Source organism: Luteibacter sp. 621, from assembly GCF_050435445.1.
In the GTDB taxonomy this organism is placed as follows: Bacteria; Pseudomonadota; Gammaproteobacteria; order Xanthomonadales; family Rhodanobacteraceae; genus Luteibacter.
The window spans coordinates 1-57671 of the sequence record NZ_JBNDKI010000013.1 but is presented as its reverse complement, the minus strand read 5'-3'; the positions used below and the strand labels follow the sequence as shown (position 1 = coordinate 57671).

The following is a 57671-nucleotide window of genomic DNA, read 5'->3' as shown; positions in this document are numbered from 1 at the left end:
GCTCCGTATCCGGGGCCATCGATGGCGTGCTGCGCGGTATGACCCTGGCACAGATGCTGGCCGGGCGCCCCACGGCGCCGGCGAAGGGCGTGGCTGATGCCGCGCAGGCAAACGCATGAACGAGAGCGAGAACATGACACGCGACGTGGCAGACCCGGTGCGCGACAACGCTGAAGTCGTAGAGGCGCTCAACCGCCGTTACGAAGCCGGCTTTGTCACCGATATCGAATCCACCAGCCTACCGCCCGGCCTCAGCGAGGACATCGTCCGCCAGCTGTCGGCGATCAAGGGCGAGCCGGAGTGGATGACCGAGTGGCGCCTGGCCGCCTACCGCCACTGGCTGACCATGCCGGAACCGGACTGGGCCAAGCTCGATATCGGGCCCATCGATTACCAGTCGGTGAGCTACTACTCGGCGCCCAAGTCGGGCCCGAAATCGCTGGATGAAGTGGACCCCAAGCTGCTCGAAACCTACGAGAAGCTGGGCGTGCCGCTGCATGAGCGCGCCAAGCTGGCCGGTGTAGCGGTGGATGCGGTGTTCGATTCGGTCTCCGTCGGCACTACGTTCCGCAAGGAACTGGCCGAGGCCGGGGTCATCTTCTGCTCCATGTCCGAGGCCATCCGCGAGCACGGCGATCTGGTACGCCAGTACCTGGGCAGCGTGGTGCCAGTGGGCGATAACTACTTCGCCGCGCTGAACTCCGCCGTGTTCTCCGATGGCAGCTTCGTCTTCATCCCCAAGGGCGTGCGTTGCCCCATGGAGCTGTCGACCTACTTCCGCATCAACGCGATCAACACCGGGCAGTTCGAGCGCACGCTGATCGTCGCCGAGGACGATAGCTACGTGTCGTACCTGGAAGGCTGCACCGCGCCCATGCGCGATGAAAACCAGCTGCACGCCGCGGTGGTTGAGCTGGTGACGCTGGATCGCGCGCAGATCAAGTACTCCACGGTGCAGAACTGGTACCCCGGTGATGAGAACGGCGTGGGCGGCATCTATAACTTCGTGACCAAGCGCGGCGATTGCCGCGGCGTGGAATCGAAGATCAGCTGGACCCAGGTCGAAACCGGCTCGGCCATCACCTGGAAATACCCCAGCTGCGTGCTGCGTGGCGACCGCTCGGTGGGCGAGTTCTATTCGGTGGCGCTCACCCACCACCGCCAGCAGGCCGATACCGGCACCAAGATGATCCACATCGGCAAGGGCACCAAGTCGAAGATCGTGGCCAAGGGCATCAGCGCGGGGCGCAGCTCGAACAGCTACCGCGGCCTGGTCAAGATCGAGAAGGGTGCCGATGGCGCGCGCAACTACACGCAGTGTGATTCGCTGCTGATCGGCAAGAAATGCGGTGCGCACACCTTCCCGTACATGGAAGTGAAGAACCCGGGCGCGATCGTGGAACACGAAGCCACCACCTCGAAGATCTCCGACGATCAGTTGTTCTACTGCCTCTCTCGCGGTATTGGCGAAGAAGATGCCGTATCGATGATCGTGGATGGCTTCTGCAAGCAGGTGTTCCGCGAGCTGCCCATGGAGTTCGCCGTGGAAGCCAAGAAGCTGCTCGAAGTGTCGCTCGAAGGCGCGGTGGGCTAAGCGATGGGTATCGCTGGCTCCGCACCGGGGCTTACCGACCTGCGCGCGCTGTTGGCCGCGCTGGATCCGGAAGTGGATCCGGTGCCCAAGCGCTTCATCCACGTCTCGCACGATCGTGCCCGCGAGCGCGTGGCCGAAGCCTTGATGATGTTCCGCGAAGACGAAGGCACCACGCTCATCGTCGACGTGACCGAGGATGACCGTAGCGGCGATCGCATGCTCTGGGCATGCATCACCCTACGCGTGCAGTCCAGCCTTACCGCGGTGGGCATGATGGCCGCCGTCTCCGCCGCGCTCGCCAGGCGCGGCATTCCCTGCAACCCCGTTTCAGCGTTCCTGCACGATCACATCTTCGTGCCCTGGGACCGCCGCGACGAAGCGCTCGATGCGCTCTCGCACCTGACGCCCTGATGGACAGCACCGCCATGCACATGCTCAAGATCGAAAACCTCCACGCCCGCGTTGAAGGCAAGGAGATCCTTAAAGGCCTTTCGCTCACCGTGAACCCGGGCGAAGTGCACGCCATCATGGGCCCCAACGGCGCGGGCAAGTCCACGCTGGGCAACGTGCTCTCCGGCCGCGATGGCTACGAAGTGACCGAAGGGTCGGTGACGTTCGGTGGGCAGGATCTGTTCGCGCTCGAGCCGGAAGAGCGTGCGGCGGTCGGCCTGTTCCTCGCCTTCCAGTACCCGGTCGAAATCCCCGGTGTGAACAACACCTACTTCCTGCGTGCCGCACTCAATGCGCAACGCAAGTTCCGTGGCGAGGATGAGCTGGATTCCATGCGCTTCCTCAAGCTGGTGCGCGAGAAGCTGAAGATCATGCAGATCTCCGACGAGCTGCTGCACCGCGCCGTGAACGAGGGTTTCTCGGGCGGCGAGAAGAAGCGTAACGAGATCTTCCAGATGGCTGTGCTCGAGCCGAAGCTCGCCATCCTGGATGAAACCGATTCGGGCCTGGATATCGATGCGCTGAAGCAGGTGGCTGAAGGCGTGAACGCGCTGCGTTCGGCCGAGCGATCGTTCATCGTCGTTACCCACTACCAGCGCCTGCTCGATTACATCGAACCGGATTTCGTCCACGTGCTGGCCGGTGGCCGCATCGTGGAAAGCGGCGACAAGTCGCTGGCGCTCAAGCTCGAAGCCGAAGGTTACGCGTGGCTTGCCGACAAGCACCCGCACCTGCGCAAGGCCGACCTGGCTGGAGCGCCGGCATGACCAGCGCGCCGTCCCCGTTCGTGCGGGCGGCGCTGGATGCCGCCGCCGCCGTGCCCACCACGGGCATTGCGTGGCTCGATGCCGCGCGCCGCGAAAACCTGGATGCCTTTGCCGAAACCGGCCTGCCGGAAGGGCGCAACGAGGCGTGGAAGTACACGCCGCTGCGTGCGCTTTCCCAGCGCGCGTTTGCGCTTGCCGATAGCGGTGTAGCGGCAGGCGCCTCCATCGCGCCTTCGCTGTTTGCGCTCCCGGGTGTCGATGGCGCGCGCGTTGTCCTGGTCGATGGCACCTTCCGCGCCGATCTTTCCTCGCTCAATGCCGGCGACGGCGTGGAGCTGGCGCCGCTCAGCGACGCGCTGGCCGATCAGCCGGAACCGCTGCGCTTTGCCCTGGCCAATCGCTACCGTCGCGGCGCCGCCGATGCGTTCGCCCACCTCAACGCCGCCCTCGCCAGCGAAGGCGTGGTGCTGCGCGTGGCCGATGGCGTCCAGGTGGCGAATCCCGTGCATATCGTCCACGTCACCAGCGGCACCCAGCCGGACACGGCCTGGCACGCGCGCGTTCTGGTCGAGGCGGGGAAGGGTGCCCACGTGGATGTCGTTGAGCACTTCGTGGCGGCAGGCGACGCGACCCAGCTGGGTACGGTCGTTGCCGATTACACCGCACGCGAAGGCGCGACGCTGGGCCTGGTCATCGTCCAGGATGCCTCGTCTGCGACGACGCTGGTGCGCCGCGGCGATGTGCGCCTGGATGCCGACGCCACGGTGACCGTGCACGCCCTCGAACTGGGCGGCGCGCTGGTCCGGCATGAACTCACCGCCGATGTCCTTGGCGATCGCGCCCGCTTCAATACGCGAGGTGTGTTCGCGCTCGCTGGCCGCCAGCATGTCGATACGCAGCTGGAAGTGCACCACAAGGCGCGTGATACCGCCTCGGAAGCCCTGTGGCGTGGCATTGCCGATGGCCGTTCGCGTGGTGTGTTCCGCGGCGCGATCGTGGTGGCCGAGGGTGCCGATGGCACCGATGCCTCGCTTAGCAACAAGAACCTGCTGCTGTCGGGCTCGGCGGAAATCGATACCAAGCCGGAGCTTGAGATCTACGCCGATGAAGTGAAGGCCGCGCACGGCGCGACCATCGGCCAGCTCGACGAACGCTCGCTGTTCTACCTGCGTTCGCGCGGTATCCCCTTGGTGGAGGCGCGCAGCCTGCTTACCCTGGCGTTCTGCCGGGCGGCACTGGAATCGCTGCCCAACGAGGCCCTGCGCGAACACCTGGGCGATCTGCTGGTGACACACCTGCCGACCACCCTCGCCGCCGAATAAGTCCGGAGCCAAGCCATGAATGCCAGGGCCGAGACCGCCCCCCTCCCGCTTGATGTCGAGCGCATCCGCGCCGACTTCCCGTTGCTGTCGCGTACCGTGCACGGCAAGCCGCTGATCTACTTCGATAGCGCCAACACCAGCCAGAAGCCGGTGTCGGTGATCGAGGCGGTAGATCGCCACTATCGTGAGCACAATGCGAACGTGGCCCGCGCGGTACACACGCTCGGCGAAGAGGCGACGGCGGCGTATGAGGGTGCACGCGATGCCCTGGCCCGCTTCATCAACGCACCCTCGCGCGACGAGGTGATCCTTACCTCGGGCACGACCCAGGCGATCAACCTGGTTGCTTACAGCTACGCCCTGCCGCGGCTGAAGCCCGGTGATGCCATCGTCACCACGGTGATGGAGCACCACGCGAACATCGTGCCGTGGCAGCTGGTCGCCGAGCGCACCGGTGCCGTGGTGAAGGCTGCCCCGATCGACGAGAAGGGCGAGCTGATCCTCGAGGAATACTTCAAGCTGCTTACCCCCGAGGTGAAGCTGGCTTGTGTCGGCCACGTTTCCAACGTGACCGGCACGGTGAACCCGGTGCGCGAGATCGCCCGGGAATGCCGCAAGCGTGGCATTCCGCTGCTGGTGGATGGTTCGCAGGCTGCTCCGCACCGCAAGGTGGATGTGCAGGCGCTGGGCTGCGACTTCTACGCGATTACCGGCCACAAAATGCTGGCGCCCACTGGCACCGGCGCGCTGTGGGCAAAGCGCGAACACCTCATGGCCATGCCGCCGTTCTTTGGCGGCGGCGAGATGATTCGCGAAGTGCGTTTCGAAGGCACCGTGTTCGCCGATCCGCCGCACCGTTTCGAGGCAGGCACCCCGAATATCGCCGGTTTTGCCGGCATGAAAGCGGCGATCGATTACCTCGAGGGCATCGGCTTCGATCGCCTGAAAGCGCACGAGCAGGATTTGCTGGCCTACGCCACCGCGGCTATCGCCGAGCTGCCAGGTGTCCGCATCTTCGGCCAGGCCAAGGAAAAGGAACCGGTCATCTCGTTCCTGCTCGAAGGCGCCCACGCCAACGATATGGCCACGCTGCTCGACCTGCAGGGCGTGGCCGTGCGCTCCGGCCACCACTGTGCCCATCCGCTCATGCAGTGTTTCGGCGTGCCGGCCACGCTGCGTGCCTCGCTGGCCTTCTACAACACCAAGGCCGAAGTGGACGAGTTCATCGCGGCCGTCGGCCGGGTCCGCAAGCTCCTCCTCTGATAGCCAGGGCGGCCGCCCCCTGTAGGAGCGCGCTTGCGCGCGATAGCGTTTACGGCACCGCGCGCACAGGCACACCCTTGCGCGCAATGCTTTCCCCGGGCTTAAAATCGCCCTATGACCCCCAAGCACACCTTCCGCACCGCCACCCAGGCCGATGCCGCCGTCATCGCCAGCCTGGTCGAGTCCGCCTACCGCGGTGATGCCAGCCGTGCCGGCTGGACCACCGAGGCTGATTTCCTCCACGGCCGCCGCACCGACATCACCGAGATCGAAGAACTGCTTACCGGCCCCAATGGCCGCTTCGTGCTGTTCGAGCGTGATGGCCTGGTCGCCGCCTCCTGCTACATCGAGCGGCAGGGACCGGTGTGCTACTTCGGCATGTTCTCGGTGCACCCGCCGTTCCAGGGCACGGGCATCGGCCGCCTCGTGATTGAAGAAGTAGAGCGCATCGCCCGCGAGGAGTGGCACAGCGAGCGCGTGGAGATGACGGTCATTGATATCCGCGCCGAGCTGATCGCCTGGTACGAGCGCCGTGGCTACGCCCGTACGGGCCGCACCAAGCCGTTCCCTTATGGCGATGAGCGCTTCGGCCTGCCCCAGCGCGACGACCTGCGCTTCGAATACCTCGTGAAGGACCTGGGCGCGTGAACGGCTGGGTGAAAGTGGGCACGCGCAGCGAGCTTCTGCCTGGCGAATTCCGCGTCGTGTGGGATGGCGATACCGCCATCGCCGTCTACAACATCGATGGCGATCTCTACGCCATCGAGGATGTTTGCACCCATGACGGCGGCGAGCTCGCCGGCGGCCCGGTGATTGGCTTCGAAGTGGAGTGCGTGCGCCACGGCGCGCGTTTCGACCTGCGCTCGGGCGAAGTCACATGCCCGCCTGCGTATGAGCCGGTGACGGTGTTTCCCGTGCAGGAAGCGGACGGCTTTATCTGGACGCGCGACGACCGCTGACGCGGTCGTGTTGAGGCATCTCTGAGGTAGGAATCGCCTGACGCCCAGCGTCGGGCAAAGTCGGCACGTCTGTAAGTCGAAGACCTACATAGGGTTGCGAAAACTTCCATTGAATGACACTTAATTCGTGGCAAAGAATGATCCTTCGTTCTTGCCGGTGGGAGTGTCATGCGTACAGGGAAGTGGGTGGTCGCCGTTGCCATCGTGTTGGGCGCGGTGGGCTGGGCGCCGTGGATCGCGGCGCAGCTGGTCGCGTGGTTACTTGGCGTCGACGTGGGTGAGCGCTGGTGGCTGGTGTGGTGGGCGTATTACGAACACGTGCATGAAGCCGCGTTCCAACCGTACGTCTGGCGGATCTGGCTCGCCGGTGGTATCGGCGTTGCCGTGCCGCTTCTCAGCGCACTCGCCGTGCTCGTCCTCATGTTTCGCTCGCCGCGGAAGGCGCTGCATGGTGCGGCGCGCTTCGCTTCGACTCGCGACCTGGCAAAGAAGGGCATGTTCACGCACTCGCCTACCGCCCTCGTTGTGGGTCGCCGTGGCCGCCGCCTCGTCTACATGTCCGGCCAGCAGTTCGCGATCCTCGCCGCGCCGACGCGCAGCGGCAAGGGCGTGGGCATTGTTATCCCCAACCTGCTCAGTTACGAGGGCTCCATCGTTGTTCTCGATATCAAGCAAGAGAACTTCGACCTCACCAGCGGCTGGCGCAAGGCGCAGGGGCAGGATGTCTACCTGTTCAATCCCTTCGCTGAGGATCTGCGGACGGCACGCTGGAATCCGTTGCATTACGTCTCGGATGGGGTGTTCCGTATCTCCGACATTATGGCGCTCGCGGAGACGCTGTATCCGGATGGCATAGGCGACCAAGGTTTCTGGGTGAGCCAGGCACGGAATACGTTCGTCGCTTTCACCATGTACCTGTTCGAGCGGCGCGATGCGCAGTCGGGTGGCAGTCGCCTCCAGCCATCGCGCGAACCCACGCTGGGCGAGGTATTCCGCATCTCGACGGGGGAGGGTGACGACCTGAAGGCGTACCTCAAGGAGCTTGCCGCGCAGCCCTATCTTTCCGACGCCACGCAGAATGCGTTCAACAATCTGCTCTCCCAGTCCGAAGATACATTCGCGTCAATCATGGGTTCGTTCCGCGAGCCATTGAACATGTTCCTCAATCCGGTACTCGACGCGGCGACCAGCGGCAACGATTTCCTGCTCACCGATGTGCGAAAGAAGAAAATGACCATCTACATCGGCATCCAGCCTAACAAGCTTGCCGAAAGCAGGGTGATCATCAATATGTTCTTCAGCCAGCTGATCAAACTCAATACAAGCGAGCTACCCGCACAGAATAAAGACCTCAAGCATCAGTGCTTGCTGCTGATGGACGAGTTTACCGCCATCGGGCGTATCGACGTCCTCGCCAGCGCGGTGTCATTCATTGCCGGCTACAACCTGCGCCTGCTTCCCATTATCCAGAGCCTTTCCCAGCTCGATGCCGTCTATGGCCACGATGTGGCGCGCAGCTTCGTCACAAACCACGCCCTGCAGATCGTCTACACGCCCCGCGAACAGCGCGACGCGAACGACTACTCGGAAATGCTGGGATACACCACCGTACGACAGAAGAACATCACGCGTGGCCAAGGCGTAAGCATCAGCCACAACGATGAACGCCGTGCACTGATGCTGCCGCAGGAGCTGAAGGCGATGAGCCCGAAGAAAGAGGTGTTCTTCTATGAAGCTATTCCGCATCCCGTGATGGCGGACAAGGTTCGCTACTACCAGGACAAGTACTTCACCAGGCGGCTTATGCCGAAGGTGGAGGTCGAGACGTTGAAGATGAAGGGCATGACGCCCTCTAAAGGAGCGTAATGAAGAGGAGTAAGCGAACGGCTGCGGCCGCCATTGGCATGTGGTTTGTCCTGGCAGGCTGCGCGACACCCGATGACCGGGGCAAGACCAGGCAGGAGCTCGTTGACTCGGCTACGGAAGATTCGGAAGAGATGGCCAGTTGGCCGGATATTTCCATCGAGGATCTGGCGAAAGACCATGGCATTGTTTACATCCGCACTCCGTCGCAGGGGGAGTGTCCGTCAGATCCCTTTGTTCACGGACCGCAAGATAAGTGCCATCCGCAGCACGCGATGTACGCGGACATCCGAACGCTGATCGAGAACTTCCGGTCCGGAAGCAGCCATGCCCTATCGAATGACGAAGCCGAGCGCCTCGCGATGGCGGCATTCTTCTGCGCACGCCTGAATAAGCTGGAGAAGGTGGATGAAATCGAGTCATGGCCGAAGGGGGCGCCGTGGGCATCACGTCTGCTCACTCTTCACCAGCATCCGGGTAAGGGGCCGGACGGGCGGCCGGCAGGCGCTGTAGATATTCCGGCGATTACCGGCCTCGCGACCAAGCACAACCAATTGATCATGACGATTCGATACACGGATCGAGGCTTGAGATACGACAGCGCAAATCCATGGCAGTAGCTGCACCTCCGCCTGTGCGGGCCAACCGGGCGGCACAACGAATTCAGTGTTATCGGCTAATCGCAGTGATGTGTAAACGGCCAAGGAGGAGATGGCAAATGAAATCAATGCTCGGATCTTCAATCGGAAAGAAGTAGGTTCCCCAAGGGAGAAATGAAATGAGGTTCCAAGTGACTTGTCTGGCGGCCTTAATGCTTCTGGTAACAGGATGTGAAGCGGCTGAGTCAAACAAGAGGACGCCCAGGCCGACGCACTTTCGTCACCACGCATTCTCGGCGGAATGCGGAAATACACGTAGTTGCAAGGTGCTCTATGCAAATCGATATCAGGTCGAAGAGCTGGAGGGAGGTCCTATTTCGCCATTGAGGGAAGGAGTTATTAAGAGCGCCAGGCATGGGCAGCTTGGGATCCGAAACTTCCCCGATCCGGCGGTCGTTTCATGGCAGTCCCTCGACGGCGAGAAGCATGAGGCTGAGATCGATATCGGTTCGATTTTCAAAGACCGGGTGGTCATCCACGCGGATCCCGTAGAGCTTGTCGAAGACGATAGCGTGAATGGCGAGCCCATGGTTCTGCTGGTTGTCGATGATCGGACTGTTCGGGTCTACATGCAGTCGATGGTTTATCTGAAGAAAGCAGCCGGGAGAAGTGACGAAGTTTACAAGGCGCGCCACGACTCGGTTCTGGCGTATTCGAAGACCTACTAAGGGAATGCGATGAAAATCAAGGAGACTCACAAGATTGGCCGTGATGGTAGGCGGATGGATGGCGTATCCAGTAAACCATCAACAATTCACGACCTAAGGTCGTATGACGCAGCAAAGTACCTTTTAGGCTCGATGCGAGTCCCTGTGCTACTTCATGCTAACGATCCGCATGAGCGTCTCTTCATTGCAAATTTCGACGGCACCGGTAATGACGCAGATGGCGATCCGAATCACATGACGAATGTGGGGCGTATCGCAAAGCAGCTCGAGTCGCAGACGGATCCCCGTGTCGCGTCTTTCTATGTTGCGGGGCCCGGAACGCAGTCGGCGTTCGTGTTGCGGATGGTTGATGGTGCCATAGGTTATTCTCACGATGAACGTGTTGAGATCATGCGGAGGCGTCTCTCCTCGCGGGTAGAGGAATGGCTGGCTGAGGATCCGGAAGCGCGTATCAGGGTAGTGTCGACAGGCTTTAGTCGGGGCGGGGAGGAGGTGATGTCCTTCTCGAGAAGGCTTCACGATGAAGGTGTCTCCACGAAGATCGGCCGAGAGCGAAAGAAGCTGATCGACGCTGGAACAATCCCTCAAGCTGTCGCGCTGTTTGATCCCGTCGCCACGGGGCATCCCTCGCGCCATGATCGCCGCGTTTCGCCCTCGGTGGTCGCGGGTCTCCAGATCACGGCCAAGGACGAGCGACGTAGTCAGTTTCCGTCATCCATGATTATTCCGCAGGGACTGTCGACTGACCGCAGGTTGCTCGCCATCACGGTGCCTGGGGCGCATTCGGATGTAGGTGGTAGTTACCACGCGGATGGTTTAGCCCGCGCAAATGGCAATTTGATGATCGACTTCATTGACGGCCTTAGTGAACCGAGGCTACTAGAGCGCGATCAGCTTTACGACGATGTTCAAAGGTATCCGATTCATCGTTCGGAAGAGCACTCCATTATTTACGACACGCGTGTTCACGATCGCTTGGGGGCCAGGGGCGTGCGTGGTGCGCAGGAGGGCGCGCCGGATTGCCGTCCCGTTGTACGGTGCGCATTGCCGGAAGAAACGAGCGAAGAGGTACTTGCTCAGGTACCTGATAGGGCGCGTGTGCAGGTCGGCGCAGTACCGTCGGAGGTCATGGATCTTGACGCTCAGTTTAAACATGACTTGGAACGAGAGTCCGGGCAGTTGGCCGGAAGGGGGCGTGGTGGGGACGAATTTGACATGGAGGGTCATGCCGTCCGCCCAGAACCTATAACCGACCCGAAGACTCAGCCTGTCTTGAGTTCGGAAGGCCGGATCGACGCTGCACAGGACAACCGCATCGAGTTCAGCCGCTTTCCGCGACTTGAGCCGGATGCCCCAGTCGCACCCGCGCCAACCAGCCCGGCGCACCCCGCTCACCGTGACCACCGCCTTTACAACTCGATCCATGACCAGCTAACCACTCTCCACGCCGAAGAAGGCATCACCCTATCCGACCAGCAAATGGAACGGCTGGCCCATTGCTCGGTGGCCCAGGCCCGGCGCTGCGGCCTGACCCAGGTGACGCATATGGGGCTAGGGCAGGACAAGCAAGGCAACATTGAGCCGGAAGTGCATATGTACCAGGCTTTCCGTGGTGACCTGGATGATCCGAGGACGAAGTGGGGCAAGGTCGATGCGCTGGAGGCATTCCAGACACCTGTCGAAGCAGCTTCCCAGGATTTGCAGATGGCCAACCTGCAATGGGACCAGATGGCGCAGGACCGCCAGGTGCAGCTCAACCAGCAGCAAGAGCAGGGGATGTCGATGTCCCGCTGATTTTGCCGACTGGGCTATGGCGCACAACGGCTTCCGGCCCTAAGCTGTGGCCCGCGCCAACTTTACCGGGGAATCCATGCCTGCCGTCGACCGCAAGCGCGTCGTCATCGCGTTCGTTGTCCTGTGTGCCCTCTACCATGCGGCAGAGGGGCTCGGTGGGCATGTGTTCCGCAGCCTGGCGCTATCCGGCGCGTTCTTTGTCGCCATGCTCGCTGTCGCGTGGCCGCTTGCACGCTGGCTGGGCTTCAAGGGGTATGACGCTTATGCGCTGGAATGGCGGCGCAGCACGCCCGTGCTCCTTTCCGGCGGCCTCGTTCTCGCGCTCCTGCTGAAGTACGTCGCGGTGTGCGTGGGAATGGGCCTTGGCGTGTTCGCCGCGCGCGCACCCGAAACGGCCGCCGCGGCCGCCATGTCATTCGCGACATCACTGCCTTGGGCGCTGGTGGTGACCTTCGTGCCCTCCATCGCGGAGGACCTGCTTACCCGCGGCTTCATCTACCGGGCCACGGGTATCCAGTGGTCACCGTGGGCCTTCGTGCTGGTATCGGCGGTCGTCTTCGTGCTGAACCACATCTACCGCCTGGGCAGTGGTGCCGGCGAGTGGGTGATGCTGTTCTTCTTCGGCCTGGCCTATGCCACGGCCGTGGCCCGGGCGGGAACCCTGTGGCTCGCCGTAGGCCTGCACTGGGGCTGGAACCTGGCCAACCAGCTGATCGATACGGTGCTGCCGTACGACATCGTCATGCCCAGCTGGGCGCCATACCTGTCGGCGGCGGCGCACGTGGTCATGCTGGGCGTGCTGTTTGCCATTCCCACGAACCTCGAAGGCGACGACCTGCACGCCGATCCGGCGTGACGTGCCCTTAGAAATGGACGACGAATGCCAGGGTCGTCGTGACCTGGCGGCGGGCACCGAAATCGCGCACCAGCGGGCTATCCGCCGCGTTGCCATACAGCCGCGCATACGAAAGCGCCACAGCGAAGCCCGTGTGCTGTGAGGTTGGCACGAAGGCGTCGTACTCGAGGTTCGCCGAATGCCAGCCGGCACCCGGCTGGTACGGCGCCGTACCGATCGCCTGTGCCTCGGTGGGCGTGACGCCAAAGAACCGCGTCATGCCGGCACCATTCATCCCTTCCACCTGCAACTCCAGCGAATGCTGGATGTACCACACATCCGGTAGTTGCCAGTCCGCATACAGGGCAGCGTAGGCGCCCGCGCCGCTTGTATCGTGCGCGACGTGCGCGCCAACGCTGAGCTTCTTGTCGAACGCGTACTCAAGGTAGCCACCGCCTTGCCAGCGCGGGGACAGCGATGCGACCTTGCCGCCCAGCTGCGGCCCCAGCTCGTTGTGGGTTCGCCCCCAAAGCCAGTTGCCGTACAGGCCGCCGTGCCAGTGCTCACCATGGATCAGATCGATGGTGAGGCCGTCTGTGGTCGAGATTTCCCCCACGCCTGGCAGCTCGATATCGATATACGGCACGGCCTGGTTACGCGTGTCCTTGGAGCCCTGCCAGGCGGGCATACGTTGCACGCCAGCGCCAAACGCATAAGTGGGGGAGTCGTCTTCGGCATGCGCCGTGGCGCATGCGGCAAGCGCAAGAAGGAGGGGGAGGCTCGTGCGGCGCATGCGTAAAAACAGGGCGGGAATGCCCGAATGGTGCCACAAGGTGCTTACAAGTTGCTTTCAGCAAAGGGAAAGGGATTGGAAAGGATGGGCCCCTAGCCTTCGCAACATCCTGACACCGGTGCCCGCTACGTGCTCACTTCGCCCGACTGGAACATCCTCTGCGACTTCGACGGCACTATCGCCGTGGAGGACGTGATCGATTCGCTGCTCGATCGCTACGGCCGTCCCGGTTGGGAAGTGCTCGAGCGCGATTGGCGCGAAGGCCGCATCGGTTCCGCCGTGTGCATGGCCGGGCAGGTGGCCTTGCTCGACATGAGCGACGATGAACTGCGTACGCACCTCAATGGCCTGCATATCGACCATGGCTTCGCCGCGTTCGTGAAGGCCACGATCGACCTGGGCATTCCCATGGAGATCGTGAGCGATGGCCTGGATCACGCGATCCACGCCATCCTGAAGAATCACGGTATCGACAGCCTGCCGACCGTCGCGAATCATCTCACCCAGGCGGGTACGCGCGAGTGGAAGCTCACGTCGCCGTTCTCGGCCGATGGTTGCCGTAGCGGCACCTGCAAGTGCGCCCGCGCCGAAGTGGCCCGGGCACGCGGCGGCAAGACCTTGCTCATTGGTGATGGTGCCTCCGATTTCTGTGCCGCCGATCGCGTCGATTTCGTCTTCGCGAAGAACCGCCTGATTGAACACTGCCGTGCCGCCGGCATTCCGTATGCGCCCATCGCCAGCTTCGATGAAGCCCTCGCCCTTCTCCCTGATCTGATCGACGGCCGCCTGCCGCCGAAGACCGTCCTGCCCACTTCCGTGCCGAACACCGTGGAACTGCCTGTATGAACATTCTCTCTCGCAACCCCGATATCGTGATTGACGACGCGGCCCTGCTGGCCGATGAAGCCAAGTACTGCTCGTTTGGCGATACCGTGCATTACGTCGATCCGCCGAAGATCTTCCGCCACGCGGAAGGCAGCTACATCTACGACAGCGAGAACACCCCGTTCCTCGATCTGCAGATGTGGTACTCCGCCGTGAACTTCGGTTACGGCAACAAGCGCCTGAACGATCGCCTTAAGTCGCAGATCGACCTGCTGCCGCAGGTGGCTAGCCAGTACCTTCACCAGGGCAAGATCGAGCTCGCCAAGACCATCGCGGTGGATGCGAAGCAGAAGTTTGGCATCGATGGCCGCTGCCACTTCAATGTGGGTGGCGCGCAAGCGGTGGAAGATTCGCTGAAGCTCGTGCGCAACGCGCGCGGCGGCAAGAGCCTGATGTTCGCCTTCGAAGGCGGCTACCACGGCCGTACGCTCGGTGCCTCGTCCATCACCTCGAGCTATCGCTACCGCCGCCGCTTTGGCCACTTTGGCGAGCGCGCACAGTTCATCCCGTTCCCGTACCCGTTCCGTCGCCCGAAGGGCATGACGCCGGAAGAGTATTCCGATGCGTGCGTGCGCCAGTTCGAGCGCCTGTTCGAAACCGAATACAACGGCGTGTGGGATCCGAAGGTGGGCGAGGCCGAATACGCCGCGTTCTACGTTGAGCCGATCCAGGGCACTGGTGGCTATGTCATCCCGCCGAAGAACTTCTTCATCGACCTGAAGAAGGTGCTGGATAAGTACGGCATCCTAATGGTCGTTGACGAAATCCAGATGGGCTTCTGGCGTACCGGTAAGCTGTGGTCGATCGAGCATTTTGGTGTGACCCCGGACGTGCTGGTGTTCGGCAAGGCGCTGACCAACGGCCTGAACCCGCTTTCGGGTATCTGGGCGCGCGAAGAGCTGATCAACCCCACGATCTTCCCGCCCGGTTCCACCCACTCCACCTTCAACTCCAACCCGCTGGGTACCGCGCTGGGCCTGGAAGTGATACAGATGGGTTACGAGCTGGATTACGAGACCAAGGTGGCGGAGAAGGGCAAGCACTTCCTCGACGGCCTGCGTGACCTGCAGAAGCGTCATAAGGAAATCGGTGATGTGGATGGCCTGGGCCTGGCCCTGCGCGCCGAGATCTGCACCGACGATGGATTCACGCCGAACAAGGCGCTGCTCGACCGCATGGTCGACATCGGCCTGGCCGGCGGCCTGACTCACGAAGGCAAGAAGATCGGTCTCGTGCTCGATGTGGGCGGCTGGTACAAGAACGTGATTACGTTCGCGCCTTCGCTGGATATCAGCCACGATGAAATCGACCTGGCCATCGCGTTGCTTGACCAGCTGCTGACGCTGGCCAAGCGCGGCTGACATCCCGGGTTGGCATACGGTGGCCTTCGTAAACCAGCTCGAGCCGGATGCGTTGCTCGAGCAATTCGAGCACCATCCCCCGCAGGGATTCTTCCCGACCCGGGCGGGAGATGGTGCTCCGCTTTTCTCCACGGATTTCGACCTGCTCACCACGGCCGATGCGTCGCTGCGTGAGCGGATCACCCGGCTGCCTTTCCAGTGGCTGCTGAAGCGCGTGCTCCGGATGCGTACCTGCTTTGTCGGTACCACGGTCTCGGAGTACGCCTTGTTCAATGCCGGCAGCCATCCGATGATGATGGCCGCCGACCTGTCGGCGCGGTATGGCAAGCAACAGCCGCTGCTGATCGTGAAGGATCTCGCGCTGGATTCGCCGCTCACCTCAGCGGCCGAGCGCGCGTGGACGCGGCGGTTCATCGATGCGGCCCGCGATCTGGGGTTCCTGATCATCGAGGGGCAGGCGCTTGCGTACGTCCCCATCAACTTTGCCAGTGTTGACGAATACCTCGAGCGGCTCTCTTCATCGCGCAGAAAGAATCTGCGCCGCAAGTTGCGTACGCGCGATCAGCTGGCGATCGCGGCGATTCCCACGGGCCACGCATTCGATCGCGACGCGGCGGTTGATGAAGTCTACGCCCTGTTCGAGAACGTGTACGCGCAGAGTGAAGTGCACTTTGACAAGCTTTCCCGCGAGTTTTTCGCGGCCACCCTGCGTGAACCTGGTGGGGTGGTATTTACTTACAGGCATGAAGGCCGGCTCATCGGTTGGAACCTCTGCTACGAGCATGGCGGCAAGCTGCTCGACAAATACGTGGGCTTTTCCTACCCGGCTGCCCGCGACCTGAACCTGTATTTCGTGAGCTGGTTCGTGAACCTGGAATACGCGCTCGCCCGAGGGCTTACGCACTACGTAGCGGGTTGGAGTGACCCTGAGGTGAAAGCGAACCTCGGCGCCAGCTTCCACCTGACCCGGCACGCAGTATTCATCCGTAATCCGTTGCTGCGCGCCATCATGTCCCGGTTCCGGCACCACTTCGAATCCGATAGCCAATGGGTGCCACGTGTCGACACAGCCGATCGTCCTTGACCTGGATGGCTCGGTTGGCGAGCTGCCCGGACGCCTTGTCGTTCCGCTTCGTGAACATGAAGAGGGCGTGCGGTTCGGCTGCTCGCTGGGTCGGCTTCGCCGGCTTGGCCTGACACTCGATGCCACCTTGCCACGTGAGCACGGCACCGTCTTCCTCGGCAGTGGCGATTTCCATCACCTTACCTGGCCGCTGGTTACACGTGTGCCGGGCAAGAACGCGTTCCAGGTGGTGGTGCTCGATAACCACCCCGACAACATGCGCTTCCCGTTCGGCGTGCATTGCGGTTCGTGGGTGCGCCGGGTGGCGATGATGCCGCGGGTGACGCATGTTCACGTTATCGGCATCACGTCGACCGACATTGGCAAAGCCCATGCCTGGGAAAACTACCTCGGCCCACTGAAGGCCGGAAAGCTCACCTACTGGTCGAACGGCGTGGATACCCGTTGGGCGAGCAGGATGGGGCTTGAGACCGCGTTCCGCACCTTTCCTGATGCGGATGCGATGGTGGAAGACTTTGTCGCCATGCAGTTGGGTACGACCCAGCCGGTTTACCTGTCGATCGACAAGGATGCCTACGCACCCGATGTGGCGATGACCAACTGGGACCAGGGTACGCTGAGTGAAGCGGGTGGCGACGCCATCATCCGCAGCCTGCACGGTCGCATCATCGGCAGCGATGTCACGGGCGACATCTCACGGTACGCCTACAAGACCTGGTGGAAGCGCCGGCTCAGCGCCATGGATGAACAACCCGATATCGATCCGCTCCGGCTACGCGGGTGGCAAGTGCAGCAGCACGCCCTCAACCTGCGCCTGTTGGACGCCATTCGTTCATAACGGGCATTGCCGCAGAGCAAGCACGGCGTTGAGACCGCCGAAGGCAAACGAATTGGAGAGTGCGGCCCGTACGGGCATGTAGCGCGCCTGGCCTACGACGATATCCAGGTCGCATGCCTCGTCCCGCTCGAGAAAATTGGCGGTCGGCGGAACGACGCCATCGCGCATGGCGCCCAGGGTGGCAACCAGCTCCAGCGCACCAGCGGCACCCAGTGCGTGGCCGTGCATCGATTTGGTGGAGGTCACGGCGATGCGGTCCGCATGCGCCCCGAACGCCTGGCGTATCGCTAGCGTCTCGGTCACGTCATTGGCGGCGGTGCCCGTGCCGTGGGCATTGATGTGATCAATCTCGGCGACGTCCATGCCGGCGTCATCGAGCGCGGAGCGCATGGCGGCAGCGGCGCCTTCCGCGGACGGGGCCGCGATATCGCCTGCGTCGGAACTCATGCCCGCTCCCGCGAGTTCGGCCAGTGGCTCGGTGCCACGCGCACGTGCATGAGCCAGCGATTCGATGATAAACACCGCTGCGCCTTCCCCCAGTACCACGCCCCGGCGTTGGCGGCAGAAAGGTCTGCAGGTGTCATCGGCCAGCACGCGCATGGATTCCCATGCGCGCAACGTGGCATAGCTCAGGCAGGCTTCGGTGCCCCCAGTAATGGCGATATCGGCGATCCCGGCACGGATGAGCAGCGCCGCCTGGGCCATGGCGTGGTTCGAGGACGCGCATGCGCTGGTGACAGCGAAGACCGCACCGGTGGCGCCTACGGCCATCGCAATGTGGCTTGCTGGCGCGCTTGCCATGGCGCGGACGATGCTGAACGGGTGGATGCGTGCCGCGTTCTCCTGGTACAGCCGCCGGCATTCTTCGTCGCGGCTCGTTTCGCCGCCGGTTCCGGTACCGATGATGACCGCGATACGCGGGCCCGTGGTGGTTGCGGGCGTCCATCCGGCGTTCGCCACTGCTTCGTTAGCGGCGATGAGGGCAAATTGCGATACGCGATCCAGAACGCTCAACTGGCGTTCGTTGAAATGATCGTGCGGCTCAAAGTCGTGTATCTGGGCAGCGACGCGCACGCGCAAGTCCGAAGACCTTGCATGCTGCAGTGGGGCGATCCCTGAACGGCCATCGCGCAAAGCTGCCCAGTGCGACTCGGCGCTTGCGCCGAGAGCGCTTATGGCACCCATGCCGGTGATGACGACGCGGCTGGATGGCCCCCGCGGAACGCCTGTCATGGTTATATTTCCCGCGATTCAGGCGGTTGTTTCGGTCGGTTTGGCGGTATGGGCGAGCGCGTTTTCAACGGCATCGATCAGGCACTGGAGTGTCTCCGTGCCTGTTCCGCCGTGATCGTCGGCAATCTGGATGCCGAACTCTTCTTCCAGTTCGAACACCGTTTCAATCGCCTCGAGCGAGTCGATATCCAGATCCTTGAGCATGCTGGTCGTGCTGATGGTGGAGCGGTCGCGACCACTCTGTTTTGCGACGATATCCAGCACGCGCGATGCGACATCTGCGTTCATGATGACCTCCCGATCCCGCTGGACCGGATGCCGGCATGACACCCGAATGGCCCAGCGAAAATCACTCTAGGCTGGCTGCCTTTTCCGGGCCTTTCGCAGATGAGTGATCATTGTGCGGGTTAGTGAGGAAAGCCTGAGCATGGGCTTAGATACGACAGCATGCGTCGCGATGATTGGAAATTTACCAACGCCCGATCAGATGCTGCACGAGCAAGCTGGTGAGTGCTACGGCGGCCCAGGTGCCCAGGCCCAGCAGGATCGGGCGCGGACCGGTTTTCGCCATGCGGCGCAGGTCGGCGGAGAGGCCGATGGCCGTGAGTGCGACGATGATCAGGCACTCGGCGATGAAGTGGATGATGGGAACGATGGCTTCCGGGACGAGGCCGGCGGTGCGGACACCCGAGGCGACGAGGAACCACAGGATGAACCACGGGAAGATCTTCGCCAGGCTGAAATCGCCGGCGCCGCCGCGCTTCTGGCGCCATGCCACGATGAAGGCGATGGAGAGACTGATCGGAATGATGAGCGTGGCGCGGGTGAGTTTTACGATCGTGGCGTAATCGCCCGCCGCATGGCTGTAGCTATAGCCCGCAGCCACCACGGATGACGTGTCGTTGATCGCCGTGCCAGCCCACAGGCCGAAGCCGAGATCAGAGAGGCCCATGGCGTGGCCCAGCAGCGGGAACAGCAGCACCGCCACCAGGTTAAACAGGAAGATGGTGCTGATCGCGAACGCGGTGTCGTGGTCATCCGGCTTGATGATCGGCACCACGGCAGCGATGGCCGAGCCACCGCAGATGGCGGTGCCAACACCGATCAGGACCTGCAGCTTGTCGTGCACGCGCAGCACCCGGCCAAGGAGCCATGCCACCAACCCTGCGGCGGCAACCGTTGCCAGGGTGACCGACAGTGATTCCAGGCCCGTCTTGGCGACCTGGTTCAGGCTGAGGCCAAACCCCAGGGCAATGATCGACCATTGCAGGATCTGCTTGCCCGCAAAGCGAATGCCCGGTTGGAAGCGGGCCGAGGGCGCCGCGAAGTGACGGACGAGGATGCCAAGGACGATGCCGCAGACCGCGCCGCCGACCAGCGGCATTAACCGACCCAGGCCGAACGCCACCGCGGCCACGGCGAAGGCGAGCAGGATGCCGGGCAGGCGGGATTCGGGCGCGGGGGAGGTGGCGACGGCAGACACGTGAGGGGCCTTGGTTTAATCGGGACAGGCTCATTGTCCGCTCTCGAACTCAATAAGCATATTGAAGATGATTGATTGAAGGCATAAGGTTTACTTATGCACTCTTTCAGCCCGCGGCAATTGGAAGTCTTCGTCGATATCGCCACCACGGGCAGCGTTCGCACTGCCAGTGAGCGGCTGCACCTAAGCCAGCCAGCGGCCTCCATGGCGCTGGGCGAGCTGGAACGTCAGATCGGCGAGCCGCTGTTCGACCGCGAGCGAGGGCGCCTGCGGCTCAACGACCGCGGCCGCAACCTGCTTCCGCTGGCGCGCGAACTGGTGGAAAGGCATGCCGAGTTCGCCCGGCGTGCCTCGGGCGCCGTGACGGCGCTGAGTGGCGAGCTCCGGGTGGGTGCCAGCAACACGGTGGGCAATTACCTGGTGGGCGACCTGGTCGGCCCATTCGTCGATACGCACGCCACCGTGGCATTGCGCCTTACCGTCGCCAACACCGACCGCATCGCCCAGGGTGTGCTCGACCATGATGTGGATATTGGCTGCGTCGAAGGGCCCGTGACTCATCCGGCGATCGAAGCCCGGCCCTGGCGCGAAGACCGGCTGGTGGTCTGCGCGCGACCGGGGCATGCGCTCGCGGGAAAGAAGCGCCTGAAGCGCGACGACTTCGCAGGGGAGCGCTGGGTGCTCCGTGAGCGCGGATCCGCCACGCGTGCACTCAGCGAACGGGCGCTCGCGGAATTGCCCGAAGGACGCACCGTGCTGGAACTCGATCAATCCGAGGCGATCAAGCAGGCGGTGATCGCGGGGCTCGGTATCGCATGCTTGCCGGAAGTCGCCGTGACCGATGCGGTGGCAACAGGCCGACTCACCGTGTTGCCAACCCCGTTCCTTGATTTGCGGCGCACGCTGTCGGTCTTGTTGCACCGGCAGCGGTATCGGGGGGCTGTTCTGGAGGCGTTTTTGGCTTCGTTGGGGTAGGGCAGATGATCCCTATTTGAGCACGCAGCGGTTTTTGCCGCTGCGTTTCGCTTCGTACATGGCTTCGTCAGCGGTCGAAACCAGGCGGTCGTAGGCGTCGCCGGGCTGGAACATCGTGACCCCGATGCTGGCGCCGATCTTCGCGGGAATGCGCAGGTCCGCTACCGAGAGGGTGTAGGGCTCGGCGATGGCATCGCACAGGGTCTGGCAGCGTGCGACCGCGGCCTGGCCGTCGCTTGTGTCGTGCAGGAGCACCGCGAACTCATCACCGCCAAGGCGCGCCACCGTATCGGTACCACGCGTGCGAGCATCGACCCGGGCCGCGATCGCTTTCAGCAGCTCGTCGCCAGCGGCGTGGCCGTGCCCATCGTTCACGCCCTTGAAACCGTCGATATCGATATAGGCGAGCGCAAACGGCGCACCACCTGTGTTGGCGGTGGCGAGAGCGGCTTCCAGCCGTTCGCGAAACAGCACGCGATTGGGCAGGCCGGTGAGCGCATCGTGCGTGGCCTGGTGGCGCACCAGCTGCTCCATGCGCGTGCGCTCGGCCACTTCCGTGGTGAGCTGCTGGTTGCGCACGGAGAGCTCATCCAGTGCGTGCTGCAGTAGCGCGCGGGCACGATACAGCTCGAGGAAGATCTTCACCTTCGATTGCAGGATCGCATCGTTGATGGGCTTGGCGATGTAATCCACCGCACCGGCGGTGTAGCCCTTCATGCGGTTGATATCGTCGGCGTAAGCGGCCGTCACGAAGATGATGGGTGTCTCGCGCAGGTGCTCGGTCTCGGTGATGAGCTCGGCGACTTCAAAGCCATCCATGCCGGGCATGTTCACATCGAGCAACACCAGCGCGAACTGGTGGTCCAGGCATAGGGCAAGCGCGTCGTTACCGTTGTCGGCTTCGAAAATGTCTGCGTCGGCGCGCGCAAGCAGGCGGCGCATGGCTACCAGGTTGGCGGGGGTATCGTCGACGACAAGGATCTTGGGGCGAATCGGGGTCATGGGATGCAAAGTTCGTTAAGTCGTTGCGCAATCTGGTCGAGTGGGAGGCACGCGTCGGCACCAGCGATATCCAGGCCGGCGCGCGGCATGACATCGGATTCAGCACTCAGCGGATCCTGCACGATGGCGTAGCCACCGGCATGCCTCACGGCCTTCAGGCCGGTGGCGCCATCGGAATTGGCGCCGGTCATGAGTACCGCCACGAGGCCGCCTTGCCACGCGTCCGCAGCGGTTTCAAAGAGCACGTCGATTGACGGTCGGGCATAGGTAACGCGCGCATCCACGCTGAGCGAGAAATGCGCGTTGGGTTCTACCAGGAGGTGGTAACCACTGGGCGCCACGTGGACGACGCCCGGATCGGCAGGGGCGCGTTCAGCGGCCTCGACCACGGGCAGGGCGGAGACTCGGGCGAGGATCTCCACCAACAGGGATACATCGGCCGATCCCGTGTGGCAGCAGACCACGATGGGCACGGCGAGCCGCCGGTCCAGCGCAGGGAGCACGCGCTGCAAGGCCGCAAGGCCTCCTGCGCTGCAACCCATCGCGATGGCGGCCCGCGCGGTCATCGTGTCAAAGGCCTCGCCACGGAGACGCCTGCCTGGTAGATCCGCAGTGCCGCGTCGATATCGGTGAAGCAGGCGGCGGCCGGCGAGAAATCGATGTTCTCGCGTGTGCCAAGGCAGAGAAAGCCGCCACGCACCAGGCTGTCGCGGAACAGGGCGAGCGTGTGGTCCTGCAAGGCGTTGTTGAAGTAGATGAGTACGTTGCGGCACAGGATAAGGTGTGCCTCGCAGAACACTTCGTCCGTGACCAGGTTGTGGTTGAAGAACGTCACGTTGCGACGCAACCGCTGGTCGAGCTTGATGAAGTCGTAGCGAGCGCTGTAGTAATCGCTGAACGAGCGAAGTCCGCCTGCTTCAATATAGTTGCGTGACCAGTCCCGCGCGTCACGCGTGGCGTAGATGCCTTCGGCCGCCACGTGCAGCGCCGCATCGTTGAAATCGGTCGCGTAGATGCGCGCGCGGTCGTAGAGGCCGGCTTCCTCGAGCAGGATGGCGAGCGAATAGACCTCCTGCCCATGCGCACAGCCCGCCTGCCAGATGTTGATTTCCGGATATGACGCCAACACCGGCAACACCTTGTCCCGCAGGGCGCGGAATACCGGTGGGTCACGGAACATCTCCGATACCGGAACCGATAGCCCTTCAATAACGCGGGTGACGAAGCCATCCTCGTGCAGGAGCCGGCGGTTCAGTTCACTGATCGTGCCCGCATCGTGCGTTCGCACCAGCTGTTGCACACGTCGCTTCAACGACGCGGGCGCGTAGTCGTTGAAGTCGTAGCCGTGGCGCCGTTGCATGGCCCGGATGAACAGCTCGATTTCGATGTCCTCGACGTCCACCTCAGACCCTTGCCGGCAGCCATACGCGGATCATCGACAGCAGGCGGTCCACATCGATGGGCTTGGAGAGGTAATCATTGGCGCCGGCTTCCAGGCACTTTTCGCGGTCGCCGCGCATGGCCTTGGCTGTGAGCGCGATGATCGGCACGTTCGCGACGGCAGGCTTGGCACGGATCGCGCGCATGGTGTCGTAGCCATCCATCACGGGCATCATGATATCCATGAGCACCAGCTCGAGTTCGGGATCCTTGTCCAATACGTCGAGCGCCTTCTGGCCATCCTGCGCCATCACGACATCGATGCCCTTGCCACGCAGCACCTTCGACAGGGCGAAGAGGTTACGCATGTCGTCGTCCACCAGCAGGATGCGGCGGCCGCGGAGGCCAGCCTCATCCATGCCGCCGGCTGGGGTAGTCCGTTCGACGGCGGCGGCACTGCCGCCCTGGCGGATGGAGTGCAGGAACAGGCTTACTTCGTCGAGCAGGCGATCGGGCGAGCGGGCGCCCTTGACCACGATGCTGTCGGTGTACTGGCGAATCTTCATGCTCTCCTCGCGGGAGAGGTCACGACCGGAATACACCACCACGGGCGGCGTATGCCCCGATTGCGACAGGCGCTCGAGGAACTCCATGCCGGACATGCCGGGCAGGCCAAGATCGAGCACGATGCAGTCGTAGGCCACGTCGTTCGTTTTCGCCAAAGCTTCCTCACCGGAGGCCGCATCGTCGATCACGATGTTGTCGTCCTTCAGCAGGGTGCGCACGGCGGTGCGCGCACTGGCATCATCGTCCACGACCAGCAGGTGGCGCGTGCGGCCCTCGGCGAAGTGGAGCAGGCGATCGAACGCCGTGCCGATGGATTCGCGGCTTACAGGTTTGGTCAGGAACCCAACGGCGCCCAGTTCCATGCCGCGGCTGGCATCGTCCGTGGCGGAAATGAAGTGCACCGGGATATGCCGGGTGGCCGCATCGTGCTTGAGCCGCTCGATCACGGTCCAGCCATCCATGCCCGGCAGCATCACATCGAGCAGGATGCCCGTGGGACGGTACTGGCGGGCAAGGGCAAGGCCGGTTTCACCGTCTGCCGCCGCGAGGACGCGGTGGCCCTTGCGGTGGATCATGTCCGCCAGGATGCGCGCGAACGCCGGGTCATCTTCCACCACGAGGATCGTGGTATCGCCCGGCGCTATCGTCGCGCGGTCGTCATCGATCGATTCGGCGATGAGCGACGGAGAAAGCGGGAGGGTGGCTTCGGCGGCGGCCTGTTCGAGTGAGACGGGCTCCGCACGATCCACGGCATGCGCCGGTGCTTGTTCGGGGAGGAATATGGTGAAGGTGCTCCCGGCGCCGACTTCGCTCTCCAGCGTGATATCGCCACCCATCAGCATGGCGATGCGCCGCGAAATGGCCAGGCCCAGGCCGGTGCCGCCGTACTGGCGGCTGGTGCTTGCATCCACCTGCTCGAACGCGTGGAACACCCGCTGGAACTTCTCCGGCGCGATACCGATGCCGGAATCGGTCACGGCGATGCAGATCGCGCGGGCGGGATCCAGGCCGGTGGGAAGCGAGGCGTTCGCAGCGGGGCGGCCGATGCGCACGCGCACACTGCCCGAAGCGGTGAATTTGAACGCATTGCTCAGCAGATTGTTCACCACCTGCTCCAGCTTGCCGGCATCGGTCTGGATGCTGGCGGGCAGGCCGTCTTCCAGCTTTACCTCGAACGCCAGCTTCTTCTCCTGCGCCACATGGTTGAACGTGCGACCCAGTGTGCGGGCCAGGTCGGCGAGCGGGAGCGTATCGACCATTAGCTCCATCTTGCCGGCCTCCACCTTGGACAGGTCGAGGATGTCATTGATCAGCCGTAGCAGGTTGGAGCCGGCATCGTGGATGATCCGCGCCGATTCCACCTGTTCGCCGGTGAGGTTTTCTTCGTCGTTATCGGCCAGGCTGCGCGAAAGGATGAGCAGGCTGTTGAGCGGCGTGCGCAGCTCGTGCGACATGTTGGCCAGGAACTCGGATTTGTACTGGCTGGCCCGTGCCAATTCTTCAGCCTTCTCGTGGGTCTCCTTCTGCAGGGCCTCGAGCGCGTCTTTCTGGTGGTTGAGTGTCAGGCCCTTTTCGCGCAGTTCCTCGTTCGAGGCGTGCAGCTCTTCGGTCTGGACGCGCAATTCTTCTTCGGAGGCGATCAGCCGCTGCGACTGTTCCTGCAGTTCGGCGGTCTTGGCGTGCAGTTCGCTGTTCGTGGCCTGCAACGCATCCTGCTGGTGGCGAAGGGCCTCCTCGGAGGTGCGCAGCTCATCGGCCTGGCTCTGGGTCTGTTCCAGCAGATCGCGCGTGCGCAGGGCACGGGCGAGGTTTTCCAGGGACAGCGCCACGATGGGCATGAGCTCATCGATCAGGCGTTCCTGCAGGCCGGTCAGATGCTCGAAGCTGGCGATTTCAATAACGCCAAGCAGCGTGTCGCGGGACATGACCGGCACGACGACGACGCTACGCGGCGCGGCCTCGCCAGTGCCCGAATGGATGCGTGTGTAGTCGTCGGGCACATCCTGCAGCACGATGGTCTGTTGGTTCGCCGCGGCCTGGCCGACAAGGCCTTCACCCACGGCGTATTCCGCCGTGACATGGCGGCGCTGGCGGAAGCCATAGCTGCCGGTGAGTTCCAGCCGGTGCGATTCTTCGCGATAGATGTAGAAGACGCCGACACCGGCCTTGAGCGAGGTGACCATCTCGGTCACGAGCGCATCGGCGAACTCGCGGTAGGTGGTGCACTCCTGGAGGCGGTTGGATACCGCGGTCACGGACGACTTCAGCCAGGTCTGGCCCGCCGTCTCGATCGACATGTCCTTGAACACCTGCAGTGCACGGGCAATCTCGCCGATCTCGTCGCGGCGGTTCCGCTGGCCGACCTCGATGGTGTGGTCATGCCCGGCAAGGCGGGTCATCAGCTCGGTCATACGCACGAGCGGGCGCGTGATCAGGCGGAAGGTCATGAAGATCACGGCGGCGCCGGTCAGCAGGCACAGCACCAGCGAGAGGATATCAATCGTTTGCGTTGCGGCCAGGGTGGAGTCGAGCGCCGCGTTGCGTTTGTCGAGCAGGGTGCGCTCGGTAGCCGCCATCTCATCAATGAGTTTGCGGATGTCGGTCATGACGACGGTACGGCGGGCGAAATAATCACGGCGGATGCCGTCGCGCGCCAGCGAGGCTTCGGGTGTCACCGGGTTGCCGATGGCGCGCATGGGCTCCAGGCCGTTCTTGAGCGCCTCGACCTTCCAACGGTCGAGCATGTCCTGTAGCCGGTCGATCCGGCCTTGTTGCAACGGGTTATCGGCGGTGAGCGTACGCAGCTTGCCCATGCTTGTGACCAGGTCGCGGTCCGCCGCTTCGAAGTCGGCGTACTCCGTGTCCGTCTGGTTCAGCATGTAGCCGCGGGCGGCCACCTGGCGTTGCTGGGCATCCGCACCGACGTCTGACAGGGTCAAAAGCACCACATAGGTGTGGGTGGCCCAGGCCCGGGTGTCGTTTTCGCGCCCCAGCGATACCAGGTTGGCGATACACGCTGCCACGAACAGGGCGAGCAGGGCGCCGATGGCGAGGATGATCTTGCGCTGCAGGGGCTGGTCGGCCAGCCATTGGCGCTTTGCGTCGGTGGAAGTCATGCGATGACCGGTAGTGGGACGGGGATGGGCGGGTCGCCCTTGGGTATTACTACGAATCGGGCTACGCCTTCCTTGGCGGTCGACACATTATCGGCAGGTCAGGCGGCAGGCTTAGCTTTCGGGCGTGCCCAGAACGGCGGTACGAGGCTGCCGCGGCGGAGGGCTATGCCCAGCAATACCGCCGTGAGCGTGGAGCAGATGCAAAGGGCCACCACGGAGGCCTCGGCACCGAACTCGCCACCGGTGAGCCAGTCAGGACCCTGCATGGTGGAAGCGAGCCAGCCCTTCTGCTCGAAGCCCGATACGGGGATGCCGTAGAACGGGCCTTGGGCCACGTTCCACGCCGCGTGAACACCCATGCACAGCCAGAGCGAGCGGGTTACGTGGTAGATCAGGCCGAACAGCAGGCCAGCCTCGAGGGCGATGGCCAGGGCGCTCCACGTCGTGGCGTGCGGGTTCCAGATGTGCATGAAGCCGAAGAAGGCGGCCGAGAACAGCAGGCTGATCCAGGTGCCCAGCCCTTCCTCGACAATGCGGAACAGCACGCCGCGGCTCACGATCTCCTCGCCCACGCCGGCCCCCACGCCCAGGACGAGCACGAGCCCCAGCCAGGGCACACCGACGTTGGTGCCATGGACCACGTAGGCGCCGAGCGCCCAGAGTGCCCCGACTACCAGCGAGAACAGGATGAAGCCCGCGGCGAGGCCGGCGAGGACATGGGGAATGAGCTTGCGCGCGGCAAGTTCATCGACATGGCGCTGCTCAATGAAGCGCACGAGCAGCCAATACGCCAGTACCACCGGAAGGAGCCGGAACAATTCGATCAGCGGCGTGACCTCGCCAAACGGGATCGCGCCGTGCGGGAGGCCCAGGCCGGAGTAGATCCGGCTGCAGACCACGCCGATGAGCCACGCACTGAGGGCGAAGACCAGGATGCGGCCCACGGGCGAGCGCAGCAGGCGGGCGGGCAGCGAGGGGCGCGGAAGGGGGGTGGCGTCGTTTTCGGTCATGGGCTCAGGCGCGGGTGGACGGGTGCGTGGTGCAGTCTACGCAGGCATGATGGTGCTCCGATACAAGATCGTTCCACGCCCGCCCGGTATCGTTCCGTGCGGGAGGCACCCTGGCCCCGAAGTCACCGGAATTACCGATGTCGAAGCCGCAAGACAACGATCCGTCGAGCCCGATGAACCGCACGGCACAGACGTTCCCCCGCCTGGACGATGAGATGGCCTCGCGCGTGGTCCATTACGGGGTGGAGGAGCTGATCCCCAAAGGCACCATGCTGTTCCAGCGCGGCCAGCGCCGGGTCGATTACTTCTTTGTCGTCGAGGGCTCCATCGAGGTCTATGACATCGGCAGCGATGGCGAGCCGCGTATCGTGGTCACCCACGGCCGCCACCAGTTCACCGGTGAGGTGGACTTGTTCAGTGGCCGCCAGACCATGGTCAATGGCCGTACCGGCTCTGACTCGCGCATCGTGCGCGTGGACCCGGCGAACTTCCGCCGCCTGATCGCCGGTGAGCCGGATATTGGCGAGATCATCATGCGCGCCTTCATCCTGCGCCGGGTGGGCCTGATCCAGAGCGGGCAGGGCGGGGTGTGGCTGGCCGGCTCCGCCCACGCGGCCGACACCGTGCGCCTGCGCAGCTTCCTTATCCGCAATGGCTACCCGCACAAGCTGCTCGATACTGATATCGATGAGGATGCGCGCCACCTGATCGAGGGCTTCGGCCTGCAGCCGGATGAGTGCCCGGTGGTCATCCTGCCGGACAAGCGCGTGTTGCGCTGTCCCACCACCACCGAACTGGCCGACGAGCTGGGTATCACCATCGAACTGGACAGCGATCACGTCTATGACGTGGCGGTGATCGGCGCGGGCCCGGCAGGCCTCGCGGCCGCCGTTTACGCCGCCTCCGAGGGGCTGGATACCGTGGTGCTCGAGGCGCTGGCGCCGGGCGGCCAGGCGGGTACCAGCTCCAAGATCGAGAACTACCTGGGCTTCCCCACCGGCATTTCTGGCCAGGCCCTCGCCGGCCGGGCGCAGGTGCAGGCCATGAAGTTCGGCGCACACATGGCCATTGCCCGTGAGGTGCGCAGCATGGATTGCGGTAGCCACCCGTACAAATTGCACCTGGATAACGGCTCGATGGTGACGGCGCGCTCGGTGGTCATCGCCACGGGTGCCCGTTACCGCAAGCTGGCCCAGGTGGATTACGAGCGTTTTGAGGGGCAGGGCATCCAGTACGCCGCCACGGCAATGGAAGCGACCCTGTGCGCCGGTGAGGAAGTTGTCGTCGTGGGCGGTGGTAACAGCGCCGGCCAGGCGGCCGTGTTCCTGGCCCGTGCAGCCTCGCACGTGCACATCCTGGTGCGTGGCGAAGGCCTCGCGGCCACTATGTCCGATTACCTGGTGCAGCGTATCGCCCAGTCGCCGCGCATCACCCTGCACCCGTACTGCGAGATCGATCACCTGGACGGCGATGCCTACCTGCGCGAAGTGGGCTGGTACTGCGTGAAGACCAACGTGCAGGAGCGGCGCAAGGTTGCCAGCCTGTTCGTGATGATCGGCGCCGAGCCGAACACGGCATGGCTGCAGGGTTGCCTGGACCTGGACAAGAAGGGCTTCGTGCTCACCGGCCGCGATGCCGATGGCTATGCCACGCCATCCCCGTACGCCACCACGTTGCGTGGCGTGTTCGCCGTGGGCGATGTGCGCTCAGGCTCGGTGAAACGCGTGGCTGCCGGCGTCGGCGAGGGCTCGGTGGTGGTGCATGCCATCCACCGGTTCCTGCATCCCTCGCCGGTTTAATGCCGATGCGCGACGCTTGATGCCGCTGCTCTTGTAGGAGCGCGCTCCTACATTTGCCCTCAAACCTCGACCGAGGCGGCGTGCTCGCGTGTGGCCGAGAAACGCACCTGCGGCCAGCGCTCCTGCGCGAGTTGCAGGTTCACGCGCGTGGGGGCAAGGTAGACGAGTTCGCCCGCCGCATCGATCGCGAGGTTGGCGGCGTTCTTTTCCTTGAACTCTTCCAGCTTCTTTTCGTCGCTGCAGTGCACCCAGCGCGCCGTGGCGACGCCGACCTGCTCGAAGCTGGAGTCGACGTTGTATTCGTCCTTCAGGCGGTAGGCCACCACATCGAACTGCAGCACGCCGACGGCACCCAGGATCAGGTCATTCGACATGAGCGGGCGGAAGAACTGCGTGGCGCCTTCTTCGGAAAGCTGGGCCAGGCCCTTCTGCAGTGCCTTCATCTTCATCGGATCGCGCAGGCGTGCGCGGCGGAACAGTTCCGGCGCGAAGTTGGGGATGCCGGTGAACGACAAGCCTTCGCCCTCGGTGAAGGTATCGCCGATGGTGATGGTGCCGTGGTTGTGCAGGCCGATGACATCGCCCGGGTACGCGCGCTCGACGATTTCACGATCGCTTGCCATGAAGGTGAGTGCGTTTGCGATGCGCACTTCCTTGCCGGTGCGGGTCTGCTGCATCTTCATGCCGGCCGTGTACGTGCCCGAGCAGATGCGCATGAATGCCACGCGGTCGCGGTGCGCCGGGTCCATGTTCGCCTGGATCTTGAACACGAAGCCGGTGAGCTTTTCTTCTTCAGGCACGACTTCGCGCGAGAGCGTATTGCGCGAGCGCGGCGAGGGCGCGTGCTCCACGAAGAACTCAAGCAGCAGCTCCACGCCGAAGTTGTTGACGGCCGAGCCGAAGAACACCGGGGTCTGCTTGCCAGCGAGGTACGCATCCACATCGAACGGGTTGGAGGCGCCCAGGACCAGCTCGAGTTCGTCGCGCGCTTCCTGCAAGGCGGCTTCGCCAATGCGCGCGATAAGTTCGGGGTTATCCAGGCCGCCCTTGAAGATGGTCGAGTCCTGGCGGGTGAAGTTCTTGCCGGGTTCGAAGATGTGCACTTCATCGAGCAAGAGGTGGTACACGCCCTTCAGGCGCGAACCCATGCCGATCGGCCAGGTAACCGGCGCGCAGGCAATGCCGAGCACCGACTCCACTTCATCGAGCAGTTCGATCGGCGAGCGGCCCTCGCGGTCGAGCTTGTTGATGAAGGTCATGATCGGCGTATCGCGCAGGCGGCACACTTCCATGAGCTTGATGGTGCGCTCTTCCACGCCCTTCGCGCAGTCGATCACCATGAGCGCCGAGTCGACCGCCGTGAGCACGCGGTAGGTATCTTCGGAGAAGTCCGCGTGGCCCGGGGTATCGAGCAGGTTCACGATGGCCCCGTTGTACGGGAACTGCATGACCGAGGACGTGACCGAGATGCCGCGCTCCTTTTCCAGCGCCATCCAGTCGGATGTGGCGTGGCGGGCGGCCTTGCGGCTCTTTACCGAGCCGGCCATCTGGATCGCGCCGCCGAACAGCAGCAGCTTTTCAGTCAGGGTGGTCTTGCCCGCGTCAGGGTGGCTGACGATGGCGAAGCTACGCCGCCGCTTGGTCTCGGTGAGGTGTGAAGACATGGAATCTGGGGTCGCATCGAAGGGCTAACCCCATATTCTAGCGCGGATTTACCCCGGGAACGCCGCGTCCAGCCAGGTGGGCACCTCGATGCCCTTCTCGCGCAGGAACGCCGGGTTGAACAGCTTGGCCTGGTAGCGCATGGCGCTGTCGCACAGGACGGTGACCACCGTGTGCCCCGGGCCCAGGTGGCGCGCCAGGCGAATGGCCCCGGCGATGTTTACCCCGCTGGAGAGCCCCACGCCATAACCCTCGTGGCGCAGCAGGCGGTGGATCTCGGGAATGGATTCGGTATCGGGGATGGACCAGGCCACGTCGATCGGGGCATCCAGGAAGTTGGCCGTGAGCCGGGCGTTGCCGATGCCTTCGGTGATGGAGCTGCCCTCGGCCTTGGCCTCGCCGGTAGTCACGTAGTTGGCCAGGGCCGAACCTGCGGGGTCGGCAAGGGCCACGACCACATCGGTGGACCGGGCAGCCCGGTCCCGGGCCTCCAGCGCGCGTGCCTTCAGTGCCCGCCCAACCCCCGCAATGGTTCCGCCCGTGCCCGATGCACATACGAAGCCATCGATCTTGCCCGCGGTCTGCTCCCAGATCTCGGCGCCGGTGTGGTCCTCGTGCCACTGGCGGTTGGCCAGGTTATCGAACTGGTTGGCGAACCAGGCGCTGCCCGGGTGCCGGGCGTTCATCTCGTCGGCCAGGCGGCGGGCGGTGGCGGCGTAATGGTTCGGGTCGGTCCAGGGGGCGGCCGGGACCAGCTTCACCTCGGCCCCGGCGGCGCGCAGGGCATCGATCTTCTCCCGGCTCTGCGTATCCGGCATGACGATCAGGCTGCGGTAGCCCCTGCTGTTGCCCAGCAGGGACAGGCCAATGCCGGTATTGCCGGCCGTGCCCTCCACCACGGTGGCCCCGGGCCGCAGGAGGCCCCGGGCCTCCGCGTCATCCACCAGGCCCAGGGCGGTACGGTCCTTCACCGAGCCACCGGGGTTCAGGAACTCGGCCTTGGCCAGGATCTCGCAGCCGGTAGCCTCGGACGCCTGGCGCAGGCGAAGGAGGGGCGTGTGGCCGATGCCGGCGCTTAAGGTGGGGTAGGTAGCCATGCCCCGATGTTAACCCGCGCCCACGCCAATGCCATACAGACGGCCAAATGCCCCGTTTTGGGGCGCAGCCCCTGTAGGAGCGCGCTTGCGCGCGATGGCGTCTCGCGGCTAGCCCCATCGCGCGCGAGCGCGCTCCTACAGTGATCCCGTCGACGTTTTCGTAAGGTTTTGGAGGTTTAGACGTCTATACGGCTGTTGACACGCCATGGAACGGCGCGTAACCTCGGTTCCACTCATCGAGACCGGCTGAGGGACAGGCCCTTTGAAGCCGGGGCAACCTGCGGATTTCCGCAACGGTGCCAACTCCTGCGGTGCGTGGTTCGCCACGCAACCCGATAGATGGGAATGTCCGAGCCGGGCGCGTTCTTGCGCACCGTGCCCTGGCAGTCCGGCTACAGGTATCCGCAGGGCTCGATCCCGACAGGAACCCGGACATGCCAGCAGAGCCCCTCACCGTGATCCCCCTCTCCGAAGCAGCCGTGGCCGCCGCGCCGCGTGGCGCCGCCGATCTCACCGAGCAGCGCGGTACCCGTCGCGTGTCCATCACGCCCAAGTACGGCAGCGAAGCGGTAGCAGTGGATGTGCGCTACCTGTGGTGCGGCGCGCCGAATGCGCCCACGGTGATCGTGCAGGGCGGCATCTCCGCCACCCGCGATGTCTGCGCGGGGCGCGAACGCCAGGGTTGGTGGCAGGAACTGGTGAGCCAGGGTGGCGCCATCGATCTGTCACATTGCCGCGTGCTCTCCATCGATTGGCTGGTGCCGGCCGATATCGCGGGCGTCGATTCCGTATCCAGCGAAGACCAGGCGGCGGCGCTTGCCGCGCTGGTCGATGAACTGGGCATCGGCCGCGCGCACGCCTTCATCGGCTCGTCGTACGGCGCCATGACCGGCCTGGCCTTTGCCGCCAACCACGCCGACAAGGTGAAGTCCCTCGTGCTGTTGGCCGGCGCGCACCGCCCGCACCCGCTCTCCACCGCGCAGCGCTCCGTGCAGCGTGGCATCGTGCGCCTGGGCATCGAATCGGGCCGCACGGATGAAGCCCTGGCACTCGCCCGTCAACTGGCGATGACGACCTATCGCGGCAGTGAAGAGTTCTCGCGCCGCTTTGCTGCCGGTCCCGAACTGCGTGATGGCCGCTTCTACTTCCCGGTCGAAGATTATCTGGAGCACGCGGGCCGTCGCTTCGTCGAGCGCTTCGATCCGCAGCGCTTCCTCGCGTTGTCCGAATCGATCGATCTGCATGACATCGCGCCGGAGCGCGTGCATGCGCCGACCACGCTGGTGGGCTTCCCGTCCGATCGCCTGGTGCCGCTTTCCGACCTGTGCGAATTGCAGCGCCGCATCGGTGGTACCGCCACCCTTGAAGTCGTGGACTCGCCGTATGGCCACGACGCCTTCCTCAAAGAAACCGTGCAGCTCGCCCCCGTGCTGCGTCACGCACTTAACGACTGTTGCGGAGCCCTCTGACCATGACCCGTGAAACCCGCCTGTGTACCCGTGCCGTCCGCGCCGGCATTGAATCCGATACCCAGCACGGCGCCGTCGTGCCGCCGCTGCACCTGTCCACGAACTATGCGTTCGAAGGCTTTGGCCGCAAGCGCGCCTACGACTACTCGCGCAGCGGCAACCCGACGCGCGATCTGCTCGCCGAGGCGCTTACCGAACTGGAAGAGGGCGCTGGCGCGGTCGTGACCAACACGGGCATGTCGGCGGTGGCGCTGGCGCTTGAACTCGTGCCGGCGGGTGGTTTGGTCATCGCCTCGCATGATTGCTACGGCGGCACGTGGCGCCTGCTTGATGCCTGGGCGAAGAAGGGCCGCTTCAGCGTGCGCTTCGTCAACTTCAACGACCCGACGGCGCTCGCCGAGGGCCTGGCCGCGAAGCCCGCGCTGGTCTGGATCGAAACCCCGTCCAACCCGCTGCTGCGCATCACCGATGTGCGCCACGTATCGCAGGCGGCACACGCCGTGGGCGCACTGGTGCTGGTCGACAACACCTTCCTCTCGCCGGCATTGCAGCAGCCGCTCAAGCTGGGCGCCGACGTGGTGCTGCATTCGACCACGAAGTACATCAATGGCCACAGCGATGTGGTCGGTGGTGCCGTGATCGCTGCAGACCAGGCGGTGGCTGAGCAGCTGAAGTGGTGGGGTAACTGCAACGGGCAGACCGGCTCGCCGTTCGACAGCTTCCTGACCTTGCGTGGCGTGCGCACCCTTGCCGTGCGCCTGCGTGCGCACGAAGAAAACGCGCGCCGCATCGCTGATCGCCTGGAGGGCCATGATGCCGTCGAACGTATCTACTACCCCGGCCTGGCGTCCCATCCGGGACATGCGCTGGCGCAGCGTCAGCAGAAGGGCTTCGGCGCCATGCTCAGTTTTGAACTACGCGGCGGTGATGACGCGATCGAGGCGTTCGTCGATGGCATCAAGTATTTCTCGCTGGCGGAATCCCTGGGTGGAGTAGAAAGCCTCGTTGCCCATCCGGCCACGATGACGCATGCGGCCATGGCACCGGAAGCACGGCGCACGGCGGGCATTGCCGACAACCTGCTGCGTCTTTCCATTGGTATCGAAGATGGCGATGACCTGATCGACGATCTGGAGGCCGCACTTGCACGGGCCGCGGCGGTCGCGACCATCACCTCGAAACGCAAGGTCGGCGCATGAACGCGGTGGTGGCTCCCCTTTCCACGGAGGTTCCCTGTACGGCGGTCGTCCTGCTCGGCACAGGCGTCGTCGGCCGTGCGCTGCTCACGCTGCTTGCCACCCCGTCGGCTAACACCCTGCGCCTGGTAGGTGCGGCCAACTCGCGGCGCCAGCATGTGCTCGCGGGTGGCCTGCGCCCCGCGGATGTCACTGATGCGCTGGCGAAAGCCCGCGATGGTCGCGATAACGGCCCGCTGCTCGCCGCGCTCGATGAGAGCGGTGCGCAGCGCAAGGTGCTGATCGATGCGACGGCCTGCACGAAGGAAGCGAGCCGTCACGCCGAGTGGCTCTCCCGGGGTTACCACGTCGTCACGGCCAACAAGGCGCTGGCGGGCGGCCACCTGCAGGGCTGGCGTGCGCTGCAAGCCGCGTCGGCCGGTGGCGCGATCTACGGTGATGCGGCCACGGTAGGCGCGGGCCTGCCGGTCCTGTCCACGCTGCGCCGGCTGCGTCGCTGCGGCGATAGCCTGCTGACCCTCGAAGGCGTGTTCTCCGGTTCGCTCTCGTGGCTATTCAACCAGTACGACGGCTCGCGCCCGTTCTCTGCCTTGCTGCGCGATGCGCGCCGCCTGGGCTTCACCGAGCCGGATCCACGCTCGGATCTCTCGGGCGAGGACGTGGCACGCAAGCTGCTGATCATCGCGCGCCATGCGGGTTTCGCCCTCGGTAGCGATGAGGTCGAGATCGAAAGCCTGGTCCCCGAGTCGCTTCGTGGCGTGGAAACGAAGGTGTTCCTCGATCGCCTGGAAGAACTCGATGAGCCGCTCGCCTGCCGCCACGCTGAAGCGAAGGCGAACGGCAAGGTGCTGCGCTACCTGGCCCGGCTGAACCAGCGTGGCCGCGCCCGCGTCGGCCTGGTGGAAGTGGGCCTGGATCACCCGGCGTCGCGCCTCTCCGGCACCGACAACCAGTTCGCGCTCACCACCACCCGCTATCACTCCACGCCGCTGGTGATCCAGGGGCCTGGCGCGGGGCCGGAGATCACGGCGCAAGCCCTGCTGGGCGACGTGCTGGCTATCTAAGAAAAAGGGCGCCCTATGGGCGCCCATTTTCATCAACGATGGCCGGTCACGGCCTCGGCTTCATCCGCGCTTGGCGGCAGCGCCGGTTCACCCGACTCATCATCGTGATGGAAGCGCGCGGCCTCCACCATCGGCGTGCGCCAGCCCGACGACACGCCCCAGAAGTAGAACACCGCACCGAACACGGCGACGATCGCCAGGTCCCAGCCGTACGGGATGTAGTCGTGGCCGCCAAAGGTCTTGCTGCCGGCCCACGAAATGACCGCCATGATCGGCAGGTACACGATGAGCCACCAGGCGCCGCGCAGGTGGCGGCCGAAGTCTTCCCAGCCGCTCTTGGCGGTGTAGTAGAAGTACAGCGGCAGCGCCACGACCATCAGCAGGATGATCTCGCCGGTGAGCGGCCACTTGGCCCAGTACAGCAGTTCGGTGGCGAAGATGAAGGCGAGCGCGGCGAGCACCGGCAGGCCGCTGATGCGCAGCGGGCGTTTCAGTTCCGGCGCCGTGCGGCGCAGGGTCATGACGCTGACCGGGCCGGTGAGGTACGAAATGATCGTCGACACCGAGATCACGGCCGCCAGCGTGCCCCAGCCGCGGAAGAAGAACAGGAAGATGAAACTCACCACCAGGTTCAGCCACATGGCCGGGCGCGGGATGCCGAAGCGCGGGTTGATGTGGCCGAAGATCTTGGGCAGGTGGCCGTTGCGCTCCATGGCGTAGATCATGCGTGCCGTGGTAGCCGTGTAGGTGGCGCCGGTACCGCTGGGGCTCACGAAGGCATCGGCATAGAGCAGGATGGCCAGCCAGTTGATGAGCAGGGCGGTGGCCAGCTGCGCGAACGGCGAAGCGTATTCCAGCGCAGCCCAGCCCTGGGCGAGCTGATCGGGGGGTACGGCGCCAATAAAGGCGATCTGCAGGAGCACATAGACCACGGTGGCCAGCAGGATGGAGCCGATGACCGCGAACGGCACGCTGCGGCCCGGGTTGCGCGCTTCACCGGCCAGGTTCACCGGGCTCTGGAAGCCGTTGAAGCTGAACACGATGCCGGAGATGGCCACGGCGGTGAGGATCGACGAGATATCGATGGCGTGGGTGCCACCGTGGGCGCCGATGTGGAAGTTGCCGCTGTTGAAGCTGGTGCAGATGAGCGCGATACCCGTGGCGGCGGGCACCACCAGCTTGAACACCGTGATCGCCGTGTTGCTCTTGGCGAACAGCTTCACGCTCCAGAAGTTCAGGAAGAAGTAGACGAACACCAGCACCACCGCGATGGCCAGGCCCGGCGGGGTGAGCTCGCCGTGGCCGGCGGTGACCACGTAGAGGTCCTTGGTCCACTTGGCCCATTCCCAGGGCCACGAAGCCATGTACTGCACCGAGGCCTCAGCCTCGACCGGGATGACCGAGACGATGGCGATCCAGTTGGCCCAGCCGGCGATGAACCCGACCAGCGAACCGTGTGAATAATGGCCGTAACGCACCATGCCGCCGGATTCGGGGAACATGGCGCCCAGTTCGGCGTAGGTGAGGGCGATGAACAGGATGATGACCGCGCCGATGATCCAGGCGTAGATGGCGCCAGGGCCGGCCAGCTGGGCCGCGTGCCAGGCACCGAACAGCCAGCCTGAGCCGATAATCGAGCCCAGGCCGGTAAGCATCAGGGCGAAGGCGCCGACATCGCGGCGAATATGGTGGTGGGACATGGGAACTCCGGTCGGACGGGCCGGGGAAACCCGGCCCAGGGCGGCACAAGGGCCGGATGATGACACCCCCCGGCCCTGGTGTCAGCCAGCGATCCCCTACGCAAACTGTGGGCACATCGATATACACTGACCGATGCGGTAAGGAAGAAGGGGTTCGGATGCGATCAAGGTTAGTCGTCAACGGCATATGGCTTGTCGCCATGTCGGCATGCGGCATTGCCGCAGCTGAGACGCCGTGGAGCGACAAGGGCCGGCTGATCGATTCGGAGTCATACGACCGTACCGCCAAGGGTTTTTACTTCACCCTGTACCCTGGCGAGGACCCGGTCGAATCCGTGCGGCGCTGCGCCATAACCATGCGTGAACTGGGGCACCTGTCCTCGGTTTCGTGCTTCGCATACACCAGCAAGCCGCGCTTCGACACCCGCAAGGGCAAGCTGCGGATCTGCTACACGGCCGTCGCCAACTGGTGGGGCCAGGACGAACCGGTGCGGGTCGAGACGGTCGAGCGCCTGCCACGGGCGTGCCCGACGAAGTAGCGGCTATGCCGCTTCGTGGGCTTTTCGCGCGCAAGCGCGCTCCTACGACCGCCGTTCCAAGCGGGCGGCTCAGCATTCGATGACGTTGACGGCCAGGCCGCCGCGCGAGGTTTCCTTGTACTTGTCCTTCATGTCGCGGCCCGTGTCACGCATGGTCGCGATGACCTTGTCCAGCGAGACATGGTGCTTGCCGTCGCTCTTGAGGGCCATGCGGCTGGCGTTGATCGCCTTCACGGCGCCCATGGCGTTGCGTTCAATGCAGGGAATCTGCACCAGGCCGCCGATCGGGTCGCAGGTGAGGCCCAGGTTGTGTTCCATGCCGATCTCGGCCGCGTTCTCCACCTGGGTGACGCTGCCACCCAGCGCCGCGGCCAGGCCGCCGGCGGCCATGGAGCAGGCCACGCCCACTTCACCCTGGCAGCCGACCTCGGCACCGGAGATCGAGGCGTTTTCCTTGTAGAGGATGCCGATAGCCGCCGCAGTGAGCATGAAGGTGATGACGCCTTCTTCCGATGCGCTGGGGCAGAAATGGCGGTAGTAGTGCAGCACCGCCGGGACGATGCCCGCCGCGCCGTTGGTCGGTGCCGTGACGACGCGGCCGCCGGCGGCGTTTTCCTCGTTCACGGCGAGCGCGTAAAGGTTCACCCAGTCGAGGATGGTGAGCGGATCGCGTAGCGCCGCTTCGGGCTGGGCGCGCAATTCGGCCGCCATCGCGGGCGCGCGGCGGTTCACCTTCAGGCCGCCCGGCAGGGTGCCGGGGGAACGCAGGCCACGCGCGACGCAATCCTGCATGGCCTTCCAGATGGTGAGCAGGCCGGCGCGGGTTTCTTCCTCGGGCCGCCAGATGCTCTCGTTGCGCATCATCAGCTGGGCGATCGTGAGATTGTTCTCAGCGCACAGGGCCAGCATCTGGTCGCCGGTGGAGAACGGGTAGGGCTGTTCGCTGGTGTCGGCTACGATGCGGTCTTCCGCCGCCTCGTCCGGATTCACCACGAAGCCGCCGCCCACCGAGTAGTAGTCGCGCGTCGCCAGCTCATTGCCGTCGGCATCGTAGGCGGAGAAGCGCATGCCGTTGGTGTGGAATGGCAGTTTCTGGCGCTTGTTGAAGACCAGGTCGGCCTTCTCGTCGAACGCGATTTCGTGGCGGCCGAGGATGCGGATGCGCTTGCTGCCGCGGATGCGCTCGAGGGAGGCCGCAATGCCGTCGGGATCCACGCGATCGGGCCACTCGCCCTCGAAGCCGAGCAGAACGGCCTTGTCGGTACCGTGTCCGCGACCAGTCATGGCCAGGGAGCCGAACAACTCGCAACGTACGCGAGCGACGCGCTCAAGCACGCCTTTTTCCTCCAGCCAGTGCTCGGCAAAGCGCGCGCCAGCCCGCATGGGGCCGACGGTGTGCGAGGAAGAGGGGCCGATACCGATCTTGAAAAGGTCGAAAACGCTGACTGCCATGGCTGGACGTGGGGTTGGCTATGGGGGATAGCCAGCTATTCTACGCCCCGGCACCTATTACCCCATACACCTCCGCATGTACGCGTTCACCTTGTTCCAGCGCGACGATTGCCATCTCTGCGACCAGGCCCTGGACGTGCTGGCGCGCGCGCGTTTTCCGGAGTTCTCATCGGTGTGGATCGATGACGACGATTCGCTGGAAGCCAGCTACGGCGCGCGTGTTCCCGTGTTGCGGCGCAGCGATGGAGTGGAACTGGATTGGCCGTTTGATGAGGCGGATGTTCGGCGGCTTGCCGGGTAGCGGCTTCGTCGCTTCGTTCGCTTTTCGCGCAGCCTACTTGCGCAGGCGGCGGAGGATTTCCTCGCGGGCTTCGCGAAGGATGGAATCGCGGTCAAGGCTGGCGACCACATCGGCCACGGCGCGCTTGGCACCGTGCTCACCCCAGGATTTTCCGGCGACGAGATAGCGCTCTGCTGCACGGCCGATCAAAACGGTGGCGTACCAGCCCAGGGCGCCTTGCGCCGCGGCGGTGACGACCACGGAGAGACCGCCGCTCAGACCTTTAAGCGCAGAGGCCACCAGTTGCACGCCCCACACGGCGCCCATGAGCGCGGCGAGCTGGGTGCTGATCACGACGACCAGCCGCCCCGATTCGGCGCGGGTCAGTGGTAGCCCGTATACCCGGCTTAACTGCACCACCATCGCCGCATCCAGGCCACCGGCCAACAGCAAATCCGCGACGGGTACGGGGTTCAGTGCCACCGCCACCGCCTTGGCGATGCAGTACTGGCGAATGACGCCAGACGCCACTTCTCGCCGTGCGACCGCCATGCGAGCGGTGACCTGGTCGGTAAGCTTGCCGGCGAAGAGGCCGGCGTGTATCGCGGCCAGTGCCTTGCCCTCGCGCTCGGCGATGGCGACCAGGCGTTGCTTTAGCGCACCTACATCCGGCGGCATGGCCTCGCTTACGAGCTGCTCGCCCCCACGTGCATCGACTTCAACCACCATGCGCGGGGCGGGACGTGCGGCGACCGCAAGCACATCCTCGCGGCGCACCAGGCCGGATGCGTGCTCGCGAAGGCGCTCCAGCAAGCCGTCGCGTTCTTCGTCGTTGTAGCGATCGGCCTTGTTCAGCACGAGCAGCAGCGGGCGCGCGGTAGCCGCAAGCGTCCGCAGCGCATCGCGTTCGTCGCGGGTGAGGTCACCATCGGCGACGAACACAATCAGGTCGCTGACCTCGGCGACGTCGTAGGCCAGCTTCTCGCGAACTTCGCCGCCCAGTTCGTTGATACCCGGCGTATCGATCAGCACCAGGCCGGCATGCGCCGCCTCATCGAGGCGCACCGCATCGGCTTCCGTCGTCGTGCCGTGTAGCACGCCCATGGCGAAGGCATCACGCCCGAGCAACGCATTGCCGAGCGCGGATTTGCCGGCAGAAACACGCCCGAACACAGCCACGTGCAGCTCTTCGCGCTCGATACGCTCGAGCATGTCCTCCACGCGGCGAAAATCCGAGGCCATGGCGTTGCGTACATCCGCCGGAATCGTCGGATCATCCAGCAGGCCACGCAGACTGGCGCCCACGGCACCGGTGCCATGCGCCGCCACCGCAGGCACGTGTTGCGTGCCGCGGCGGAAGCGGCCGGCAAGGCCGCGCAGGCGATCGCGCCAGCCGTCTGTCACAACTTACTTCGGCAGCAGGTTCAGCGTGCCATTGACGAGCACTTCATCGGCGATCGTACCCGTGTCCTTGTATTCGCCACTGCCGACGCCGAAATCAAGACGCTTCAACGTGCCGGTGACCGAGAGGCGGGCGCCGCCGGCGGCAGGATTGAACACGACCTTCAGCTGCACGGGCTTGGTGATGCCATGCAGGGTAAGGTTGCCGTTGGCCACGATGTTGCCCTTGGCATCCTTCGCAAAGCCCGTGGTCACGTAGTGCGCCTTCGGGAATTTGGAGGTGTCGAAGAAATCGGCGGTTGGCAGTGCATTATCGCGATCGCCATCGCCGGTCTTCGCCGTCGCGACATCCACCGTCACATCGAATTTCGCGGTGGCCAGGTTGGCCGGGTCGTAGCTGATCGCCGCATCGAACTTGCCGAAGGTGCCATCGAACTGCTGGCCCTGGAACTTGCCGCTGAAGCCCAGCGTGCTGCCCGGTCCCACCTTGTAATCCGCGGCCGAAGCGGCGAAGGGCAGGGCGAGTGCAAGGGCCAGCGCGGCCAGGCGGCGGGTGGACAGGATCATGGCGTATCTCCGGGAGGGGTGGGGGAGTTCCGCTTCGCGCGGCCGAACGGCAGCATGCGGCGGAGGGTGTCATCACGGTCGATGAAGTGGTGCTTCAGCGCGCCACCGACGTGGGCGACCAGCACCAGCAACAACAGCCAGAACAGATACACGTGCACCGTACCGAGCGTATTGGAAAGATCTTCGTTCTTTTCCACCAGTGCCGGCAGGTTGAACTGTTTGAAGTACTGCAGGGGGAACCCGTGGGCCGAATTGAAGGCCCAGCCACTCAGCGGGATGGCCACGATGAGCAGGTACAGGAAGCCATGGACCACGTGCGCGGCAATGGCCTGCCAGCGCGGCGCGGGCACATCAGGCGGTCGCTTGTCGGCCATGCGCCAGGCCAGGCGCAGCACGAACAGTGCCAGCACCGTGAGGCCGATGGACTTGTGCAGCGCGAACATGTTGATCTTGGTAAGCGATGGCCGCAGGCCATCCATCCAGAACGCGAACGCGCCGTTGCCGAGGATCAGCAGCGCCATCAACCAGTGGAATGTCTTGGCGATGGTGCTCCAGCGGGTAGGTTCACTGCGCACGGGCATGGGGGGTTTCCTTATCGTGGCTGGCGGGGCTTTCGCCGCCGCGGATGGCTTCGATTTCCAGCCACACCGACACCTGCGTGCCGATGGAGCCAGTGTTGGCGGTCATGCCGAACTTCGTGCGATCAAGCACGATGTTGGCGGAGAAGCCGGCGATGGTATGCAGGCCGTAGATCGTCTTGCCCACGCGGTTCACGCGGAACGGAATATCCAGGGGCATGGTCACGCCGCGCAGGGTGAGCTTGCCGTGCAGCACGCCTTCGTCGTCGCTGCGCTTTTCCACCGCATCGCTGGTAAAACGTGCGCTGCGCTCGCGGTCGGCATCGAGCAGGTTGCTGCCGCGCACGGCCTTGTCCCATTCGCTGTCGCCCATGTCCACCGACGCCAGGTCGATCGTGGCGTTCACCGAGGAGGCCGGCCAGTTATCCGGGTCGAAGTTCACGCTGCCATCGGTAATGCGCAGGCGGCCGAACGAACGTGAAAAGCCGTTGTGGTCCACGTTGAACACGACCGAGCTGTGCACCGGATCGATGCGATAAACCTGCGGTGCGGCGTGTGCCGTGCCCGCCGCCAGGAGGGCGAGCAGGGCGGGGAAGAAGAGATGTCGCATCAGGGGGGCTGCTCCATCACGGGGCCGCCTGGGGCGGCCGATGGGAAAGAGTGTGGCCGACGGCGCTGGCCTTGTCAGCCCATGCGCCGCGAACGGATTGTTCACTCAGCGATCCCGCAGGGCATCGGTGGTGAGTTCCGCGAGCTGGCGCAGGCGGTTGCCCCGGGTGTCGTCGAGAAGTGCCCGCATGCGCTCGCCGGCTTCGGCCTGGTCCAGTTGCTGGCGCTCGGCCAGCGTGATCGCCAGCGCCTTGCCCAGGCTGTCGAAGACCAGGGCGTAGGCGAAGGCGTGCAGCACGCCGCCGCCTAGTGTTCCCAAGCCCGGGAAGGCCTTTAACGCGTTGCCCGCGACCGCCAGCACCACCGAGGTGCCGGTTCGCAAGGTCATGCGCACCTGGCGCAGCAAAGCCTCGATTTCGACATCCGTCACCCGTACGCCATACAGGTCGGCCAGGGCTCGTACCAGGCCGGCGGCGAGCGCACCCTGGATCACCAGATCGGTCCCGGGGGCCACGGCCGCCATGGCGCCGACGATGGCACGGCGGGCATATCGCGTGACAATGCGCTCGGCCTCGGCCGTGCGCTGTGCGGTCTCGAGCGCCGAGGTGCGCTCATGCAGGCCAGCGAGCACGGCGTTTTCGCGCGCCGGCTCCAGTGCCGCCTTGCCTGCGGACACCAGTTGGCGAAGTGCGGTCGTCAGCTCGTCGATCTGCGGCTTTCGCTGACGGCGAACCTCTTCCGTGCCGCCATCGGCCAGCCGGCGCGTGAAGCGTTCTTCGCCGCCTGCGCTGACCAGCACCACGGCATCCGGAATGCCGCCCGCCGACGCCCGGAGGCGATGCGCGATTTGCGTGCGCTCCTGCGCTGTCCACTGGTCGGCCTTGTTGATGGCGAGTACGAGCGGTTTGCCGAAATCACCGAGCCATTGCAATTCGCTTGCCTGTGCGCGGGTCAGGTCGCCTGCGCACACGTACACGACAGCGTGCGCGCGCAAGGCTTCATCGCGGGCCATGCGTTCGCGTGCCTCACCGCCGGCCTCCGCGCTGCCGGGCACATCTGCAACGACCCACTTTGTGCCATCCGGCGCCATGCCGTCGTAGTGCGCGACAACGCGGGTGGTGCCGCCGCGCGGGTCGCTCTGCACCTGCGCACTGGGGACCAGCGCAGCGATCAGCGTGGATTTGCCGGTGGAGATTTCGCCGAACACCGCCACATGCAACTCGTCCAGCACACGGCGCCGATCAAGTTCATCCAGTTCGCTGCGAAGTTCCTCAACGTCTGCGCCGGATTCGCGCAAGGTCGCCAGGCGGGATTCCAACGATGGACGGTCGGGAGCCTGAACAGGAGCACGAGGTTTACGCGGGCGTAGCCACCATACGCCCACGGCAAGGCCGGCGAGCGCGATGGCTGCAAGTAGCAGGCCCACCAGCCAGCGCATGCCGGCGGGCAACGCCATGAAGCGCTGGGCCAGCGCCAGGCCACGCTCCAGCGTGGCAATGAGTAGCCAGACGAGGGCGGCAAGTCCGATGGCCGCGAAGAGCAAGCGAAGTCGGCGAGACATGTTGGCCATTCTAGGGGCAAGCGAGTCAGGGATGCCCTACATGAATGCGCGGTGGCGGCCGGGTCTGCGCCAGGGGGTACGCGTGGCATGATCCGGCCCGAACTAGGAACCCCGCGTATGCAGTACACGCACATGGCGAGATGGATTCTCGCGGCAGCGGCCCTTGCCGCCGTCACCCTTGCTTCCACCGCCTATGCGGGGATGCCGCCCGTGCCCACGCCGCAGTTCCGTAGCTACGGCCTGCACGAGGGCCTTCCCAGCAGCAAGGTGAACGCCGTGGCCCAGGATGCCCAGGGGTTTGTCTGGGTGGGCACGGCGTCAGGCCTTTCCCGTTTCGATGGCGTGGCCTTTACGACGCCCCCGCTCGGCCCGGACCAGACCCACCCGCTCCCTGCCATGTCGGTGACGGCGTTGCTGGTCGATACCAGCAGCCGCATCTGGATGGGCGGTCCCGAGCTTGGCCTCGCCCGATATGATCCCGCCACCGGGGGCTTCATCCACTGGCGCGATGGCCTGGTCGATGCCGATGTAAGGATCATCGCCGAGGCAAACGACGGATCGATCTGGCTGGGTACCGCCGACGGGCTCGATCACATCCGTGCCGACGGCAGCGATTTCGAACATCTCGCGCCCGGGCCCGGCGGCCTTTCGTCCACCTCGATCCATGCCTTGCGCGCCGATAGCGATGGGCGGCTGTGGATCGGGGGCGATGGGGGTATCGATGTGCTCGAGGCGGATGGCCGCACGCTGACCCGCGTGCCGGTGGAAGACGCCGACGACCTGCGAGTACTAGGCATCGACGTGCACGGCAGCGAGGTCACCGCGGCGACCTCGCGCGGCCTCTACCGGCGCGCCACCGATGGGACGTTTCGCCGCGATCGCCGTGTCCTGGCCATGCCGGTGTACGGCACGCTGGCCGATAGCCATGGCACGACGTGGATCGCAAGCCTGGATGGCCTGCTCATGCTGGACCGGCATGGCCGCGTGCACGCCGTGGCCGGCGCATGGACGGCCCAGGGCGGCCTGCCGGGACGATCGGTGCGCGGCATGATGGAAGACCGCGAGCACGGGTTGTGGTTCGCGCTCAATGATGGCGGGCTCGGCTACCTGGGGCCCAGTTGGGAAGACTTCACCCGCTTCGCCCATGTGGCGACCGACCCGCTCAGCTTGCCCGGGCGCACGGTGACCGCGGTCGCCGAGCACGGTGACGGGCGTTTGTGGGTGGGTGGTTTGCGAGGATGGGTGCGCTCGTTCGACCCGGCCACGGGCCGCACAGGCCGCGCGTTCGATATCGGTACCGCACGCATCCAGTCGCTGTTGGAAACACGTCGCGGCGATCTTCTCGTGGGTACGGTCGATGGCCTGACCCGCGTGCACGCCGGCCATGTTTCGCCATGGCTGCGTGCGGATATCACGCGCCCCGTCACCACCATGACCCAGGCGCCCGACGGTGCGGTATACGTCGCCGCGGTGGGCGAAGGCGTGTTCGCGTTGGACCCGATGTTGCGGCATGCCACGCCACTGGCCTTCGCGGAGGTTCGCCGTGGCGCATACGACACACGGCAGGTGGAAATCGTGGGCGGCGACCTTTGGCAGGCGAGCCTGGCTGGGCTTGCACGGCGCGATCGCTACGACGGCCGCATGCACTTCGTCGATGGCGTGGCATCCGGTCGCGTGAACGCGTTCGAACCCGATGACGATGGCTTCTGGCTGGTACGGCCTGGCCTGCTTGAGCACTACCTGTGGGACGGCGGGCGCGCCGTGCTGGATCGTTCGCTCGGTGGTGCGCAGGGGTTTCCTGGCGCAGACATCCTCAACATACGCCGTGATGCTACCGGCCGACTGTGGATGTACGGGCAGACGGGCGTGTGGCGGTTCGATCCGCGCGCCGGCACGTTCCGGCCGTTCGGCCTGGCCGATGGCCTGGCGAATGGCGAGTTCACGCACGCCACGACCGTGCGCCTTGCTGATGGCACCACCTATGGGGCCACGCTCGGTGGCCTGGTGGGCTTTCGTCCTGATCGTCAGCGTGATCATTCACGCAAGCCCGGCGTGGCTGTACTTGGCGCGAGCGTATTGCGTGGGGGCACGCGCACGATGCTCCCGCTTGGCGCAGGCGTGCTGCAGCTCGCCTGGGATGATCGCGAACTATCGGTGCGGGCACGCACACTCTCCTATGTGAATCCGGATCGCAACAAGGTCGATTTCATCCTCGGCCACGGTGGCACGAACACCGTATTGCGCACCGGCAAGGAGGGCGAGGGGCAGTTCACCACGCTGGCGCCGGGAACTTACCGGCTGGCGGTGGTGGGGCGCGGCCGGGATGGCGTGGATGGCGAACTCGCCACGGCTCTTGCCATCCACGTGCAGCCGCCACCCTGGCTGCGCTGGTGGGCATGGCTGGCTTACATAGCCATTGCCCTGGGCACTATCGCCGCTGTGGTCTACGCGGCGCGTACGCGCGTCGGCCAGGCCATGCGCGTGCAACTGGCCGAACAGCAACGCCGGCTCGCGGAAGAGGCGAACGCGGCGAAGACGGAGTTCATGGCAACGTTGGGCCATGAGATCCGTACGCCCATGACCGGTGTGCTCGGCATGGCCGAACTGATGGCGCGCACCCCGCTGGATGCTACGCAGCGCGCCTATCTGGAGGCAGTGCGCCGCTCAGGCGCCGTGCTGTTACGCCTGGTGAACGATGCGCTGGACCTCACGCGTATCGAGGCGCGTCGGCTCGTGCTTGAGCCCGAATGCGTATCGCCCAGGGCGATCGCCCAGGCGGCAATTGACCTGGCGTCGGCCGCGGCAAACGAGAAGGGCCTCGCCTTGTCGCTGCACGTGGACCCCGCCGTAGCGGTCGCCTTGCGCGCCGATCCGGTGCGCTTGCGCCAGGTCGTGCAGAACCTGGTGGGTAACGCGGTGAAGTTCACCGAGCGGGGCGGTGTCAGCGTGCACCTCGAACCACGAAGCCAGGGCATCGCCATCGTGGTGCGCGATACCGGCCCTGGCATGGATCGCGCCTTGCTGGGCCGCCTGTTCGAGCGCTTCGAACAAGGCGGGACGAAGCAACGCGCCGAGGGTTCCGGCCTTGGCCTCGCCATCTGCCACGAACTGTGTTTGCTGATGGGGGGTTCCATCAACGTTGAAAGTGTCCCTGGCGTGGGTACCGCGTTCACGGTGGTATTGCCGTTGCCCGCGTGCGCATGCCATGGCCGCGCGTGCGTGGCGCGTGCCGCGCACGTCGTGTCCGATGCCGTACGACGTGTGTTGCTGGTCGAAGATGATGGCGTCGTCGCCGACGTTATCGCGGCCCTGTTGCGCGAGCGCGGCCATGAGGTGCGAGTGGTCGGGGACGGTCTGCTGGCGCTGGCCGAGCTGGCCCGCGGTGCGTTCGACGTGATGCTGCTGGACCTGGACCTGCCCGTGATGGATGGTTTTCAGGTAGCGCGCATGGTGCGGCGGATGGATGGGGTGGGATCCATCCCGATCGTGGCCGTGACGGCACGTTCGGCCGGCGATGAAAGCGAGGCCGTGCGCGCCGCCGGCATGGATGCCCTGTTGCGCAAGCCGTTGACGGGCGAAGGCCTGGCTGCCGCGATGGACAGCGTCGCGGCGTAAGGTGGCTGGCTAGCCAAACCGCCTGAAGTACGCGAGCGCCCCTGCCACCAGCAAGGTGGTGGGTAGCAGGTTGGCCAGCAGCGGTGGCATGCCGTAGACCGTGCCGAAGTTCACCATGGCGCCCTGCAGGAAGTACCAGCCGATCGCGAGGATGATGCCGATAAACAGGCGCTTGCCAAAACCGCCCGAGCGCAGCGAACCGAATGCGAAAGGCATGGCGCAAAGCACCAGGATCAGCACGTTGAACGGGAAGATGACCCGGCCCCAGAACGCCACGGCATAGGCACCGGGGTTCTGTCCGTTCGATTCCAGGTAACGCATGTTCCGGCGCAGGTCGGACATGGAGAGGTATTCGGGGTGGATGATCGACTGCTCCAGCACGTGTGGGTTCAGTCGCGATTTCCAGGTTTGCGTGGGCGCGGTGAGGCTGTGGATGCCGGCATCGTCGCGCGTGGTGGTGCGCACGTTGGTCATGACCCACTGGTTGCCATCGTGGATGGCGCTGTCACCGTGGGAGAACTCCGCGACCTGGCCATCGGGCGTGAAGGTGAAGACGCGCACGTCCACCAGCTTCACCGTGGTGAGGTCGCCCTCCTGGGTGGCGATGGCGGACTTCGCGTTGATGATCTTGCCGGCGTCGCGTGCCCACAGGCCGCTGCTGGTCGAGCCCAGGTTGCTGGAGCGCATGCGCACCTGGATCGCCTGGGCGTGCTGGTCACCGTAGGGGGCGATGGTTTCGCCCATGATCACCACGAGCACCGTGATGAAGGCGACCACGCCCGCTGCCGACACCGCGATGCGCAGCTTGGACATGCCGGCGGCGCGCAGCGCGGTGAGCTCGCCGGTCGCGGCCAGGCCACCCAGGCCCAGCAGGCCGCCAATGAGCGCCGCATTGCTGAACATCTGGTACAGGCGCCGTGGCACCGTCAGCATGATGTACGCGATCGCGTCGTACAGCGAGAAGCCGTTCTTGCCGATGTTGCCCAGCTGGCGTACGAACTGCTGTAGCGAATCGAACCCGGCCAGCACCAGCCACACCAGTAGCAGCGTGCTGAGGACGCTCGCACCGATAAGGCGGTCGGCGCGCTTGATCGACAGGCTGGCCATTACGCGGCGTCCTTCACGCGGCGGGGCGCGTTCTGCTTCCAGAAGAACCATGCGGCCACGGCGAACACGATGATGTGCAGTACCCAGATCGGCACGGACGTGTGCAGGCGGCCCTTGATGATCTGGGTGCGGGCGATGAGCTGCCACACCACGTACAGGAAGTAGGAGAGTACCGCGACCAGCAGGCGGCCATAGCGCGCATCACGCGGTGCCTGCCGCGACATGGGCAGCACCATCATCATGAGTACCAGGGTAGACACCGGGGCGGCGAAGCGCGAGACCAGCTCGCCCAGTGCATCGGCCGTGCCGGCCTTGAACAGGTCCACCGTGGTCGATTCGTGCGCCGGATCGGTGTCGTCATCGTCGTCGCTGATGTTGGAGAGCGAGACGTCATTGCGCACGTATTTCATACGCCGCCAGTTGTCGCCACCCAGGGGAATCTCGAACTGCCAGCCGTCGTACAGGGCGAGGAAGCGGTCCTGGCCGTTGCTCTCCTGGTACATCTGGCCGTGCTTGGCGTTTACCACGCGGACCTGGGGGTTACCGTCGGAGTCGACGCGGTCGGTGGCCAGGAAGGTCTTGCCCAGCACGGTGCCATCGCGGCTCAGGGTATCGACGAAAATGATGCCGCCCTTGCCGGGGAGTTCGGTGAAGCGCCCGGCATCGAGGCCGGCGGCGATCACGGACTTGTTGGCGGCGGCGATGACCTGATCGGCCTTGCGCGCCGACCATGGGCCGGCCCAGAGGGAAAGGACACCCACCAGGATCGTGGCCAGCACGGCCAGCAGGGTGACCGGGCGCAGCATGCCGCGCGGGCCCATGCCCGAGGAGGCCAGCACGTGCATCTCGCTCTCGCGGTACATGCGGCCCAGGGCGATCAGGGTGCCCAGGAAGGCGGCCATGGGCAGCAGGGTGGAGAGCAGGTCCAGCATCTGCAGGCCCAGCACTTCAAACATGATGCTGGGCTGGATACTTCCGTTCGCGACCTTCTGCAGGACGCCCGCGAAAGCGCCGCCGGCGAAGATAACCAGCAGCACGATGGCGGTGGCCACGATGCCGGCGGCGAGTTCTCGCAGGAAGTAACGGTCGAGGATGCTGAGCATTTGGTAGAATTCGCGGTTGGTGCCGCGTCAATCCCGGCCGGCAAACCTTAAGTCTAGCTTGTCCGGGCTCCGGGCGGCTTTTGCAGGACGGTAAGTCATGACGGTTCAGTTCAGCCTTGGTTCCAACGCTCCCGAAGCCGCCGCCACCCCCGTGGCCGTGGTCGGTGTCTACGAGAACGGTGTCCTGACCAGCGCCGCGGCGCGGATCGATACCGCGGCCGGTGGCGCCATCAAGCGCCTGGTCGAGGCCGGCGATATTACCGGCAAGATCGGCAACATCGTTACCCTGCTGCACCCGGCGGGCGTTGCCGCGGCCCGCGTGCTGGTGGTGGGCCTGGGGGCCCAGAAGACCTTCGACAGCGCCCGCTACCAGCGGGTGAGCCTGGAAGCCGCCCGCGCCATCGGCCGCCTGCCGGTCACCGAGGCCGCCAGCTGGCTCACCGAGGTGGACGTGCCGGGCCGCGATGCCGCGTGGAAGCTCCGCGTGGCTGCCCTGGCCACGGATCATGCCGCTTACCGCTACACCGCCACCCTGAAGCCACGTGACAAGGCCCAGCCGGAGCTGGCCTCCGTCACCTTCGCCGGTCCGGCCGATGCCGAAGTCGGCCTGGAACAGGCCCGCGCCATCGCCGAGGGCGTCCGTTTCGCCCGCGAGCTGGGCAACCTGCCGCCGAACATCTGCAACCCTAACTACATCGCCGACCAGGCCCGCGCCTTCGCCGATGCCCATGATGGCGTCTCGTTCGAGGCCCTGGACCGCGCCGACATGGAGCGCGAGGGCATGGGCTCGCTGCTGGCCGTGGCCCGTGGCTCGGCCAACGAGCCGCGCCTGGTCATCCTGCAGTGGAACGGCGGCAAGGATGGCGAGCGTCCGTACGCTTTCGTGGGCAAGGGCATCACCTTCGATACCGGCGGCATCAGCATCAAGCCGGGCCCGGGCATGGAAGAGATGAAGTTCGACATGGGCGGCGCGGCCGGCGTGCTCGGTGCCTTCGTCTCCGCCGTGAAGATGAAGCTGCCGGTGAACCTGGTCTGCGTGGTCCCGGCCGTGGAAAACATGCCCGATGGCAACAGCTACCGCCCGGGCGATGTGCTCACCAGCCTGGCCGGTATCACCATCGAGGTGCTGAACACCGATGCCGAAGGCCGCCTCATCCTTTGCGACGCGCTCACCTACACGGGCAAGCGCTTCGATCCGCACACCATGATCGATGCCGCCACCCTGACCGGCGCCTGCGTCGTGGCCCTGGGCAAGCACGCCACCGGCCTCATGACCAAGGATGAATCGCTCTCGGCCGAGCTGCTCTCGGCGGGCGAGGATACCCTCGACCGCGCCTGGCGCCTGCCGCTGTGGGATGACTACCAGTCGCAGCTCGAGTCGGGCTTTGCCGATGTGGCCAACATCGGCGGCAAGTACGCCGGTGCCATCACGGCGGGCTGCTTCCTGGCACGTTTCACCGAGGGCCGCCGCTGGGCGCACCTGGATATCGCCGGTACGGCGTGGGAAGAGGGCCGCAAGGGCCTCGCCACCGGCCGCCCGGTGCCGCTCCTGGCGCAGTGGCTGCTCGATCGCGTCGCGGGCTGATCCTTACCCATGCCGCGCGCCGATTTCTACCTGATCGACAAGCCGCGTTTCCGCGAGGATCCCCTGCTGCTGGTCTGCGAGCTCGCCAAGCGCGCGTTCGCGGCCCAGCAGCCGACGCTGATCCTCACCCGCGATTTCGAGCAGGCGGAGGCGATCGATGAGTACTTGTGGGCATTCGACGAGGACGCCTTCATTCCCCACCAGCTGGCGGGGGATGACGATGACCAGAACACCGCGGTGCTTATCGTGCCGCCCGGCGTGGAAACCGCCGACCGGCCGATGGTGATCAACCTGCGTGATGTCTGCGCCCCAGGCCAGTTCGATCGCGTACTGGAGGTGGTCGCGGCGGATCCGGCGGAACGTGAGGGATCACGAGCGCGCTGGACGGAGTACAAGCGCGGCGGGTTCGAAGTGAACAAGCACGATATGTAAGAAAAAAAGCCCCGCTTCCGCGGGGCTTTTTTGTGTAGGAGCCGTCAACCGCCCAGCTTGCGGGCCTGCTCGCGCATTGCATCGGCCTGGCGGGTCCAGTCGGCGATACGCTGGCGCTCCTGCTCCACCACTTCCGCGGGCGCATTGGCCACGAAGTTGGCGTTGCCCAGCTTGCCCTCGCACTTGCGCACTTCGCCTTCGATACGAGCGATTTCCTTGGCGAGGCGGGTTTTCTCCGCGCTCACGTCGATCAGGCCCTCCAGCGGGATCAGTGCGCGCATGCCGCCGATCACCGCAGCGGCTGCCGCGGGTTCTTCGCCCTCGACCCACGCGGGGGTTTCCACACGGCCGAGGAACGCCACCTGCGCGGCGAACTTCGCGGCGCGGGTGCGATCGGCCGCATCGCCATCGGCGAGCAGCAGCGGGATGACCTTGCCCGGGGCGATGTTCATTTCCGCACGGATGCGGCGCACGCCGGTGAGCACGTCCTTCACCCATTCGATCTCCGCCGTGGCGGTGGCATCGCCGGTGATCTCCTCGGCCTCCGGGTACGGACGCAGCATGATCGTGTCGCCTTCGATGGCGAGCAGCGGGCGTACGTTCTGCCAGATTTCCTCGGTGACGAACGGGATCAGCGGATGCAGTGCGCGCAGGAGCGTCTCCAGCACGTGCACCAGCGTGTACCGCGTGGAGGCGATCGCCGTTTCATCGGTGCCATTGAGCGCCGGCTTGGAAAGTTCCAGGAACCAGTCACAGAACTCGTTCCAGGTGAATTCGTACAGCGCTTGCGAAGCGAGATCGAAGCGGTACAGCGCGAGTTGTTCCTTCACCGTGGCCAACGTTTCGCGCAGGCGGGTGAGGATCCAGCGTTCCGCTTCCGTGGACGGGGCCACCGTGGGCACCGGGCCCTCGCCGAGGTTCATCAGCACGAAGCGCGAGGCGTTCCACAGCTTGTTCACGAACGCCTTGTAACCGGCGGCGCGCTCCAGGTCGAACTTGATATCGCGGCCATGGGTGGCCAGCGAAGCGAAGGTGAAGCGCAGCGCATCGGCGCCGAAGGCGGGGATGCCTTCGGCGAATTCCTTGCGCGTGGCCTTTTCGATTTTCTCGGCCATCTTCGGCTGCATGAGGCCCTGCGTGCGCTTGGCCAGCAGGGCATCCAGCGTGATGCCGTCGATGATATCGAGCGGATCGAGCACGTTGCCCTTCGACTTCGACATCTTCTGGCCATCCTTGTCGCGGATGAGGCCTGTGAAATAGACATCCTTGAACGGCACTTCGCCGGTGAAGTGGTCGGTCATCATGATCATCCGGGCGACCCAGAAGAAGATGATGTCGAACCCGGTGACCAGCACGTTGGTTGGCAGGTAGCGGTCGAAGCCGCGCTCGGCCTGCGCCTGCGGGTCGGGCCAGCCCAGGGTGCTGTGGCTCCACAGCGCCGAGGAGAACCAGGTTTCCAGCACGTCGGCATCGCGGCGCAGCGCGCCTGTGTAGCCCTGCGCGGCGGCGAGCTTCGCGGCTTCCGCATCGTCGTGGGCCACGATGATCGAGCCATCGTCGGTGTACCACGCCGGGATCTGGTGGCCCCAGGTGAGCTGGCGGCTGATGCACCAATCCTGGATGTTGGTCATCCAGTGGCGGTAGGTGTTGATCCAGTTTTCCGGGACGAGCCTGACCTTGCCTTCCTCGACGATCTCGAGGCCGCGTGCCGCCAGCGTGTCCATCTTCACGAACCACTGCCAGGTGAGGTACGGCTCGATGACCTGGCCGGTACGGTCGCCACGTGGCACCTGCAGCTTGTGCTTCTTGGTCTCGACCAGCAGTTCCTGCGCTTCGAGGTCGGCAAGCACGGCCTTGCGCGCGACGTAGCGATCCATGCCGCGGTACTTCTCCGGCGCGGCATCGTTGATCGCGGCCTCATCGGTGAGGATATTGATCATCGGCAGGTCGTGGCGCTGGCCGATGGCGTAGTCGTTGAAATCGTGCGCCGGGGTGATCTTCACGCAGCCGGTGCCGAAATCTTTCTCGACGTATTCATCGGCGATGATCGGGATCTGCCGATCCGAGAGCGGCAGGGCCAGCATGCGGCCGATGAGATGCGCGTAGCGCTCGTCTTCCGGGTGCACGGCCACGGCGACGTCGCCCAGCATGGTTTCCGGGCGGGTGGTGGCCACGATCAGTTCGCCCGAGCCATCGGCCAGCGGGTAGCGGATCGACCACATCGAGCCGTCTTCTTCCTCGCTCACTACTTCAAGATCCGAGACGGCCGTCTTCAGCACCGGATCCCAGTTGACCAGCTTCTGGCCACGGTAGATCAGGCCTTCCTGGTGCAGGCGGAAGAAGGTTTCGACCACGGCTTTCGACGGGCCGGGATCCATGGTGAAGACTTCGCGGCTCCAGTCGCCTGACACGCCCATGCGGCGCATCTGCCGGCCGATCGTACCGCCCGATTCCTTCTTCCATTCCCACACGCGGGCAATGAAGGATTCGCGGTCGAAATCCGAGCGCTGCTTGCCTTCGGCGTTGAGCTGGCGGGTGACCACCATCTCGGTCGCGATGCCGGCGTGGTCGGTGCCCAGCTGCCACAGCGTGTCGTAGCCGCGCATGCGGTGGTAGCGCACCAGCGTATCCATGATCGTGTGCTGGAACGCATGGCCCATGTGCAGCGTGCCCGTGACGTTGGGCGGCGGCAGCATGATCGTATAGGGCGTGCCCTTGCCGGATGGCTTGAAGTAGCCATGGGCTTCCCACTGGGCGTACCACTTCGATTCGATCAGGCTGGGCTCGAAACTCTTGTCCATGCGTAGGTTCCCGGCGCGGGCCGTGTAGGCGCGCGGATTGACAGGCGAAAAGACCCTCATTGTAGGCGATACTGGCCCGATGACTGAACACGAAGTGGCCGCGATCCTTGGCGCGGAGGGCCCGTTCGCCCGTGAAGTACCGGGTTTCGCACCGCGCGAAGCCCAGCAGCACATGGCCGCCGCCGTCGCGCAGGCCATCGATGAGCGCGATGTGCTGATCGCGGAAGCGGGTACGGGCACCGGCAAAACCTTCGCATACCTCGTCCCGGCCCTGGAGTCGGGGCGCAAGGTCATCGTGTCCACCGGGACCAAGGCCCTGCAGGATCAGCTTTTCTTCCGCGATCTGCCGCGGGTTCACCATGTGCTCGGCAGCCGGGCCAAGGTAAGCCTGCTCAAGGGCCGGGCCAACTACCTGTGCCTGTACCGCCTGGACCAGGCCGTACGCGAGGGCAACCCGGACCGCCAGCTGGCGACGCAGCTTTCGGCCATTCGCGCCTGGTCGGCCCGCACGCGTCGGGGTGATCGTATGGAAATGGCTGATATTCCTGAGGATTCGCCGGTCTGGCCGCGGGTCACCTCCACCCCGGAGAACTGCCTGGGCAGCGAATGCCGGTTTTTTGAGGATTGCCATGTCGTGAAGGCCCGCCGCGAGGCGATGGAGGCCGACCTGATCGTGGTGAACCACCACCTGCTGATGGCCGACCTGGCGTTGAAACAGGAAGGTTTTGGCGAAATCCTGCCCGGCGCGGACGCCTTCATCCTGGATGAGGCCCACCAGATCCCTGAGCTGGCTGGCCAGTTCTTCTCGCAGAGCGTGGGCTCACGCCAGCTGTTGGATCTGGGCCAGGATGCCCTGGCCGAGGCGCAGGGCGTGACCGGCGCCACCAGCCAGCTGCTGGAACCCGTGGAGGCGGTGCAGGACCTGGTGAAGCGCCTGCGCCTGGCCATGGAATCCCTGCCGGCCAGGGGCTCGTTCGGCGCCCTGGAACGCGATACCGCGGCGCATGACCTCATGGGCGAACTGCGCGATGTGGTCGCCGCCATGGCCGACCTGCTGGCGGGCCTGGGCGAACGCTCGCGGGGGCTGGCCAACGTGCATGAACGGGCGCAGATGCTCAGCCTGCGCCTCGATCGCATTGCCGAGGAACATTCGGCGGCCGATGTGCGCTGGTATGAAACCTGGCCGCGCGGCTTCGCGTTGCACGCCACGCCACTGGACCTGGCCTCACCGCTGCGGGCCATGCGCATGTCCACCGATGCCGCGTGGATCCACACCTCCGCCACGCTTTCCATCGCCGGCGATTTCCAGCACTTCGCGCGCCAGCTTGGCCTGGAGGATCCGCGCACGCTGCACGTGGAAAGCCCGTTCGATTACGGGCGCCAGGCCCTGGCATACCTTCCGAAGGATCTGCCCGATCCGGCCGCGCGCGATTTCACCGACAAGGTGATCGCGGCGATCAAGCCGGTGCTGGAGGCCTCCGATGGCCGTGCGTTCCTGCTGTTCACTTCGCACCGCGCGTTGCGCCGTGCGGCGGAACTGCTGGAAGGGCGGGTGTCATGGCCGCTGTTCGTGCAGGGCACGGCACCTCGGCATCGCTTGCTTGAGGAATTCCGCCTGAGCGGGCGTGGTGTGCTGTTGGGTGCCGCCAGTTTCTGGGAAGGCGTGGACGTGGCCGGCGATGCGCTGAGCGTTGTGGTGATCGACAAGCTGCCGTTCGCCATGCCCGATGATCCGGTGCTGCAGGCGCGCCTGGAAGCACTCGAAGAATCCGGTATCAACCCGTTCATGGGCTGGCAGGTGCCCACCGCGGTCATCGCGCTGAAGCAGGGCGCCGGCCGCCTCATTCGTGATGTGCATGATCGCGGCGTACTGGTGCTGTGCGATCCGCGCCTTACCACCAAGGGTTACGGGCGCCTGTTCCTCGCCAGCCTGCCGCCCATGCCGCGCACGCGCGAGCTGGGCGATGTGCAGGCCTTTTTCAAGCCAAACCTGTAGGAGCGGGGGGGGGGGGGGGGGGGGGGGGGGGGGGGGGGGCGTGGGGGGCGCGCGCCCCCCCCCCCCCCCCCCCCCCCCCCCCACACAGCGACCCAGAGGCCGCCTGGGGGGGGGCTGGTGGGGGGTGGGGGGCCGCGCGCCCGGCGGCTGGTCACCA

Annotated in this window: 49 protein-coding genes and 1 riboswitch (1 of these 50 running past the window's edge); of the genes, 28 read left to right on the top strand and 21 right to left on the bottom strand. The window is 64.9% G+C overall.

Features of this window, described 5'->3' with window-relative positions:
- From ABIE56_RS14590 to ABIE56_RS14530, 13 genes are all read left to right on the top strand, one after another.
- Nucleotides 1-119: the 3' portion of an SUF system Fe-S cluster assembly regulator gene (locus tag ABIE56_RS14590; protein WP_429244509.1), read on the top strand. 334 nt of this gene lie to the left of the window's left edge; 119 of the gene's 453 nt are visible here — the last part of the coding sequence; its start codon lies beyond the left edge, outside the window; its stop codon occupies nt 117-119.
- 14 nt (nt 120-133) lie between these two features.
- Nucleotides 134-1594 carry a Fe-S cluster assembly protein SufB gene (gene sufB / locus ABIE56_RS14585; protein ID WP_429244582.1) on the top strand — a complete coding sequence of 487 codons (1461 nt, stop codon included), beginning with the start codon at nt 134-136 and terminating at the stop codon, nt 1592-1594.
- 3 nt (nt 1595-1597) lie between these two features.
- A complete protein-coding gene (locus ABIE56_RS14580) occupies nt 1598-2005 on the top strand; it encodes an ACT domain-containing protein (RefSeq protein WP_429244508.1) in 408 nt (135 codons plus the stop codon).
- Nucleotides 2005-2811 (top strand): Fe-S cluster assembly ATPase SufC, encoded by an 807-nt coding sequence (sufC, locus tag ABIE56_RS14575; protein WP_429244507.1) that lies wholly within the window; start codon nt 2005-2007, stop codon nt 2809-2811. The genes ABIE56_RS14580 and sufC overlap by 1 nt, the downstream gene beginning before the upstream one ends.
- A complete protein-coding gene (sufD, locus tag ABIE56_RS14570) occupies nt 2808-4133 on the top strand; it encodes a Fe-S cluster assembly protein SufD (protein WP_429244506.1) in 1326 nt (441 codons plus the stop codon). Before sufC ends, sufD begins: the two co-directional genes overlap by 4 nt.
- Nucleotides 4134-4148: 15 nt before the next feature.
- Nucleotides 4149-5396 carry an aminotransferase class V-fold PLP-dependent enzyme gene (locus ABIE56_RS14565; protein WP_429244505.1) on the top strand — a complete coding sequence of 416 codons (1248 nt, stop codon included), beginning with the start codon at nt 4149-4151 and terminating at the stop codon, nt 5394-5396.
- Nucleotides 5397-5510: 114 nt separating this feature from the next.
- Nucleotides 5511-6044 carry a GNAT family N-acetyltransferase gene (locus ABIE56_RS14560; protein ID WP_429244504.1) on the top strand — a complete coding sequence of 178 codons (534 nt, stop codon included), beginning with the start codon at nt 5511-5513 and terminating at the stop codon, nt 6042-6044.
- Nucleotides 6041-6355 carry a non-heme iron oxygenase ferredoxin subunit gene (locus ABIE56_RS14555; protein WP_429244503.1) on the top strand — a complete coding sequence of 105 codons (315 nt, stop codon included), beginning with the start codon at nt 6041-6043 and terminating at the stop codon, nt 6353-6355. The genes ABIE56_RS14560 and ABIE56_RS14555 overlap by 4 nt, the downstream gene beginning before the upstream one ends.
- Before the next feature lie 168 nt (nt 6356-6523).
- Complete coding sequence (locus ABIE56_RS14550; RefSeq protein WP_429244502.1) at nt 6524-8221, top strand: type IV secretory system conjugative DNA transfer family protein; 1698 nt, start codon at nt 6524-6526, stop codon at nt 8219-8221.
- Entirely contained in the window at nt 8221-8838 is a 618-nt protein-coding gene (locus tag ABIE56_RS14545; protein WP_429244501.1) for an XVIPCD domain-containing protein, read from the top strand. The genes ABIE56_RS14550 and ABIE56_RS14545 overlap by 1 nt, the downstream gene beginning before the upstream one ends.
- 158 nt (nt 8839-8996) lie before the next feature.
- The gene (locus ABIE56_RS14540) at nt 8997-9545 is read left to right on the top strand and encodes a hypothetical protein (protein ID WP_429244500.1); all 549 of its coding nucleotides are present in this window, start codon (nt 8997-8999) and stop codon (nt 9543-9545) included.
- A gap of 9 nt (nt 9546-9554) precedes the next feature.
- Nucleotides 9555-11339: an XVIPCD domain-containing protein gene (locus ABIE56_RS14535; protein WP_429244499.1), complete on the top strand. Its 1785-nt coding sequence runs from the start codon at nt 9555-9557 to the stop codon at nt 11337-11339.
- A gap of 76 nt (nt 11340-11415) precedes the next feature.
- Nucleotides 11416-12195 (top strand): CPBP family intramembrane glutamic endopeptidase, encoded by a 780-nt coding sequence (locus ABIE56_RS14530; protein WP_429244498.1) that lies wholly within the window; start codon nt 11416-11418, stop codon nt 12193-12195.
- Nucleotides 12196-12202: 7 nt separating this feature from the next.
- Here ABIE56_RS14530 and ABIE56_RS14525 read toward each other — a convergent pair whose 3' ends face one another.
- Nucleotides 12203-12967: a MipA/OmpV family protein gene (locus ABIE56_RS14525; protein ID WP_429244497.1), complete on the bottom strand. Its 765-nt coding sequence runs from the start codon at nt 12965-12967 to the stop codon at nt 12203-12205.
- A 129-nt stretch (nt 12968-13096) separates the two neighbouring features.
- Here ABIE56_RS14525 and ABIE56_RS14520 point away from each other — a divergent pair, with 129 nt between their 5' ends.
- Genes ABIE56_RS14520 through ABIE56_RS14505 form a run of 4 tightly spaced genes read left to right on the top strand, consistent with a single transcriptional unit; the run spans nt 13097 to nt 17135 of the window.
- Entirely contained in the window at nt 13097-13813 is a 717-nt protein-coding gene (locus ABIE56_RS14520) for an MtnX-like HAD-IB family phosphatase (protein WP_429244496.1), read from the top strand.
- The gene (locus ABIE56_RS14515; protein ID WP_429244495.1) at nt 13810-15213 is read left to right on the top strand and encodes an aspartate aminotransferase family protein; all 1404 of its coding nucleotides are present in this window, start codon (nt 13810-13812) and stop codon (nt 15211-15213) included. The genes ABIE56_RS14520 and ABIE56_RS14515 overlap by 4 nt, the downstream gene beginning before the upstream one ends.
- Before the next feature lie 19 nt (nt 15214-15232).
- Nucleotides 15233-16297 (top strand): GNAT family N-acetyltransferase, encoded by a 1065-nt coding sequence (locus ABIE56_RS14510; RefSeq protein ID WP_429244494.1) that lies wholly within the window; start codon nt 15233-15235, stop codon nt 16295-16297.
- The gene (locus ABIE56_RS14505; RefSeq protein WP_429244493.1) at nt 16272-17135 is read left to right on the top strand and encodes an arginase family protein; all 864 of its coding nucleotides are present in this window, start codon (nt 16272-16274) and stop codon (nt 17133-17135) included. The genes ABIE56_RS14510 and ABIE56_RS14505 overlap by 26 nt, the downstream gene beginning before the upstream one ends.
- Here the strand turns inward: ABIE56_RS14505 and ABIE56_RS14500 are convergent.
- From ABIE56_RS14500 to ABIE56_RS14490, 3 genes are all read right to left on the bottom strand, one after another.
- A complete protein-coding gene (locus tag ABIE56_RS14500; protein WP_429244492.1) occupies nt 17130-18368 on the bottom strand; it encodes a beta-ketoacyl-[acyl-carrier-protein] synthase family protein in 1239 nt (412 codons plus the stop codon). The genes ABIE56_RS14505 and ABIE56_RS14500 overlap by 6 nt on opposite strands.
- Nucleotides 18369-18386: 18 nt before the next feature.
- Complete coding sequence (locus ABIE56_RS14495) at nt 18387-18656, bottom strand: phosphopantetheine-binding protein (RefSeq protein WP_429244491.1); 270 nt, start codon at nt 18654-18656, stop codon at nt 18387-18389.
- Between the two features lie 181 nt (nt 18657-18837).
- On the bottom strand, nt 18838-19851 hold the full coding sequence (locus tag ABIE56_RS14490) for a YeiH family protein (RefSeq protein WP_429244490.1): 1014 nt from the start codon (nt 19849-19851) through the stop codon (nt 18838-18840).
- A gap of 96 nt (nt 19852-19947) precedes the next feature.
- On the opposite strand from ABIE56_RS14490, the gene ABIE56_RS14485 reads away from it, so the two are divergent.
- Nucleotides 19948-20826 (top strand): LysR substrate-binding domain-containing protein, encoded by an 879-nt coding sequence (locus tag ABIE56_RS14485; RefSeq protein ID WP_429244489.1) that lies wholly within the window; start codon nt 19948-19950, stop codon nt 20824-20826.
- A 12-nt stretch (nt 20827-20838) separates the two neighbouring features.
- Here ABIE56_RS14485 and ABIE56_RS14480 read toward each other — a convergent pair whose 3' ends face one another.
- From ABIE56_RS14480 to ABIE56_RS14460, 5 genes are all read right to left on the bottom strand, one after another.
- The gene (locus ABIE56_RS14480) at nt 20839-21828 is read right to left on the bottom strand and encodes a diguanylate cyclase domain-containing protein (protein WP_429244488.1); all 990 of its coding nucleotides are present in this window, start codon (nt 21826-21828) and stop codon (nt 20839-20841) included.
- Complete coding sequence (locus ABIE56_RS14475; protein ID WP_429244581.1) at nt 21825-22370, bottom strand: chemotaxis protein CheB; 546 nt, start codon at nt 22368-22370, stop codon at nt 21825-21827. The genes ABIE56_RS14480 and ABIE56_RS14475 overlap by 4 nt, the downstream gene beginning before the upstream one ends.
- A 20-nt stretch (nt 22371-22390) precedes the next feature.
- Nucleotides 22391-23230, bottom strand: coding sequence for a CheR family methyltransferase (locus ABIE56_RS14470; protein WP_429244487.1), 840 nt, complete (start codon nt 23228-23230; stop codon nt 22391-22393).
- 1 nt (nt 23231) lies between these two features.
- Nucleotides 23232-26891, bottom strand: a complete 3660-nt coding sequence (locus ABIE56_RS14465; protein WP_429244486.1) for a response regulator — start codon at nt 26889-26891, stop codon at nt 23232-23234.
- A gap of 98 nt (nt 26892-26989) precedes the next feature.
- Nucleotides 26990-27901: a CPBP family intramembrane glutamic endopeptidase gene (locus ABIE56_RS14460; RefSeq protein ID WP_429244485.1), complete on the bottom strand. Its 912-nt coding sequence runs from the start codon at nt 27899-27901 to the stop codon at nt 26990-26992.
- Between the two features lie 137 nt (nt 27902-28038).
- On the opposite strand from ABIE56_RS14460, the gene ABIE56_RS14455 reads away from it, so the two are divergent.
- Nucleotides 28039-29700 (top strand): FAD-dependent oxidoreductase, encoded by a 1662-nt coding sequence (locus tag ABIE56_RS14455; RefSeq protein WP_429244484.1) that lies wholly within the window; start codon nt 28039-28041, stop codon nt 29698-29700.
- Nucleotides 29701-29759: 59 nt separating this feature from the next.
- Here ABIE56_RS14455 and ABIE56_RS14450 read toward each other — a convergent pair whose 3' ends face one another.
- Nucleotides 29760-31364, bottom strand: a complete 1605-nt coding sequence (locus ABIE56_RS14450) for a peptide chain release factor 3 (RefSeq protein WP_429244483.1) — start codon at nt 31362-31364, stop codon at nt 29760-29762.
- A 48-nt stretch (nt 31365-31412) separates the two neighbouring features.
- Complete coding sequence (locus ABIE56_RS14445; protein WP_429244482.1) at nt 31413-32459, bottom strand: cysteine synthase A; 1047 nt, start codon at nt 32457-32459, stop codon at nt 31413-31415.
- A gap of 230 nt (nt 32460-32689) precedes the next feature.
- A riboswitch (SAM riboswitch) is annotated at nt 32690-32805 on the top strand.
- Nucleotides 32806-32893: 88 nt separating this feature from the next.
- Here ABIE56_RS14445 and metX point away from each other — a divergent pair.
- From metX to ABIE56_RS14430, 3 genes are read left to right on the top strand one after another with little or no spacing between them, the layout of a single operon-like run.
- Nucleotides 32894-33928 carry a homoserine O-succinyltransferase MetX gene (gene metX / locus ABIE56_RS14440; protein ID WP_429244481.1) on the top strand — a complete coding sequence of 345 codons (1035 nt, stop codon included), beginning with the start codon at nt 32894-32896 and terminating at the stop codon, nt 33926-33928.
- Between the two features lie 2 nt (nt 33929-33930).
- Complete coding sequence (gene metB / locus ABIE56_RS14435) at nt 33931-35127, top strand: cystathionine gamma-synthase (RefSeq protein WP_429244480.1); 1197 nt, start codon at nt 33931-33933, stop codon at nt 35125-35127.
- Nucleotides 35124-36188, top strand: coding sequence for a homoserine dehydrogenase (locus ABIE56_RS14430; RefSeq protein ID WP_429244479.1), 1065 nt, complete (start codon nt 35124-35126; stop codon nt 36186-36188). Before metB ends, ABIE56_RS14430 begins: the two co-directional genes overlap by 4 nt.
- A 32-nt stretch (nt 36189-36220) precedes the next feature.
- Here ABIE56_RS14430 and ABIE56_RS14425 read toward each other — a convergent pair whose 3' ends face one another.
- The gene (locus tag ABIE56_RS14425; protein ID WP_429244478.1) at nt 36221-37888 is read right to left on the bottom strand and encodes an APC family permease; all 1668 of its coding nucleotides are present in this window, start codon (nt 37886-37888) and stop codon (nt 36221-36223) included.
- A gap of 158 nt (nt 37889-38046) precedes the next feature.
- Between ABIE56_RS14425 and ABIE56_RS14420 the strand changes: the two genes are divergently transcribed.
- A complete protein-coding gene (locus ABIE56_RS14420) occupies nt 38047-38427 on the top strand; it encodes a hypothetical protein (RefSeq protein ID WP_429244477.1) in 381 nt (126 codons plus the stop codon).
- A 69-nt stretch (nt 38428-38496) separates the two neighbouring features.
- Here the strand turns inward: ABIE56_RS14420 and ABIE56_RS14415 are convergent, their stop codons facing one another.
- The gene (locus ABIE56_RS14415; protein ID WP_429244476.1) at nt 38497-39879 is read right to left on the bottom strand and encodes an L-serine ammonia-lyase; all 1383 of its coding nucleotides are present in this window, start codon (nt 39877-39879) and stop codon (nt 38497-38499) included.
- A gap of 76 nt (nt 39880-39955) precedes the next feature.
- Here ABIE56_RS14415 and ABIE56_RS14410 point away from each other — a divergent pair, with 76 nt between their 5' ends.
- Nucleotides 39956-40180 carry a glutaredoxin family protein gene (locus ABIE56_RS14410; RefSeq protein WP_429244475.1) on the top strand — a complete coding sequence of 75 codons (225 nt, stop codon included), beginning with the start codon at nt 39956-39958 and terminating at the stop codon, nt 40178-40180.
- A gap of 33 nt (nt 40181-40213) precedes the next feature.
- On the opposite strand, the gene ABIE56_RS14405 is transcribed toward ABIE56_RS14410, so the two are convergent.
- The 5 genes from ABIE56_RS14405 to ABIE56_RS14385 all read right to left on the bottom strand — a co-directional run bounded on the left by ABIE56_RS14405 (nt 40214) and on the right by ABIE56_RS14385 (nt 44875).
- Nucleotides 40214-41563, bottom strand: coding sequence for a DUF697 domain-containing protein (locus ABIE56_RS14405; protein ID WP_429244474.1), 1350 nt, complete (start codon nt 41561-41563; stop codon nt 40214-40216).
- Between the two features lie 3 nt (nt 41564-41566).
- Nucleotides 41567-42127, bottom strand: coding sequence for a YceI family protein (locus ABIE56_RS14400; protein ID WP_429244473.1), 561 nt, complete (start codon nt 42125-42127; stop codon nt 41567-41569).
- Nucleotides 42124-42708 (bottom strand): cytochrome b, encoded by a 585-nt coding sequence (locus ABIE56_RS14395; RefSeq protein WP_429244472.1) that lies wholly within the window; start codon nt 42706-42708, stop codon nt 42124-42126. The genes ABIE56_RS14400 and ABIE56_RS14395 overlap by 4 nt, the downstream gene beginning before the upstream one ends.
- Complete coding sequence (locus ABIE56_RS14390; protein WP_429244471.1) at nt 42692-43315, bottom strand: YceI family protein; 624 nt, start codon at nt 43313-43315, stop codon at nt 42692-42694. The genes ABIE56_RS14395 and ABIE56_RS14390 overlap by 17 nt, the downstream gene beginning before the upstream one ends.
- Before the next feature lie 105 nt (nt 43316-43420).
- Nucleotides 43421-44875 (bottom strand): GTPase, encoded by a 1455-nt coding sequence (locus ABIE56_RS14385; protein WP_429244470.1) that lies wholly within the window; start codon nt 44873-44875, stop codon nt 43421-43423.
- Nucleotides 44876-44992: 117 nt separating this feature from the next.
- On the opposite strand from ABIE56_RS14385, the gene ABIE56_RS14380 reads away from it, so the two are divergent.
- A complete protein-coding gene (locus tag ABIE56_RS14380; RefSeq protein ID WP_429244469.1) occupies nt 44993-48490 on the top strand; it encodes a two-component regulator propeller domain-containing protein in 3498 nt (1165 codons plus the stop codon).
- Between the two features lie 9 nt (nt 48491-48499).
- On the opposite strand, the gene lptG is transcribed toward ABIE56_RS14380, so the two are convergent.
- A complete protein-coding gene (lptG, locus tag ABIE56_RS14375) occupies nt 48500-49597 on the bottom strand; it encodes an LPS export ABC transporter permease LptG (protein WP_429244468.1) in 1098 nt (365 codons plus the stop codon).
- Nucleotides 49597-50700 (bottom strand): LPS export ABC transporter permease LptF, encoded by a 1104-nt coding sequence (gene lptF / locus ABIE56_RS14370; protein WP_429244467.1) that lies wholly within the window; start codon nt 50698-50700, stop codon nt 49597-49599. The genes lptG and lptF overlap by 1 nt, the downstream gene beginning before the upstream one ends.
- Before the next feature lie 97 nt (nt 50701-50797).
- Here lptF and ABIE56_RS14365 point away from each other — a divergent pair, with 97 nt between their 5' ends.
- Both ABIE56_RS14365 and ABIE56_RS14360 read left to right on the top strand, forming a co-directional pair.
- Nucleotides 50798-52285, top strand: a complete 1488-nt coding sequence (locus ABIE56_RS14365) for a leucyl aminopeptidase (protein WP_429244466.1) — start codon at nt 50798-50800, stop codon at nt 52283-52285.
- A gap of 9 nt (nt 52286-52294) precedes the next feature.
- A complete protein-coding gene (locus ABIE56_RS14360) occupies nt 52295-52717 on the top strand; it encodes a DNA polymerase III subunit chi (RefSeq protein WP_247429042.1) in 423 nt (140 codons plus the stop codon).
- 44 nt (nt 52718-52761) lie between these two features.
- Here the strand turns inward: ABIE56_RS14360 and ABIE56_RS14355 are convergent, their stop codons facing one another.
- Complete coding sequence (locus tag ABIE56_RS14355) at nt 52762-55518, bottom strand: valine--tRNA ligase (RefSeq protein ID WP_429244465.1); 2757 nt, start codon at nt 55516-55518, stop codon at nt 52762-52764.
- 79 nt (nt 55519-55597) lie between these two features.
- On the opposite strand from ABIE56_RS14355, the gene ABIE56_RS14350 reads away from it, so the two are divergent.
- Nucleotides 55598-57514, top strand: a complete 1917-nt coding sequence (locus tag ABIE56_RS14350; protein ID WP_429244464.1) for an ATP-dependent DNA helicase — start codon at nt 55598-55600, stop codon at nt 57512-57514.
- Nucleotides 57515-57671 lie beyond the last annotated feature (157 nt).

Coding starts and splice junctions, on each gene's coding strand:
- sufB (WP_429244582.1), top strand. CDS start 134: ATGACACGCGACGTGGCAGACCCGGTGCGCGACAACGCTGAAGTCGTA.
- ABIE56_RS14580 (WP_429244508.1), top strand. CDS start 1,598: ATGGGTATCGCTGGCTCCGCACCGGGGCTTACCGACCTGCGCGCGCTG.
- sufC (WP_429244507.1), top strand. CDS start 2,005: ATGGACAGCACCGCCATGCACATGCTCAAGATCGAAAACCTCCACGCC.
- sufD (WP_429244506.1), top strand. CDS start 2,808: ATGACCAGCGCGCCGTCCCCGTTCGTGCGGGCGGCGCTGGATGCCGCC.
- ABIE56_RS14565 (WP_429244505.1), top strand. CDS start 4,149: ATGAATGCCAGGGCCGAGACCGCCCCCCTCCCGCTTGATGTCGAGCGC.
- ABIE56_RS14560 (WP_429244504.1), top strand. CDS start 5,511: ATGACCCCCAAGCACACCTTCCGCACCGCCACCCAGGCCGATGCCGCC.
- ABIE56_RS14550 (WP_429244502.1), top strand. CDS start 6,524: ATGCGTACAGGGAAGTGGGTGGTCGCCGTTGCCATCGTGTTGGGCGCG.
- ABIE56_RS14545 (WP_429244501.1), top strand. CDS start 8,221: ATGAAGAGGAGTAAGCGAACGGCTGCGGCCGCCATTGGCATGTGGTTT.
- ABIE56_RS14540 (WP_429244500.1), top strand. CDS start 8,997: ATGAGGTTCCAAGTGACTTGTCTGGCGGCCTTAATGCTTCTGGTAACA.
- ABIE56_RS14535 (WP_429244499.1), top strand. CDS start 9,555: ATGAAAATCAAGGAGACTCACAAGATTGGCCGTGATGGTAGGCGGATG.
- ABIE56_RS14530 (WP_429244498.1), top strand. CDS start 11,416: ATGCCTGCCGTCGACCGCAAGCGCGTCGTCATCGCGTTCGTTGTCCTG.
- ABIE56_RS14525 (WP_429244497.1), bottom strand. CDS start 12,967: ATGCGCCGCACGAGCCTCCCCCTCCTTCTTGCGCTTGCCGCATGCGCC.
- ABIE56_RS14515 (WP_429244495.1), top strand. CDS start 13,810: ATGAACATTCTCTCTCGCAACCCCGATATCGTGATTGACGACGCGGCC.
- ABIE56_RS14500 (WP_429244492.1), bottom strand. CDS start 18,368: ATGACAGGCGTTCCGCGGGGGCCATCCAGCCGCGTCGTCATCACCGGC.
- ABIE56_RS14495 (WP_429244491.1), bottom strand. CDS start 18,656: ATGAACGCAGATGTCGCATCGCGCGTGCTGGATATCGTCGCAAAACAG.
- ABIE56_RS14485 (WP_429244489.1), top strand. CDS start 19,948: ATGCACTCTTTCAGCCCGCGGCAATTGGAAGTCTTCGTCGATATCGCC.
- ABIE56_RS14480 (WP_429244488.1), bottom strand. CDS start 21,828: ATGACCCCGATTCGCCCCAAGATCCTTGTCGTCGACGATACCCCCGCC.
- ABIE56_RS14475 (WP_429244581.1), bottom strand. CDS start 22,370: ATGGGTTGCAGCGCAGGAGGCCTTGCGGCCTTGCAGCGCGTGCTCCCT.
- ABIE56_RS14465 (WP_429244486.1), bottom strand. CDS start 26,891: ATGACTTCCACCGACGCAAAGCGCCAATGGCTGGCCGACCAGCCCCTG.
- ABIE56_RS14460 (WP_429244485.1), bottom strand. CDS start 27,901: ATGACCGAAAACGACGCCACCCCCCTTCCGCGCCCCTCGCTGCCCGCC.
- ABIE56_RS14455 (WP_429244484.1), top strand. CDS start 28,039: ATGTCGAAGCCGCAAGACAACGATCCGTCGAGCCCGATGAACCGCACG.
- ABIE56_RS14450 (WP_429244483.1), bottom strand. CDS start 31,364: ATGTCTTCACACCTCACCGAGACCAAGCGGCGGCGTAGCTTCGCCATC.
- ABIE56_RS14445 (WP_429244482.1), bottom strand. CDS start 32,459: ATGGCTACCTACCCCACCTTAAGCGCCGGCATCGGCCACACGCCCCTC.
- metX (WP_429244481.1), top strand. CDS start 32,894: ATGCCAGCAGAGCCCCTCACCGTGATCCCCCTCTCCGAAGCAGCCGTG.
- metB (WP_429244480.1), top strand. CDS start 33,931: ATGACCCGTGAAACCCGCCTGTGTACCCGTGCCGTCCGCGCCGGCATT.
- ABIE56_RS14430 (WP_429244479.1), top strand. CDS start 35,124: ATGAACGCGGTGGTGGCTCCCCTTTCCACGGAGGTTCCCTGTACGGCG.
- ABIE56_RS14425 (WP_429244478.1), bottom strand. CDS start 37,888: ATGTCCCACCACCATATTCGCCGCGATGTCGGCGCCTTCGCCCTGATG.
- ABIE56_RS14420 (WP_429244477.1), top strand. CDS start 38,047: ATGCGATCAAGGTTAGTCGTCAACGGCATATGGCTTGTCGCCATGTCG.
- ABIE56_RS14415 (WP_429244476.1), bottom strand. CDS start 39,879: ATGGCAGTCAGCGTTTTCGACCTTTTCAAGATCGGTATCGGCCCCTCT.
- ABIE56_RS14410 (WP_429244475.1), top strand. CDS start 39,956: ATGTACGCGTTCACCTTGTTCCAGCGCGACGATTGCCATCTCTGCGAC.
- ABIE56_RS14400 (WP_429244473.1), bottom strand. CDS start 42,127: ATGATCCTGTCCACCCGCCGCCTGGCCGCGCTGGCCCTTGCACTCGCC.
- ABIE56_RS14395 (WP_429244472.1), bottom strand. CDS start 42,708: ATGCCCGTGCGCAGTGAACCTACCCGCTGGAGCACCATCGCCAAGACA.
- ABIE56_RS14390 (WP_429244471.1), bottom strand. CDS start 43,315: ATGCGACATCTCTTCTTCCCCGCCCTGCTCGCCCTCCTGGCGGCGGGC.
- ABIE56_RS14385 (WP_429244470.1), bottom strand. CDS start 44,875: ATGTCTCGCCGACTTCGCTTGCTCTTCGCGGCCATCGGACTTGCCGCC.
- ABIE56_RS14380 (WP_429244469.1), top strand. CDS start 44,993: ATGCAGTACACGCACATGGCGAGATGGATTCTCGCGGCAGCGGCCCTT.
- lptG (WP_429244468.1), bottom strand. CDS start 49,597: ATGGCCAGCCTGTCGATCAAGCGCGCCGACCGCCTTATCGGTGCGAGC.
- lptF (WP_429244467.1), bottom strand. CDS start 50,700: ATGCTCAGCATCCTCGACCGTTACTTCCTGCGAGAACTCGCCGCCGGC.
- ABIE56_RS14365 (WP_429244466.1), top strand. CDS start 50,798: ATGACGGTTCAGTTCAGCCTTGGTTCCAACGCTCCCGAAGCCGCCGCC.
- ABIE56_RS14360 (WP_247429042.1), top strand. CDS start 52,295: ATGCCGCGCGCCGATTTCTACCTGATCGACAAGCCGCGTTTCCGCGAG.
- ABIE56_RS14355 (WP_429244465.1), bottom strand. CDS start 55,518: ATGGACAAGAGTTTCGAGCCCAGCCTGATCGAATCGAAGTGGTACGCC.
- ABIE56_RS14350 (WP_429244464.1), top strand. CDS start 55,598: ATGACTGAACACGAAGTGGCCGCGATCCTTGGCGCGGAGGGCCCGTTC.